Source organism: Binatus sp. (SeqCode), assembly GCF_050013435.1.
Lineage (GTDB): Bacteria > Desulfobacterota > Binatia > Binatales > Binataceae > Binatus.
Genome location: NZ_JBEKFG010000018.1, coordinates 1 through 47702, shown reverse-complemented (window position 1 = coordinate 47702; position 47702 = coordinate 1). Strand labels below are relative to the sequence as shown.

Below are 47702 nucleotides of genomic sequence, written 5' to 3'. Positions count from 1 at the left end.
CCTTTAATACTGGCACGACGGGCCAATGTGAATCGGAAAATATGCGCGACGCATCTTTCCCTCTCGACCCTGAGAGCGAAAGACCGTCCTCGGGATTTCGCGATGGACACTGGGTGCAGGGGTCAACCCCTGCCGCCCGCCGCGCAGGTGATTCTTCCTTCATGCCGCGCCTGCCACGAGGTAGGGCGGCGCCTAATCCCAGTTCTTCAACTTCGGCCATAGTTGTTCGAGTGTTTCACCACCCTTCGGCTCGCGGCAGAGATAGATAGTGAAATGCTCCGAGGCCATCGCGTACGGATTGTCGACGGCGCCCACCGCTTCGACTCGCGCGAAGTAATGCTCAAGGCGCTCGCGTGGTGTGTCGCCGAGCACGATCATGCTCTCACCCGTATAAGCGCGCGGACCCCAATACCAGTAGTTCACATGGCCGCTGATCGCTTTGGGCAGTCCGAGCTTTGGCCCGTAGAAGTCGATCGCTCCTGCCTCGCCGTAGTCCTGCCCAAAAATTGCCGTCCGCGCTCGTTCGTCGGCCGGAATGCTCTTGTAGACCTTGGCGACTGCCGCCGCCATCTCGGGCCAGCCAAAACGGTCCGCCAACATCTGGGGCAACTCGCTTGCCTGGCGATGCTCGAACTTAGGCTGGGATACGTGAAGGAAGTGCGTGTAGCGGAGGTAGGTTTCAGGCGGCAGAATGGGCAGCACGACCAGCGCAATTAACCCACCCGTCACTGCCAGCAAGCCAAGATACGTCGGGCGCACCCAGCGCCATCGCGGCGCCGTTAGCCAGCGCTCAATCGCGACGGCCCCACCCGCAATCAGCATCGGATAGGCGGCCGCCAGGTAGTAGAACCTCCCCTGTGTAAGCAGCAGCGCCACGAGTGCTACCAGGTAGGCGAACCCAAGCGCCTTGAAAGGTCGGCCTTGCTCGCTGAATAGGAAGACCCACAAACCGCACATCCAGATTGGAAACGCCACCGGCTGCATGCCCAGGACTTGCTGGCCGAAGAACCCGATCGGGCTTAGAGCAACGTTGCGCCCGTTGCGCTTGATATTGGCGAGCATCTCTAGGTGGGGAAAGTGATGCTGAGTCATCCAGATCAGATTGGGCAGGAAGATTAGGAAAGCCACTATCCCGCCGATGAAGAACCAGCGGCTGCTCATCAACCGGCGCTCAGGCGTCATCAGCAGACCGGCTATCAACGCAAAGCCGAACAGTAGCATGGTGTCCTTGTTCTCCAGACCTACACCGGCTATCACTCCGAACCACAGCCAAAGTCTGGTGTCGCCGGTCTTGATCATGCGGATCAGCATCAGCACACAGCCCATCCACAACAGCGGCTCGACCGAGTTCATTGAGAGATAGCTGTCGAAAGACAGGTAGAACGGCGCAACCAGGACGGCGACGGCGGCGAGCGCCTGCGCAAATCGTCCGCCCCCAAGATGCCTGACCAATGCGCCAGTAAGCAGAACCAGTCCCACACCGGCGAGCGCCGGGATAAGCCGAATCGCCAGAAGTGAATCGCCGAGGAAGCTGCGCACAATCCACGCCTGCAATGCAGTCAAGGGCGGCATATCGACGTATCCCCAACTCAGATGCTCACCGCAGGCCAGGAAGTAGAGTTCGTCGATGAACAAACCGTAACCGCCGGGATTCGGCAGATGGATTAGCAGTTCGAGCGCGCTGACATAGGCGACAACGGCGGGACCGGAGACCAAGCGGCTTTTACTCGGGGTTTCCGTTTTGAGTCTCCGATTGCAGCTTCACCATATACGCGGGAATGCGCCCATATGCCAAGCTTCCGGCTCCGTTGATACAACCGCGCCGTCGCGCGCCGAATGTGAAACCCACCCTGGGTTTGCAGGGGTGACCCCTGCACTCAGTGTTAAGGCCGCCCGCCGTTGGCGGGCGCGGCCCCTGCCAACGGCTTAATACTGCGCTGCCGTCGCCACGGCCAGGGTCACCCCTGCCATGGTGGCGTGCACATCCAATCAAGTGATTTATCTATCGAAAGCGGTATAGCCCGGCTACGTGCCCATGCCCGCGAGGCTCGCGGTGTGCGGACTCGCGGGATCTTGCGAGATGCGGCCGGCCGGCGCCGCGCTGCTTGTACCAATCGTGAAGCCTGGCTTTGAGGTGATGCTCTTCCTTAAGACGATGCTCTTGCTCGTCGAAGTGGATCTCCACGGCCGCGCATCCGAACACCAATCCGACCATCATCATCACGGTCTCGACCAAGGCAGTCGCTATCATAGCCAATGCTCCGAATCGCGTCGCTCCGATCCCTGCTTTTCGTACTTGTCCATTTGCGTCGCTTCATGCCTGACGAGGAAACCATCCAGTGCGACTTACGATACGCTAATACCTCCACTATTCGCGATTAAGCGCATCTTATATTCACGTTAACAGCTCGCGCAAGTTCCATTACGTCTCTCAAAGAACGCATTTTTCAATTTGTGCGGGCAGCGGATTGAACGTTCAGCGGGTCGAGGCGCCCGGAGCTGAACCGGCGATCGCGCCCGCCGCGCCGGAGCGCGGCCTGAACGGTGGGTGCAGGGGTCACCCTGCCGCGCGACAACGGAGCGCCGTCTTAACACTGAGTGCAGGGGTCACCCCTGCCGGCGTCAGGGCTTGATTATCACTATCGTGCCGGTGGGGAGCAGCCGCTTGAGCTCTTCGACATCTTCGTCGTCCACCGAGATGCATCCGGTGGTCCAGTTGATATTGCCCCGGTTCAGTTCCGGTTCGTCGCTGCCGTGGATTCCGATTCTGCCGCCCACGCCAACCGGATGGCCGTCCTGGTTCGGCACTGCGCCGCCGTCGCGCAATTCCTCGTAGCGGCGCCGGTCGATCAGGTTTGGATAGTTCAGCGTCAGGAACCAATCCCAGCGGCGGCTCGGATGCTTCTCGACGATCGTGTAAACGCCCTCGGGCGTGCGCCGGTCTCCCTCCCACAGTTTCGTGCCGGGCTCGAAGCTGCGCCCGAACACGGCGCGGTAGTTCTTGAACATCCGGCCCTTGTAGTAGACGACGAGCTGATGGCGCTTTTTGAAGATATTCACCGACCAACTGAGTGGATCCATGAAAGTGATGTCGCGGGTCGCTTTGAAGAGAAGTTGACCCGGAGTCGGCACGCGATCGGTCCGGACCCCGTCGATTTTCACCTGCGCGGGAGGAGTTGGGGTCGCGGTCGGCGTCGGGGTGAGAGTGGCCCACGGATCGGGCGGCGTGGCCGTCGGCATCCCCGGGTCGACATATTTCACCACGGTCGGATCGTACGGCGGAGGCGGCGGCTGCGTGCCGGCTTTCTCCGCGTCAGAAGCGGTGATCGGCGTGTCCTGCAACGCGATTGCCGCGGCGGGCGATTCGGCGCGCACGGGCTCGGCGGCACAGATCGCTGCCAAGGTCGCGGCAACCAGGGCGGCGGCGATCGATCCAACAATCCGGCCCATCAACTCCGGCAAAGCTCCAGCATCGCGGTCACATTGTCTATTTTGGGAACCCTTGGTGTCCAGGTCAATTGTACAGTAGCGTCAATCTGCGATTTGTCGGCAAGCAATCCCGGGAGAGGGCAGGGTGAGGGACATTTGTGCGGCGCGAATGTCTGACGCGCCGCACGTTGCGCACGTAGAGCAGGCGGGCGGGCAGGGGTAACCCCTGCACCGCAGGGCTGAGCCCTGCACCCAATGTTAAGGCCGCGCTCCGTTGTCGCGCGCAGTCTCTTAATACTGGCCAGCCGTGCCAACGGCCGGACTTCGTCCCTGTTAGAATTCCTTTCGTGTCATTCTAGAGCGGAGAATCCCGAATCCTGACGTTTGCTTGCCGGGTAGTTTTTGGGGGAAAAGTGCAATTTCTACCATCCGTTGTGGTTGTGTCACGGGTATACCACCAAGGGTAGTTTCGTTCCGTCAAATTGTATTCGGAACGGGGCGTGGTGCGATGCGGAGTCATTTATCCGACGATGGGGGTGCGCCGGGAAGGGGAAAGTACCGTGACTGGTGTCCATAGCGGATCGCATAGCACGGAAGGGTCGGCGCGGGCAGGCTGAAGAGTTCATCCCTGAACTCGGGCCTGGATTTTGATGGTGGATCTTCAACTCGAGGGTGAGGGACATTTGTGCGGCGCGAATGTCCGATGCGCCGCACATTGCGCGATTCACGATTCTGCGTCGATATTCTTTACCCGCCCGCCTCTTCTCTTTGTGTCATTCTAGAGCGAAGCGAAGAATCCCGGATCTTTCCTAGCCTCGACCCGTCAGGGAGAGGCCGCGCCTCCGGCGCGGGTGAGGGACATCTGTGCGGTGCGGGCGGAGCCAAGGACACCGGGCTCAAAGAAGGCTCAGCCGTTCTTGGACAGCAAACCCTGCTGCCGCCTCGGTTTCTGGGACGATAGGCGAGTTGGTGATGATCGGCTCCCGACTGAGCGCTTCAGCAAAGGGTCGAAGGCTAGGCACGCCGAGTATCTGTGCAAAGGCAGAATCGATCATCGCACGTGTGTCATCAGAAGCAATGTTTGCAAATGGCTTGAGTTCAGTACTGCCGACTTGAGCATAGGTCTCGTCGAGGCAGGCAAGGTCCTTCTTGGATAGAGCAAGAATATCGAGAACTGGCATCTGCTCGAGTGTGGGCTTTTTGAAACTCACCCACGAGCCTTCAGTTGGCACTCTGTGTGCTGCCATGAGTAGCAAGCCCAGACTTGAATTCAGCCACAGGGCCAGGGCTTTGCCGTGCCTCGGATCCGGGGACTTTATTGATGCCGGCCACCAAACGTTCGATAGGGCTGCCTTTTCAAGCATGACTGCGGTTGCTCGCTGGGTGTTAAGCCTCAGACGCTCGGCAATCATCACGTTCCCAGCTTGCTCCATGAGGGACTCAGCATATCCGGATGTCTGGGTCTCCTTGGGCTTTGCCAACTTTATCAGGTAGGCGTTCGCCGAGGCTTTCACGGTCAGGATTTCGGACGCATTGTGCCCCCAGAAAACAGGAAATCCGGGCGGATGATCAACGCGCTTGAATGTCGCCCAAAGGCGACGACGGTCCGGCCCGAGCGTGGCGATATCGATCAAGCGAACAATCTTAAGAGGCGTGATCTGTTTCGAACCAGGAATCCAAAGGCCGCCTGCTCTCAGATACCACGCGGCTCGAACAAGGTCCGTTTGTGCAAACGCGCCCCCAATCCACGGCACTTCTCGCAACTGCAGTGTGGGAATTGACAGCGCCTCACCGATCCTGCGTTCTCCGACGAAGAGTGGCGTCACAGCAAGATTAGGCTTGCTGGCGTCGCCTATCTCGGCCGGCTCGCTGCGCAAAATCGCGTCGGCGACAGCCAGGGCATCGGCGCTGGTCTTCGGATTGAGCCAAAGGTTTACAAAAGCTGTCGCGTTTTTACCATCGCCGTCTCCGGCCGCCCTTTTTCGTGCTACCACGAGGACTTCACTGAGATCCGTGTTTTCGGAAAAATTCCAATGATCGGCCTCGTGGCTAGAAATGACGAACTCGAGGTCGTATTTTTGCTCGATTAGTGCACGTGTATTTCCCCACGCCACGCCGGTGGTAAGAGCGGCCGGCAGGACCAGCGCCAATCGACCCCCGGACTTGATGTGTCGATCGGCGACAGCCGTGAAGACGCTACCCAATCCAGCGGCCGAACTGGCTAATACAGGACCATCTTTGTGAGACCTGAGAAGCTCCCGAAGGGTTTTCTGCATTGCACTACGATCGAGCGGCAGCGATCCAAAGAGCAGGTTTCCGCCGACGCTTCGCACGAATGGCGGATTCATGACACAAAGGTCAAGGTCAGGTAACGGCGCCTGCGAGGCGACCATGCCCTTCCCGGTGACGGCGGCCGCGGCGCCGGCAACAGGAGCGTTTCCCATCAAGTCGAACTGAGTCTGTACGACGTTGCTATTCAAGAACTCTATGCTGCCCAGGTAGACGGTTGGCATCTTCCCCAAGGGTAGGCAGTAGAGTTGCATTTTCCGGAAAGCTATCTCGGGCGCGAGCAGTGCGAGCGTCGATGCGGTCAGATGAACGGCAGACGGGAGCACGTCGTACCCGTGCAGGATATTTTCCATCAGGGCACAATGAAGCTCCCTGAGCGCTGAGTCCGTAACTTCTTTTCCGGCTCGCGCGGCAGAGCGAATGAAGTTATCGGTGATTGCCTGGCTTGCCGCCATCAGCAGGGTGCCGGTGCCGCATGCCAGATCGGCGATCTTGAAATTCCGGAATCCCTCGACGTTATCCCATTTGACGGGCCATCTGTCCGCCGCCAACGCGAGCTTCAGCAGCAGCGTCGCAGCCGGAACCGAAGTGTAGTACGTGCCCAAATACTTGGCGTGGTGGAGCAACCAATGGTAGATGCGGCCCATAAGGTCATGCCTGAGAGCCGCCTTCTCCGCACAGATTTCCAAGGCCAGCCGCGCGAGCCGCTTAACCGCTTCTTCCGAATCCGTCCCGCTTGGCAGAACAAGCAGGATTTCGCGCGCAATCCGAAAAATGGGGACGTAATTGATCTTCTCGCAGATGAAATCCCAATGCTGCTCGAATGCCCCGATAACGTCCTTCTCTGCTAGTACCCTCCGCAGCGGCTTGACGCGCTTCTCAACTGCGGCGAGTTGCTCTTGAAACACGAAGGCGTTGGCAAGAGTGAGAGCGCCAACCTTTGCCGCTGTCTCGCGGCGCCTGCCGTCACTCTGTTTCTTCATTCTCGGGCTCGCCGATGCCCAGCAACGGGATTAGGCGGTCGCAGACGGTAGCGTCCTCGAAGAGGATTTGGGCGACCTCTTGAAGCCCGGCATCGAGCTTTTTGGCCACTTCCTGCACCACGTCGTCGCGGCTGAGAACCTCGTGGGCGCGGCGCAGTTCGTCGAGAATATCGTCGATGCCTCCCGACCGCCACTCGCTGGCGCCGCGTTCCGAGCAGACAGCGAAATCCAGTTGGCTTTGGCTGCATGCTTCGAGCAGACGATCGAAAGGCGTGCTCCGTAGAACCTTCGGATAAACCGCTGCAATCGCGAGATGGGCAACGCCCTTTTCGACCCGTGCCGTGGCGTCCTGCAGCACGACTACTCTGGCATTGGCGACATCTGCGATCTTGCCTTCGATGACGCACCGGAGGCCTCGAAAGGCGATCATTACGTCCGGGCGCGTCTTGCCGTGATCACGAATTGACTCCGGAGTGGCGTTCAACCCGCGCGCGACAATCACCTCCGCAAGGACGGTGTTCAAAACTTCTTCGCGATGACGGACTGGCATCTTACTTTCAGTTTAAGGCGGCGTTTTGCCGGGTCGCATTGAATCTGTCTGTTTCGGTCCCGGTTTTCAATTGGGCGGGGTCCATATATGACACGGAAGAAGTATTGGAGCCTTTCTGTACACCGCCCGCCAAAGGAAAAGTCCGCAGCGGACTTAACCATGTGCGGGAACGTCTCGCTCGAATCTGCTAAATCCCGACTGTGCCGCTTTTTACTTCAGAAACGGGCCTTCGCGCACAACAGCGCAAGGCCGGGCTCGCGGCAAGGAAGAATCCGGGATTCTTCGCTTCGCTCAAGAATGACACGGAAGAAAGGAAGGATCCGGGATTCTTCGCTGCGCTCTGAATGACACGAAAGAGGGAAGGATCCGGGATTCTTCCCCGTTCGGCTGCGCTCAGGGCTTCGGCGGGTGGAAGCGGAGTTATCCAGAAGCGCTCAAGAATGACACGGAACATGTGCGGGAACGTCTCGCTCGAATCTGCTAAATTCCGACTGTGCCGCTTTTTTCTTCAGAAACGGGGCTTCGCGCACAACAGCGCAAGGCCGGGCTCGCGGCAAGGAAGAATCCGGGATTCTTCGCTGCGCTCTGAATGACACAAAAAAGTGGGCGACCACTCGTACCATGGTTAACTCTCGCGACGCGCGCGACAACGGAGCGCGGCCTTAACACTGGGTGCAGGGGTCACCCCTGCCGCGCGCGACAACGGAGCGCGGCGTTATCACTGGGCGCAAGCGTCAGCCCTGCTCACCCCTGCCATGGCATAGTCGCGAAAAGATGCGCTGCGCAGATTTTCGCGTCTTCTCACTGCGGGTGCAGGGGCTGCAGCCCCTGCCGCCCACCGCGCAGGTGATTCTTCCCTGGGGTGCAGGGGGCACCCCTGCCTTTGACGGTCGGCAAAATCGTCTGATAGCATCCGCGCGCGGAGAGATTTCGATGGCGATCGAAAAGAACGAACTGCGGCGCGTGATGGGTCATTTCGCGACCGGGGTTACCGTGGTCACGTCGCGTCGCAGCTCGGGCGAGCTGCACGGCCTGACTGCCAACGCGTTTACCTCGGTCTCGCTGGTTCCTCCGCTGGCGCTGGTTTGCGTGGACAAGAAGGCCGAGAGCTATCCCTGCTTCGAGGAGAGCAAAATCTTCACCGTCAATGTGCTGGCCCACGACCAGGAAGCGTTGTCGCGCAAGTTCGCAGTCAGCGGCGGCAACAAATTCGAGGGCGTCAGTCACAAAATCGGCGCGAACGGCGCCCCGATCCTCGACGGTGCGATCGCTTATCTCGAGTGCAAAGTGACCATCGCGATCGATGGCGGCGACCATACGATTTACATCGCCGAGATCGAGCAGGCTGAAACGCCCCGCGAGGGCAAGCCGCTGCTGTTTTTCCGCGGCGGATACCGTGAGCTCGGCGACTAGGCCGCCCATGCCAACGTGAGTTCCCCAGTCCGCATCCCCGCAATCAGCGTTTTCCTGCCGTCGCACAACGAGGAAGGCAACGTCGAGCGCGTCGTGCGCTCATACCTGGCCGAATTGCCGCGGGTCGCCGACGACTTCGAGATAATCGTGGTTGACGACGGCAGCCGCGATCGCACCGGCGAAATCGCCGAGCGCCTCGCCGCGGAGGATTCGCACGTCAAGGTCGTGCGTCATCACGTCAATCAAGGCTACGGCGGTGCGGTGATCTCCGGAATCCGGGCCGCGACCAAGCAGTATGTGCTGCTATGCGACGGCGACGGGCAATTCGATCCTGCGGATCTCGAGCGATTGACCCCGTTTGTCCCCGAGTACGACGTGGTTGCCGGGCGGCGAGTGCGTCGTGCCGATCATCTGATTCGCAGGATCAACGGCAAGGCGTGGACGACGCTGGTCCGCGTCCTGCTCGGCATCACGATCAGCGATATCGATTGCGGATTCAAATTGTTCAAGCGCGAGAAGCTCGAGGGGATGGATTTGCGGGCGCATGGCGCGATGATCTCGACCGAGCTGATGGCGCGGCTGGCGGGCCGCGGCGCAAAGGTAAAAGAGGTGGACGTGAAGCATCTGCCCCGGCTGACCGGCGAGCAGTCGGGCGCCAATCTCAAAGTGGTCGCGCGGGCATTCAAGGAGCTGATGGCGCTATATCGAGAGCTCAGGGATGAGCGCCGGGCCCGCGGCCAGGGGGGGCGGCCGGGACGATGAAGGGAGACAAACGCCGACGCAAAGCGGATAGACGATAGACCGATTGCGTCATCGGGAAGCGTCGGCCCGGCGAAATTACCTTGTCGATCCATGGAAATCTTGCCGTCGCCCGATGGCACGGGTATAGCAATAGCCCTAATAGTCACATTGCGGCCCATTAAGGGCCGCCCAGATCAAGGAGATCCAAGAGTATGAAGCGCACCCTTTCAGTCCTTTCCGCAGCTTTCTTCGCCGCCGCGTTGGCGACGGCGGCTTTTGCCCAGGATGCCCCACCCGCAGCTCCCGCGGCTGAGGCGGCAGCACCGGCCGCGGCACCGTCGGCGGCGACGGCGAAGGCCAAGAAGAAACATCATCGCCACGTTAAGGCGACCGAAGCAGGCGCGGCGGCTGGTGCCTCGGCAGGCGAAGCGGCAGGCGCAAAGGCCGGCGCAGCGGCTGGTGGCGCGGCGGCTCCGGCGCCAGCTACTCCGTAATTTCGCTCAGGCTTGATGACCACGAGGGCGGCTGCATTGGCAGCCGCCCTCGTTCGAATCGCTTAAGAGACATCGATCCACCCAGGATCGGGGGGCAAAGATGGCTTTGCCTCCGGCGTCCGGCCGGCCGCGCGACCCCGGATTTATCCGGCCCACGGCCGGCACGACGCCTTTTTTCCTCATATCGACTTTTTCGTTTTTTCGCGGGCTCGCGGCGTTAAAAGCACGCTGCGCGTTTTTTTGTAGCGAAAATACCTGCTAACATCAGAATTCTTCCTGCGAGGCTGCGGGAGATAATGAGTTGTTGAGCTGTTACCGTTCGAGCATTGGTCTTCTGGTTCTGATCGCGCTGGTACTCCAGTCGCCGATCAGCGCGCGGGCCAGCGCGAAAAGCAGTTCTTACGACGAGCAAGTTTGCGATCCGCTGGCTGATTACTTTCTGGGGATGGAAGATTATCCCGAGGCAATCCGCCGCCATCGCATCGTTATCAACGACGATCCCACTAACGCGCTTGCGCACTACCATCTGGGTTTCGCGTACGGCGTCGTCGGACAGCATCGCCAGGAACTCGCCGAGTATCAGAAGGCGATCGGTCTGGGCCTCGACGACTGGCAGTTGTTCCTGAACCTCGGCCTGCTCTATCTCGAAAACGGGCAGACTCGCGATGCGACCCAGGTGCTGCGGCTGGCGGCGCTGCTCGGACCGGAACGGCCCGAGACGCATTTCAACCTCGCACTCGCGTACGAGCGGCGCGGAGCGCTCGCACAAGCCGAGCAGGAAGCGCTACTGTCGCTGCGAATAGATCCTAGCCAACCGGACGCGCGCAACACGCTCGGCGCAATCTACGCCGAGGAAGGCAACTACGTCCGAGCGAGCCAGGAATGGAACGAACTGGTTGGTGAGATTCCCGATTACGCGCCGGCGCGGACCAACCTCGCGATTCTGCAACACGTCAAAAGCAGCGGCTCGAAGGGCGCGCCGGAATCAAGCGGTTTCATACGCATTCCTTGAACGGGGCGAATCGGATTACGACAGGGGACAAACCGGTGGTGGAATTGGGCAGGTGGAGGCGGGCAATCGTTAATTTAAAATCCGCAGTCTTGTTCGGCTCGGCGGTGATGTTGAGCGTGGCCGTCGTGTTTGCGGCGTCGCCCGCGGGCGCGACCGCGCAATGGCGCCGGGTGCATAAGGCAGTTCATTCGAAGCGAACGGCAAGCGCGACGGGCGGCCCACTCTACAAGGGTGCGCTGCTCGAGGATGCCGACAGCGGCCGCGTGCTGATGGCGTACAACGCCGACATGGTGTGGCCGCCGGCCTCGATGGCCAAGATGATGCTCCTGCTGGTCGCGCAGGAGCAGATCAACGCCGGCCGTTTCAAGCCCGATGAGCCGGTCAGAATTTCCGAACGCTCCGCGCATACCGGCGGCTCGCGCGTCGGCCTCAAGGAGGGCGACGTCTATCCGCTGCGCGAGTTGATGAAGGCGGCGCTGGTCAAATCGGCAAATGACGCCGCGGTCGCAGTCGCCGAAAAGATCGGCGGATCGGTCGAGGCAATGGTCCGCATGATGAACGAGCGGGCGCGCGAACTCGGGATGACGCATACGGAATATCAGACCGTCGATGGACTGCCGCCGCGCCCGACCCATGACGCCGATCGCACCGACGCGTACGATCTCGCCATGGTGGGCCGCGCGATAATCCGCGAGACCAACCTGCTGAGCTGGTCGGGTCAGCAGGAGATGGATTTCGACAACGGCGTCTGCATGCTGCGCAATACCAACCATCTGATCGGCCATTTCGAAGGATGCGACGGGCTCAAGACCGGGTTTACGTTTCAGGCGGGGTTCAACGTCACGACCACGGCCAAGCGCGGCGGCATGCGGTTGATCGCGGTGATCCTTGGGGCGCCGTCGAATACGCAGCGCTTTGCGCAGGCGGCGAAAGTGATGGAGTGGGGCTTCGAGCAATTCACTTCGGTGCCGTTGCTCAAGTCGGGCCAGCCGCTCCCGGTCCAGGTGCAGGTCAGTTCGGGCCCGCTGATTCAACCGGTCGCGGCGAGCGATCTCAAAGTTGTGGTGCCGAAGGCCGATGCCTCGGCGGTCACGCTGGTGTACGATGTACCGCCGGCAATCAACGGACCGGTTACGTCGGGAGAAACGCTCGGACGAGTGCTCGCGCAGGACCAGGGGCAGGCGATGACGGAAGTGATGGCGATAAGCCCGGTGGCGTTCGCCGCCCCACAGACAGGACAGGGCGATGGGTACAACGCATCGGCGCCGCCGTCGGATAATCCGAACCAGGAGAACCAATGAAGGTAGCTTCGAAGCAGCGAAATCGGCGCAATCGCAAACTTGCGCGCAAGAAGAAGAGCGATCCGCATCAGGCGAAGTCACGGCTGCGCAAGATGCGCCGCACGCGGATTCGCGGCAAGTAGTTCGCACGCGCATCGCGATGTCTTTACGATGGGCGGCCCTTGACGGGCCGCCCGTTTATTTGTGACGGCGGAAAACCCGTGACGATCAGCGGAGTGTTGGTTAAAACGAAAAGCGCTCGCCGACCATCTCCTCGCTTTTGCGCCACAAGTCGTTCGCGTGGGCCAGGTCGAGCGCATATGAGCGCACTCCCGCGCGCGACGTCGCGTCGTCATTCACCTCGCATACGTGACAGTCTTCGCAATAGTGCCCGCCAACCGCATCGGCCGGCGCGACAAAACCGGCCCATACCGAGGTCGCCGAGCCTTGCGGCACCGTCTTGAATCGAAACGCCGCCGCCTGACCGCTCGCGCCTCTGCTGATTCGTGTCCTCATCTGCTCGATTAGTTCAGGCGTGAGATGCCGGGCGAGCTCGGTCACGATTCCGCCCGGATGTATTGAGGTCGCGCGCACGCCGCGCCCCTTGAGCCTGCTGTCGAGAGCGACCGCGTGCAGAATATTTGCCGTCTTCGAGCGGCCGTAGGCGGTGAACGGCTGATAAGGAGTGTGCTCGAAATTCGGATCTTCAATGTCGACGTCGCTGAGCTGATGACCCGCCGAGGATAGCGTGACGATTCGAGCGCCGCGATTCAGGAGCGGCACGAGCCGATTGACAAACACGAAATGCCCCAGGTGATTGGTTCCGAATTGCGTTTCGAAGCCGTCCTGCGTCTTGCCCTGCGGACACGCCATAACGCCGGCGTTGGCGATAATCACATCGAAGGGCTTGGCGCGCGTGAGCAAATCGCTGGCCGCCTTGCGCACGCTGCCTAGCGAAGCGAGATCCGCTTCCACAAGATCAACCGGCGAGCTGCCGTGGAATGCTTCCGCGAGCGCGCGCCGCGCTTTCGCCAGATCGCGCGCGGTCCCGACGACGGTGGCGCCGTGCGCGACGAGCGAGCGGGCGGTCTCAACGCCCAAGCCGGCCGAGACGCCTGTCACAAGTACCCGCTTGCCCGAAAGATCGATGCCCTCGAGAACCTCATCGGCCGTCGATTCCGCTCCAAAAGCCTTTGCCATTTTGCCTCTCCCAATCTCCAAACTTTTCCTGCATGAGCAGCTTGCAGTCGAACGTTAGCCACAATACCTGCCGAGAAGCCACAAAAGGCAGCGGCCGAGTCACGCTCACAGCCCAACAGCGCGAAGAATTCGATCGGGCCGGTATAGTACGGAATAGTGACGGCGGAAAACCCGTGACGATCGGGGAAGTGTGGGCAATCGAACCGGTGCTGGTCCAGTTTGTCGGCCTGAAGGCTGTGACGGGCCCGATTCTGACTGATCGAAAAGAGCTGGAAAGGGCAAATTCTACCATCCGTAGTGGTTTTGGGACGGCGGCGCTCTATGGGTAGTTTCGTTCCGTCAAAAATAATTTCGGCCAAGAGCAGGTGTCGCCCGATTTCGGGCGAAGCGAGTGAGTACGGGACATCCTGGCGGTTGACCATAGTGTACGCATAGCACGCTGCATCAGCCGGGGTCAGGCTGAACTAGTTCATCCCCTTCCTCGAAGGCGATTTTGTTGCAATCAACACTCAACGGAAATTGTGCAACAATTCTCGCATGATTTCTCGAAGAGTGACGATAGCAGCAATGAGCCTGCAAGTAGTAGCGCGCCTACTAGAGGTGCGCGATGATCCCCCGCGAACGGTCGCTAACTTGGCAACTTTGTCGAGCGGCTGCCGCACGCAAGCCGCCACACTGGACAGTCGGGTTTGAAACCTTGACGTTTGAAGCCTACTTCGACGAAACCGGACCGAAGGAAGATGCGCCGGTCACGGGAGCGGCCTTCTATGTGGCGAACGCAGAGCAATGGTTCGAGTTCGAGCAAGGATGGTCAGGCGTCTTAGGTAAGCCGGAGTTTGATGTCAAAATTTTTCACGCAACCGATTATGCGAATTCTTGGGGCGAGTTCAAGGGATGGGACAATGACAAGAAGTTGGCGCTCGCCAAATGTCTGTTTCCCATTCTGCTTCCACCGAATACCTGGATCGGATTCGGCTACGGTGTAGTCAATCAAGATTGGGCCGAAGCCATCAAAGGTCATGATCGGCTGAAGTCCCGGATGGGAAAGCCCTACATGTTATGCGTTCAGCGTCTGATGGAAATCCTGATCCAATACTTTTCGCCGCTTCCGGTAGATCATCGTGTGGCGGTTTTTTTTGAAGATAACGACTACAAGAGCGAGATTACCGCATTGTGGGACAATTGGTTGAAGAAGCACGATCCGCAGGGCCGGCTTATCAGTCTGAATTTCGCAGGAAAAAAAGACATGGTGCCCTTGCAAGCGGCAGACTTTCTCGCCTATGAATCCTACAAAGAGATTGACCGCGTGCGCTTCGCCCGTCCGCGACCAAAACGCAAATCGCTGGAGTTAGTCGAAGCAGCAGGAAACGTGCGCGCCTTAATGTGGGATCGCGAGAATCTCCCCAAAGCCTTTGACCGCCTTGAGCGGACGCTTGATCCTTGATGAAGGTTAGGATTGGCGCGGTTTCAATCGACAGTCGCAAATGCAGTCGCTCGCATCGCCTTCGCAGTTCCGGTGATCTCCATGCTGGCAGGCAGGGCATGGCGGCGGGGGATCTTCGTCGATGGTCTTCGGTTCCTCGGGCTTTCCGGAAGCGTCGCCGTTGCCCTCGCTTGTTGTGCGAGACTTGGTAGGTCCGTCGGACGCTGCCTCGAAAGAAAACTTGAAGGAATATTTCTTTAGCTGGACGGTCGGCACGGCGCGGGCCGCAGAGAGCGCACGCGCCGTGAAGTCTCCCGCGACTAAGATGCCTCGCACTGGTTTGCCGTCCGTCATTAGGTCGCCCATATAGGACAAAAGCTGGCCGATAGCTTTGTGATCGGCGGTTCCGGCCTTGAGTTCGATTACGACGGTGTTGCCCTGCTTATCCTCTGCCATGATGTCGATTCGACCCGATGCGACCGTCTTTTCCTTGCCGCCATCGACCACCTTCATTTGGCCTTCAAGCTGTCCGATATTCGCGCGCAAGGCTTCCTGCAAATCGCTCTCAAGGCCAAACTTCCCCGCTATGGCATCGTCTACTAGGGCTTCGTCTTCTGCCGAAGCCTCGTTTTTATCCTTAGTCATGCGAGACCTGACGCCCGCGACGCTCCAGAACGGCACTCCGAGCTTGTCGGCGATCTGGCGCGAGTCCAAGCCCTCGCCGATGAGCTTTTCTACTTCGGTCATTTGGCTTTGTGTGAGAGGCATCGTCTAGCCGCGCGGCTCTTTCGCACCGCTCAACTCTTCGAGCGGGAAGGCGGATTGATCGCCTTTCCCAACACCCTGTCGAATTCCTTCAAATCAGCCGTCGTCAGGTGATCGAGCCTGTCTTTTATGCGCTCGTCTTCGGCGCGCTGCTTTGCACTTGGAACGTATTTTTTGCGGGCCGGTCGCGCTGTGCGCTTTGTGGTAGCCACTCCGATACTTTAGCGCTTCCAAATCCGACGGGCTAGTTATCGCACGTCGTGATCAGATCGGCGAACGCATTCGGGTTGTTCCGATTGTTGAAACGCCATGAAAACTCGTTCAGGTAGAAGGGCAGATATTTCTTGCTCACGTTGTGATACCTGCCGATCACGCGGCGCTTGAGCAGCGGCCAGAAACTCTCCATGTTGTTCGTGTGAATGAGGCCGCGCTCGTACTCCCCGCCATGACGATAGTCAAGGAGTGCGTACTCGCCTTTATTTATGGGTGTTGGTAATCGAGCCGCGCGAAATTGACAAACGCCGCGGCGGGCGGCTACCAATGTATGTGCCCCTCGGATCGACAACCTCGAACAGCGGAGAAAGTTTCTGGCCGACGTCTCGGTGATCGCCGTTGTACCGGCGCGGTACGCGTCTTCCCGCCTGCCCGCAAAGGCGCTGGCGGAGATCTCGGGAGTGCCGATGATCGTCCGGGTGTGGCGGCAGGCGTCGAAGGCAAAGTCGGTGGCGCGCGTGATCGTTGCGACCGACGATGAGCGAATCGCGGCGGCCGTGCGCGCGGCGGGCGGTGAGGCAATCATGACCTCGCCGGCGCATCAGAGCGGCACCGACCGAATCGCCGAGGTGGCATCGAAGATTATCGCCGACGTGTATCTCAGCGTGCAGGGCGATCAACCGTTCATTGCCCCGGCGGATCTCGAGCGGCTGGCAGCGGCGATGCGCTCCGACGCGTCGATTCAAATGGCGACGCTGGCGACGCCGATCGAAGACCCGGCCGAATGGACGAATCCGAACAAGGTGAAGGTCGTGTGCGGCGCGGACGGGAACGCGCTATACTTTTCACGAAGCCCGATTCCACATGCGCGTGACGGTGGGATGCCCAAAGAAGCGCTCCGCCATATCGGTGTTTATGCTTACCGACGCGAGTTCCTCATGAAATTTGCCGCCCTTCCGATGGGTGTGCTGGAGAGCCTGGAAAAGCTCGAGCAGCTGCGCGCGCTCGAGCATGGCTACACGATCAGAGTGGTTAAATCGGTGGCGCCTTCGATTGAAGTGGACACCGCGGACGATCTTGCGCGCGCGCGCGCGGCGGCGGCGGAATCAACTCGTTGAGGATGGGGAGGGGTTCAACGTGGAGCGGGGAAAGACAAAATTTATTTTCGTAACCGGCGGCGTGGTCTCGTCGCTCGGCAAGGGTTTGGCCGCGGCGTCGCTGGGCGCGCTGCTCGAGGCGCGCGGGCTCAAGGTCACGCTGCTGAAGATGGATCCCTATATCAACGTGGATCCCGGCACGATGAGTCCCACCCAGCACGGCGAAGTGTTCGTAACCGACGACGGCACCGAGAGCGATCTCGACCTGGGGCATTACGAGCGTTTCGTGCAGACGCCGATGGGCCGGCGCAACAACTGCACCACCGGCCAGATCTACGACACGGTTATTCAGAAGGAACGGCGCGGCGACTACCTGGGCGCGACCGTGCAGGTGATTCCGCATATCACCGACGAGATCAAACGGCGCATCCTGAGCGCGGCCGAGGGCGCGGACCTGATCATCGTGGAAATCGGCGGGACGGTCGGCGATATCGAAAGCCTGCCGTTCCTGGAAGCGGTGCGCGAGTTCCGCTGGGACCTCGGCCGCGAAAATGTCCTGTACGTGCACCTGACGCTGGTCCCGTTTATCCCCACCGCGGGCGAGCTCAAGACCAAGCCCACGCAGCACAGCGTCAAAGAGTTGACCGGCCTGGGGATTCAGCCCGACATCCTGCTGTGCCGATGCGATCGCCAGCTCGAACAAAAGCTCAAAGCGAAGATCGCCCACTTCTGCAACGTCGAGGAGAACTGCGTGATCTCGGCGCCGGACGTGCCGACGATCTACGAGGTGCCGCTGCGTTTTCACGACGAGGGCTTCGATCAGCGCGTGTGCGAGAAGCTCAACATCTGGACCGGCGCGCCGAACCTCTCCAAGTGGCGGCGAATCGTCAAGACCGCGCAAAATCCCAAAGTTACCGTCAACGTCGCGGTGGTCGGCAAGTACGTCAACTTGCAGGATTCGTACAAGAGCCTGCACGAAGCGATCGCGCACGGCGCGATCAGCAATGAGGCCCGCGTCACCATCGACTATGTCGATTCCGAACAGCTCGAAAAGCAAAACGTCGAGGAGCGGCTGGCCTCGGCCCACGCGATAATCGTTCCCGGCGGCTTCGGCGAGCGCGGCACCGAGGGCATGATTCGCGCCGTCCGCTATGCCCGCGAAAACGGTGTGCCGATTCTCGGCATCTGCTACGGCCTGCACATGATGGTGATCGAGGCGGCGCGCGACCTGCTCGGCCTCAAGCGCGCCAACACCTCCGAGAACGCGCCCGACTCGCCCGATCCCGTCATCGCGATCATGGAGTCGCAGCGCGACGTCTCGAAAAAGGGCGGCACGATGCGCCTGGGCGCGTACCCGTGCATGCTGAAGTCGGGCTCGCTGGCGGCGTCGCTGTACCGCAAGGCGCGCATCTCCGAGCGCCATCGCCATCGCTTCGAAGTTAACAACTCATATCGCGAGCGGCTCGAGAAAGTCGGGCTCATTGCCACCGGCACCTCGCCCGACGACAGCCTGGTCGAGATAATGGAGCTGAAGGGGCATCCGTGGTTTCTCGGCTGCCAGTTCCATCCCGAGCTGAAGTCGCGTCCGCTCGATTGTCATCCGCTGTTTCGCGGCTTGATTCGCGCGGCCGTACAACGCCGCTCGGAGCTTGGAGTGAAGCGCCCGAAGGTGCGGGAGCTGAGATCGGTTTCGTGAGCGTGGCCCAGGTCAAAGCCGGCGACGCCGTTTTTGGCGGGCCGGAACTTGTGCTCATCGCGGGTCCGTGCGTGATCGAGAGCTACGAATCATGCATCCGCCACGCGACGCGGCTGGCTGATATCGCGCGTCGCGCCAAGCTGCCGTTGGTATTCAAATCCTCATTCGACAAGGCCAATCGCACCAGTCACAGCTCGTTTCGCGGCCCCGGCTTGATCGGCGGGCTCGAGATTCTGGCGCGCGTGAAACGCGAGTCGGGCGTCGCCGTGCTGACCGACATCCACGAGCCGTCGCAAGCGGCGGCCGCGGCCGAAGTCGTCGACGTGATTCAGATTCCCGCGCTGCTCTCCCGCCAGACGGATCTTATCGCCGCCGCCGCGAAGACCGGATGCGCCGTTAACATCAAGAAGGGCCAGTTCCTCGCCCCGTGGGACATGAAGGCAGTGGTCGCGAAAGCCGAGGCGGCGGGGACGCGGCGAATCATTCTGACCGAGCGCGGATTTTCGTTTGGCTACAATAATCTCGTCTCCGACATGCGATCGCTGGTGATAATGCGCGGCTTGGGCTACCCCGTGGTCTTCGATGCGACCCATTCGGCGCAGCTTCCGGGCGCGGGCGCTGGCGGCGAACGCTCGGGTGGCCAGCGCGAGTTCGTAGCGCCGCTGGCGCGCGCGGCGGCTGCGGCCGGAATCGATGGAATTTTCATGGAAGTGCATGAGGACCCTGACCGCGCACTGAGCGATGGTCCCAATTCATATCGGCTCGACGAGCTGCCGGCGTTGCTCGACACGCTCAAGCGAATCCATCACCTGTCCCGCGAGGCCGTCTGATTTGCGCAAACCGTGTTTGTGTGAGGTTACGCGCGGTGATTGCAGGGTAATGAGCGCAGGTTCGCGGCGTTTTGCAAGTATGGTGCCGAAGCGCCGCTCGGTTTACTTGGAAAAAAGCACTTGATACCGTGAAAGCTCGGAGAGATTGAAGTTGAGTCCCAAGAAAATCGCCAGGGCGCTGGCGGGTTTCGGCGCGGCCGCGCTGATTATCCTGCTGATTGCGACCGTTTGGATCGTGCGCCATCGCTCCGCCGCTCAAGTCCTGGAGACAGCGGCCGGGCTGGTCCCCGGAACTCTCCTTCGTGCGCATAATTTTCACTGGACGCAGATGAAAGCCGGCGAGCGGCAGTGGGTGCTGACCGCCGGCGAGGCAGACTACACGGCTGACAAGACCACGCTGAAGCTGACCGACGCTGTCGTGACGATGGTCTCGTCGGACGGCAAGCCGGTGGTCGTCAACGCACCGCATGCGGATTTGACCTTGAACGGGAATCATGTGACGCGCGCGTATTTAAGCGGAGGCACGGTTATCCACTTCGGCGATTATGTGCTCAGCACCGACTCCGCGACCTTCATGCCCGATGATGACAAGGTCGAAGCGGCGGGTCTCGTGACGGTCGTCGGCGACGGACTGAAAGTGACCGGGGTGGGGTTGATCGGTCATCCCAAGACGCGTGTCTTCCAGCTTAGTACGCAGGTAGAGACCGTAGTCACACCGAAGAAAGATAGTGAAAAATCCAAGCAAAGTTAGTCGGGCGTCGCGCATCGTCGCGACTGCGGTAGTCGCAATTGCGCTCGCATCGCCGGCATGGGCTCAGAATGGCGCCGGCGCGCCGGATTCAGGGCCTGCGATGGGTTCGGGGACGGTCGGTGATTCGATTCGCAACGAACCCGCGAATTCGGCGCCGCCAGCCGCGTCCGTTCCCCAGCCCGCCAGTATCGACGATTCAAGCGGCGATTCGATCAGCGTGACCGGCGGAGTGCCGGGCACGCCGCCATCTGCGCCTGCTGTCGCGACTGCTCCGGCCCAAGCGCCGCCCGCAGCACCGGCCGTTGCAATCGCACCTGCTCCGGCAGAAGCGCCGGCTTCGGCACCGGCCGTCGCGACTGCTCCGGCCCAAGCGCCGGCTTCGGCGCCTGCCGTTGCGACTGCGCCGGCAGAAGCGCCGGCTTCAGTACCGGCCGTGCCGGTGACCGCAGCATACGTTGCACCTGCCGCGGCGCCGTCAATTGCGACGACTACGACGACCGCTCCCGCAGCGGTTGCCCCGGAATCAACGCCAGTGACGACCGCCGCGACAGCTCCACCGGCTGGCGCGATCGCGCCGCCGATGACGCTTGCGCCGGTGCCGGCCGATGTGCCCGCATCCGAACCTCCCGCTTCTGCGCCGAGCGCTCCCGCATCCGCGACTCCCCCAGCGAGCGCCACCGCTCCGGTCGAGGCTGCCGCGCCGCACAAGGCGCCCAAGGCGGCCGCCGGCGGCGAGACCAAGCTCGCTTCAAATCAGCCGCAACAAGGCGGTGCGTTTGGGGGGATGCAATTCGGCAACAACAAGGCCCCGATCGATATAAAGTCCGAGTCGATGTCGCTCGATTACCAGAATCATTCGGTCCTGTGGATCGGAAATGTGCACGCTACCCAGGCGGACGCGCAACTCACCAGCGATCAGCTGCGGGTAAACTATTTAGACAAAGACTTCAAACAGATGAAGGACATGGTCGCGGACGGGAACGTTCGGCTCAGTCAGGGCACGCGATGGGCTACTGGCAAGCACGGCGTGATGGACCAGACCAAGCGCACCGTAGTTCTGACCGGCAGTCCGGTCGCGCATGACGGCAACGATCAGATCACCGGCTGTAAGATCACGGTATATCTCAACACCAGCCAGAGCGTGGTCGATTGCGCTCACGCCGTGCTGTTTCCGCATTCGGACGCGTCTCCGGGCGCGGGCGCGACGCCGGCCGCTGCGACGGATTAGCAAGCAGTTCTTCGATGGCGCTGGAAGTAAAACTCGGACAGGATCTGCGGCTTCGCCAGCAACTGGTGATGACGCCGCAGCTCCAGCAGGCGATCAAAATCCTGCAGCTCTCGCTCCCTGAACTCGAAGCGATCGTGCAGTCGGAACTCGAACAGAATCCGATGCTCGAGCCGCTCGATCAGAGTCCCGCCGAAGCTGCTTCCGAATCCGAGGCGTCCGATCCCGAAGCCGCCGCCCAAGCCGACGGCGAACCGCTGCCGCCCGAGGGCGAGGACGCCGCCAGCGCAAATTCCGATGACGACTGGGAAACCGGTTCGCGCGAGGAAAAACCCGCGCCCAGCGTCGAGACCGAAGCGCGGGACGCCGCGCTCGAACTCAAGGAACTGAACAATCTCGAAAAGCTCGACTGGCGCGAATATCTCGAGACCTATTCGAACAACTGGCAGGAAAGCACGCCCCCTGATTCCGACGACGACCATCGAAGTGCACTCGAAAACACGCCCCTGCGCCGAAGTTCGCTCGAAGACCACATGATGTGGCAGCTGAGGCTGTCGAACCTGACCGAATCCGACCAGCAGATCGGCGCGACCATCATCTACAACCTCAACGAAGACGGATATCTGGAGACTCCCCTCGATGAGCTGGCGGCGCAACTCGAAGTTGCGCCCGCCGAAGTCGAGCGGGTGCTGGCGCGCGTGCAGCGTTTCGATCCGCCCGGCGTCGCCGCGCGCGATCTTCGCGAGTGTCTGCTCACGCAGCTGCAGAACCTGGGGATGGAAGAATCGCTGGCGGCGCGAATCGTCAGCAATCACCTGGACTTGCTCGAAAAGCATCGCTACGCCGAAATCGGCAAGGTTCTCGGCGTGCCGGTGGAAACAGTCGGGCAGTCGGCCAAAATAATCTCGGTGCTCGAGCCCAAACCGGGACGCGACTACGGCGGCGACGAGCCAACTTACGTGGTGCCCGACGTTTATATCCACAAGGTCGGCGAGGATTACGTCGTCACGCTCAATCGCGACGCGGTGCCGCGCCTGCGCCTGGCAGGTTACTACCAGCGCGTGCTCAATGACGTGGACGTTGCGCCGGAGACGCGGGAGTATCTGCAGGAACGGCTGCGCTCGGCTCGCTGGCTGGTCAAATCGATCTACCAGCGCCAGCAGACGATCTTCAAGGTCGCAACCTCGATCGTGAAATTTCAGCGCGCATTCTTCGATCACGGCATCAGCCTGCTCAAACCGCTGGTGCTCAAGGATGTCGCCGAAGATATCGGGATGCATGAATCCACGATCAGCCGCGCAACCGCCAACAAGTACGCGCATACTCCGCAGGGAATCTATGAGTTGAAGTTTTTCTTCACCTCGGGGGTGAAGGGCGCCAGCGGCGAGGACGTCAGCGCCGAGACCGTAAAGGAGCAGATCCGCGGGATGGTGACGGCGGAGACTCCGCAAAATCCGCTGTCGGATCAGGCGATCGCGGAGATGCTGCGGGCCAGGCAGATCAATATCGCGCGGCGCACGGTGGCCAAGTATCGACAGGCGCTGGGAATCCCTCCGTCGGCAAACCGCAAACAGATCGGATGACCGGTCCGCGCGCGGGCAATAAAAAACGAAAAACGAAAAACCAAAAGACGAAACAAGCAAGATGAGTAAAATCGACAAACAAGGAAAGCGCGGCCGGGCGGCATCGCGAAAGGTGCGGCGAGCGGCGCGGATCGCGGACGCTCCGGCGACTCAAGTGACAGTGACGTTTCGTCACGTCGAGCCAACCGATGCGCTCCGGCTGTATGCGGAACGAAAATTCGCGCACGTCGGCAAGTTGCTCAAACGGGCCTGTCAGGCTCACTTGATTCTCACGGTTGACAAATACCGTCAGCACGGCGAAGTTACTGTCCAATCAGGGCGCCTGTCAGTGAGCGCGCAGGAAGAAACCAAGGATCTTTACTCGGTGATCGATCTGCTCGCGGACAAGGTCGGACGCCAACTGAAGAAGCATCTGGAAAAATTCAAGGCGAAGAAAGTCAGATCGCCCTCGACCGGCGAGGTCCTTAGCGCCGGCGAGGAAACTTGATTCGCGGCAGTCTCGCGCTTCGCCAATGCGCTGCGGCGACTGCATTTGCAATCGGGAGCGGCAACGGCAACGAATTCAAAGCCGTCAACCGCCAAAGCCATTAGAACGTAACGGCATGTTTCGATTTTGAGTTTTCACTTTTTCACCGGACCTGGACGACTAGATGAAAATTACCGATATCCTCAGCCCTGACATGGTCATTGCCGACTTGAAGGGCGCCACCAAGCCCGACGTCTTGAATGAACTGGCCAAAGCGCTGGCCGCAAATTACAAGGAGATCAAGCTCGCTGACCTGACCGCGGTGCTCGCGGAGCGCGAGCGGCTGGGCTCGACGGCGATCGGCGACGGAATCGCGATCCCGCACGGCAAGCTGCGCGGGGTGACCAAGATAATCGGAGTGTTCGGCCGCCATGCTCAGGGAGTCGATTTCGATTCGCTCGACGGCGGCCCGTCGCAACTATTCTTCGTGCTAGTCGCGCCGGAGGATTCCGCCAGCCTGCATCTGAAAGCCCTCGCGCGGGTGTCGCGATTGCTCAAGGACGGGGCTTTTCGAAGCCGCCTGCTCGCGGCCAAGGACAGCGCCGAGCTGTATTCCCTGATCAAGGAAGAAGACAACAAGTACTGAGACGACGAATCGCGTCCGCCTTATGCCGCGGCACAAAGCCAGAGCCCGATGAGCTCGCCTCAGCCACCTCGCCTGATAATAGTTACCGGTGTCTCAGGATCGGGACGCGCCTCCGCGATGCGCGTGCTCGAGGATCTCGGCTTCTACTGCGTCGATAATCTCCCGGTCGCGCTGGCGCCCAATGTCGCGATGCTTGCCGCGGGACGCGATCCCGCTCTACGCGGCGTCGCGCTCGGGGTGGACTCGCGCGAACGGCTGTTCTTCCCGCAATGGCCGCGGGTATTCGCGGAACTCGATGCCGCCGGAATCTATCCCGAAGTGATTTTTCTCGACGCGTCCGACGACGTGCTCGCGCGCCGCTACTCTGAGAGCCGCCGGCCGCATCCGATGGCTGCCAGCGGAGCGACTGTCGCCGAGAGCATTCGCCGCGAACGTCTCGCGCTGGCCGAGATGCGCGAGCGGGCCGACCGGGTGATCGATACGACCGCGCTCACGGTCCACGAACTGCGCGAGGTGGTTACCGCGGCCGTGCTGGGCGCGGGCGCGGGATCCAGAATGTCGATAGCGATAGTTTCTTTTGGCTACAAGTACGGATTGCCGGTCGGGATGGACGTCGTGCTCGACGTGCGGTTTATTCCCAATCCGTTCTTTGTCCCCGAGCTGCGGCCGCTCACCGGATCGGACCCGCGCGTGCGCGAGTACGTGATGGCGCAGCCGGAGTCGCAGCGCTTTATCGACGAGGTCGGCCGTCTTTTTGATTTTCTGATTCCGCTGTATCAGCGCGAAGGCAAGAGTTACCTGACGGTCGGTCTCGGATGCACCGGCGGACGGCATCGCTCTCCCGTGCTCGCGCGCGAGCTGATGAAGCGGCTCGAGAGCGGTGGCTTCGAGAGCAGCGTGCGCGACAATGACATCGCGCGTTAGCTGCCGGCGGCGCGCCTAGTTCATGATGCTGCCGCAATCTACGTTCATCGTCTGCCCGGTGACTCCCGCCGACAAATCGAGCGCGAGGAATAGCGCGACGCGCGCGACTTCCTCCTCGGTCGCCATTCTGTTCATCGCGGCCTGCGACACGAACTGACCGCGGATTTGCTCGTACGGCCGCTTGAGGGCCTCGGCCCGCGCGCGCATCACGCGTTCGATTCGTTCGCCCTCGATTGCGCCTGGGCAAATGCAGTTGCATCGGATTCCACGCTGACCCCATTCGCCGGCCACCGTCTGCGTCAGTCCGATCATTGCCCACTTCGCCGCCGCGTACGGCGAGCGCATCGGAAAACCGCGCCGTCCCGCGCCCGACGAGATGTTGATGATGTTGCCGCAGCCCTGCTGGTCCATCACCGGCAGCACGGCGCGAGTCGCCAGCCACGTTCCGGTCAAGTCGATATCGAGTGTCTCCTGCCATTCGGCGAGCGACATTTCGGTGATCCGCTTGGTCGGGCCCGAGATACCGGCGTTGTTGACGAGAATGTCGATGCGGCCGAATGCCTTCATCGTCTCGTCCGCCATCTTTGCGCAGTCGGCTTCCCTGGAAACGTCGGTGCACACGTAAATCGCGCGGGCGCCGCTGCGCTCGAGTTCGGCGCAGGTCTGCTTCATCGGTTCGATCGAACGCGCCGCGATTACAATTTTCGCGCCGGCTGCCCCGTACTTCAGCGCGATCTGTTTGCCGACTCCGTAGCCGCCGCCGGTGATGATTGCGACTTTATCCGAGAGTTCGTTCATGGGAATGATCTATTCCTTGGCGATTTATGGAGCCGATCGCTGCGCCGACTTTAATAGCATCGTGACGCGCCTACAACGCGCGCGCAAAGCCTTGTCTTAATCCGTTGCCGCCCAATATCATTGAAGGCTCATGGCCGCCGTCAATCCAATCGGGACTCAAGCACCCAAGCCGAGCGCAAACGGCTCGATGCTGACGAACGTTCTCAAGATCGCGATAATCGCGATCCTGCTTGGCGGCTCAGTCTGGCTTCTGATTGCGCACTCCGAATGGTTCACCCAACCCGCATTGGTCAAAGCCCAGGTGATTCAGTGGGGCGCGTGGGGGCCGGTCGTTTATATGCTGCTGTACGCGGTGGGGCCGTCGTTCCTGGTGCCCGGCGCGGTGATGACTATCGCGGGCGGACTGGCGTTTGGCACCAAGTGGGGATCGGTGTACTCGCTGATCGGCGGCGATGTAGGCGCGCTGGTAGCGTTTGCGGCGGGAAGGTTCCTCGGCAGGTCGTTCGTCGAGCGGGTCGTCGGCCAGCGATTCGAGTCGATGCTGCGCAGAATCGCCAAGCACGGTTTCCAGATAATCCTGTACCTGCGGATGGTCCCGGTGATTCCGTACAACGCGCTGAACCTGCTGGCGGGCGCGTCTCCGATCACGTTTCACGATTACTTCTGGGCGACGATGATCGGCATGATTCCCGGGACGATCCTGTTCGCCTTTTTGGGCGATGCGCTATGGCATCCGCTTTCGCTGCGGTTCTTCCTTGCGCTGTTGCTGATCGGCGCGTCGGTCGGATGCGGTGAGATCTACCGGCGCTGGTCGCGCGTTAAAATCGACGACTAGCGCGCCTGATCAGCTTCCGTGCCATCGGGCGCGCCTCGAATTGTATCAATGGCACCTAAGCATCCACATGACGCCCGTCCGGTAACGCTCGCAAACGCAAGCGCGGCGGAAATGTCCACCGTCGAGCGCCTCAAGCATGCGAGCGAGGGGCTCTTTTACGTCCAGTCGACGCATGAGAGTCGTCATACGATGCGCTCGGAGATCGACGCGCTGAGCGCGCGCGAGGCGGAGACGATCAGCGAGCATGCCAAGGAAATCGCGAAGCATTTCGGCATCTACAAACAGCGCGAACGCAACGAAAGCGGCAAGAAGGACGGTGACTTCATCTTCATGGTGCGGGTCAAGATTCCCGCGGGCGGCGAGCTTGCGCCGGCGCAGTGGCTCGCGCTCGATGCGGCGGCCGATCGCTACGCCGACGGCAGCATCCGGCTTACTTCGCGCCAGGGCGTTCAATTCCATCACGTGCGCGGGCACAATCTGCATCCGCTGATTCGCCACATCAACACGAGCTACAGTGACAACGGCTTCCAGCTCACCACGCTTGGCGCGTGCGGCGACGTTAATCGTAATACGGTCGCCAGCCCGATCGACGATCTGGACGCCGAACTTCCGCTCGATTCGCGCGAACTGGCGCACGCGGTGGCGCGCGAGCTGGCGCCCCGGAGTTCGGCCTACTACCAGGTGTTCCTCGCCGACCGCAGCGGACAACAGATCGCGCCGCTGAACTCGGAAGAGCCGATCTACGGCGCACAGTACCTGCCGCGCAAGTTCAAAGTCGGCTTTGCGCATCCGCACGACAACAGCGTCGATCTGCTGACGCAGGACGTCGGTTTTCTCCCGCGCGTCGATGGCCGCGGGGTCACGGGCTATGACCTATACAGCGGCGGCGGCTTGGGCGCGACGCACAACCAGCCCGACACGATGCCGTTGCTGGCTCTTTACCTGGGAGTTGTCCAACGCGAGCAGGTGTTGGATACAGTGCGCGCAATTGCGGCGATACAACGCGAGCATGGCGAACGCCGAAGCCGTCGCGCCGCGCGATGGAAATACACGATTCGCCGCATCGGAGTAACTCAACTCAAAGAGACTCTGCGCGAACGCTTTGGAATCGCGCTCGCCGACGCCGAACCGCTCCGGCTGCCGCCGGTGCTTGATCACCTGGGATGGCATCGGGAAGCCGGCGCCGGGGATTTTCTTTACACGGGAATCCTGATTCCCAACGGACGAGTGCGTGACGAGGTTGCGATTCGATATCGGAGCGCTATCCGCCGGATCGTCGCGCAACTCGAAGGAATCGGGGTGCGCGTCACGCCCAACCAGCATCTGATATTGGCGCACGTTCCCGCCGAGCGTCGCGAGTGGATTGAGCGGACGCTCGCCGAGCATGGCGTGCCCTTCGACGGCGAAGTGCCGCAGATTCGCCGGCTCGCGATGGCCTGTCCCGCCAAGCCGACCTGCGGCCTCGCGATGACGCATGCGGAGCGCGCGCTACCCGGTTATCTTGCGGAGCTGGAGCGCGAGGGGCTCGGCAACGTCGACGTTATGATCCGGATGGCCGGATGCCCCAATAGTTGCTCGCGTCCGCCGACGGCCGAGATCGGGATAATCGGATACGGCAAGAATGACTACGTCCTGATGGTGGGCGGCGCGCGTGACGGCAGCCGGCTCGCGAGGGTGCTCTATCCGCGGCTTGGCGAGCGCGAGTTGATCGAAGCGCTAATGAATCTGGTAAGGGCGATCCGCGATCGCAACCCGCATCGACTTTCGGCGGGCGACTACCTGGATCAGACGCCGGACGCCGCGCTCACGGCGCGTAACTAGCGTGCGCTACCGGCTGATTCCAACTCGGCACTAAGAAAGATCTACCGGCAGCTCGAGGTAGTTCTTGAAGATGAAATCGCGATGCTCGATCAGGATCGGATGCGTCGCGGCGACGATGCTCGGCTCGGTCGCTGTGAACATCTCGCGAATCATCCGCGGCATCGGGCATAGCTCGGGCGCGAGCGGCTTGATCATATTCGAAAAAGCGGCCCAATAAATGTCCATCGCCGACATAGTGTCGCCGATGAAGAATCGGCTCCCTCGAGACTTCTGCTGTTCGAGCCGTGCTGCGAGCGCGGTCAGACCCGAGACGACTCGTTCGGTGGCGCGTTTGCCGATTTCCGGAGTGTAGCCGTACTTCTTTCCCAGGTATGCCGAGGTGCCTGCCGGATCGCCACCGGGTTTCGCGAGTGCCTCATGCACCCACCGCAGCCGTTCGGTCCATCCAAGACCGTTCTCGCCGCATAGCTCGTTGCAGTAGCCGAACATCAGGATTCGGTCCTCGAGGCGCTCCGGGATAAGGCGCGGCGTCGGCGCCAGCCGCTCGGCGAGATAGAGCTGGTCGATCCACGTGGTACGCGGGCGTTCGTCATTCCATGCCATGACCGGAAAGCTGTCTTGCGCGGTCCATTCCAGAAGTATCTGAGTCGGCGAACCAAAGACATGGCCGACTCGCGCGTGCGGGAGTTGCTTGATATGCAGGATGCCCTTGAGCGCTTCACCCCATGGGCTGGGCACGTGCGCAAGCGTGACGATCCGGAGTCCGCTGGCGCGCCGCGCCTGCTCGATATCGATTCGTTCCGCTTTCACCGTCGCACCCGGCTAGGTGCCGGATTCCCAGCTTGCCAGGTATTTGCGCTGCTCGGCGGTCAGCGTATCGATCTTGAGGCTCATCGCGGCTAGCTTCACGCCGGCGATTTCCTCCTCGATCTCGACGGGCACCTCGTGAACCTTGACCGAGAGCTGCGCGCCCTTCGCCACCCATTCCGACGCCATCGCCTGCGTCGCGAAACTCATGTCCATGACCTGCGCGGGATGGCCTTCGGCGCACGCGAGGTTGACCAGCCGGCCCTCGCCGAGGAGATAGACGATGCGCCCGTTGGACAAATGATACGCGTCGATGTTGCGGGTGACGTCGCGATCGACCTTTTTCGCGGCGTCGTTGAGGTAAGCGACATCGATCTCGATGTCGAAATGGCCCGAGTTGCTCAGGAACGCACCATCCCTCATCAGGCCGAAATGCGCGGAAGTGAGCACGTGCTTGTCGCCGGTCGCGGTGATGAAAATATCGCCGACTTTCGCCGCCTCGACCATCTTCATCACGCGGAACCCGTCCATCGCGGCTTCCAGCGCGCGTATCGCGTTGACTTCCGTGACGATTACGTCGGCGCCAAGCCCGCGCGCGCGTGACGCGATGCCGCGGCCGCAATAACCGTAGCCCGCCACCACTACCACCGAGCCCGCGATTAGAACCCCGGTAGCGCGGATGATGCCGTCGAGCGTGGACTGTCCGGTGCCATAACGATTGTCGAACAGATGCTTGGTCTGTGCGTCGTTGACCGCGACCACCGGAATCTTGAGCGCGCCATCCTTGGCCATCGCGCGCAGCCGGATTACTCCCGTGGTCGTTTCCTCCATGCTTGCCTTGACGCCGGCGGCATGGCTGGCGAACTCGGTGTGAAGCAGGCTGACCAGGTCGGCGCCGTCGTCCATCGTGATCGTCGGACGGCGTTCGAGCACGGCCCGCAGATGGCCGTAGTAGGTGTCGCGATCTTCGCCGTGGATGGCGAAGGTGGGGATGCCGTACTGATCGACGAGCGCCGCCGCCACGTCATCCTGCGTCGAGAGCGGGTTGGACGCGCAGGCGAGCACTTCGGCGCCGCCCGCCTTCAGGGTGCGCAGCAGGTTGGCGGTCTCGCAGGTGATATGCAGGCAGGCGCCCAGCCGCTGGCCCTTGAGCGGCAGTTCTTTGGCGAATCGCTCGCGCAGCCGGCGCAGCACGGGCATCTGCTTGTCGGCCCATTCGATCCGCTTGCGTCCGGCCTCGGCCAGTCCGAGGTCATGCACGTCGAAGTCGCGTCCGTTTCCGTTGGCGCGGGATTTGGGAATTGCTTTGAGCTTTCTTGCCGTCGTGGCCATCGTATTCATACTCCGAAAGTTTCTGTCTGGTTTGATGGAGAGCGCGCGGTGCGCTATCAGCTGCGGCCGTCGAGCCCGAACGCGCTGCGCAGAGTCTCGGCCATATCGACCCGCTCCCACGGGAACAGCCCGTCATGCGGGGTGCGGCCGAAGTGTCCGTAGGCGGCGGTCGGCTGATAGATCGGGCGCTTCAAGTTCAGCGTCTTGATGATTCCGGCGGGCCGGAAATCGAACAGCTCGCGCAGGGTGGCCGAGAGCTTGTTCTGCGGCACGACGCCGGTGTCGAAGGTATCGACGAGTATCGAGACCGGCTCGGCGACGCCGATCGCGTAGGCGACCTGGATTTCGCATTTCGTGGCGAGTCCCGCCGCGACAACATTCTTGGCCACGTGACGCGCCATGTAGCAGGCCGAGCGATCGACCTTGCTCGGGTCCTTGCCCGAGAACGCGCCGCCGCCGTGACGGCCGTAGCCGCCGTAGGTATCGACGATGATTTTGCGCCCGGTGAGTCCGCAATCGCCATGCGGTCCGCCGATGATGAAGCTGCCGGTGGGATTGACGTGGTAGACCGTGGCGCGAGTCAGGTACTGTTCGGGAATGGTCTTCTTGATCAATTGCTCAATCACCGACTCGCGGATTTTTTCGTATTTCACGTCCGGCGAATGCTGCGTCGAGATGACCACCGCCGTCACTTCGACCGGCCGGCCGTCGGCGTAGCGCACCGTGACCTGGCTCTTGGAGTCGGGGCGCAGAAAATCGAGCTGACGGGTTTTGCGCAGCTTGGTCAGATTTTCCATCAGCCGATGCGCCATCGCGATCGGCAGCGGCATCGATTCCGGCGTCTCGTCGCACGCGAAACCGAACATCAGGCCCTGATCGCCGGCGCCCTGTTCCTTGTGCAGCCCCTGCCCCTCGGTCACACCCTGCGAGATATCGGCCGACTGCGGCTCGATCGCGGTCAGCACCGCGCAGCGGTTGCCGTCGAAACCGACCTCGGTGCTGTCGTACCCGATTTCGACCGCGGTCTGCCGCGCGAGTTTCACATAGTCGGGGCGTGCGCGGCTGGTGATCTCGCCGGCCAGCACGATCAGCCCGGTCTTGGCCAGCGACTCAAGGGCGACGCGCGAGTCGGGGTCCTCGGCGATGAGCGCATCGAGCACGGCGTCTGAAATCTGATCGCACATTTTGTCCGGATGGCCTTCGGAGACTGACTCGGACGTGAACAGGAAATCCTTAAGCGGCATTAGCAATTGCTCCTTGAAAAGCGTGTTTTCGGGTGCGCCGTCGCAGACCGGAATTCAACTTACGCGGGCGGCGCGCGGGACTGAGAAGTTCAATTGAGTTCTATTCCAGAGGGGTCAGCATAGCGCCTGCCGGAAAGTGAAAAAACGGCAACGCGCCTCAAGATTTTCAGGTAGTGATGGGTATAACTGACCAATCGGACAGAATCAAGATGGCGCGCAGCGTGAACTGCTCGGTTCGCCGCGACAGCTCGACTCTGCCCGCTCATTCCTCGCCGAAGCGCTCGTCGAACAGCGTCTGCACGGCCTTGAGAGCCTCGCGCGCGTCGGCGCCTTCGGCACGGACCTTGAGCTTGGAGCCCTGCGCCGCCCCCAGCATCATCAGGCTGGTCATGCTCTTGGCGCTGACCAGGTTCTTGCCGCGGCCAATCATCACCTGCGAGGTGAACTTCGCGGCCGTCTGCGCCAGCGCGGATGCGGCCCGCAGATGAAGTCCGAGCCGGTTCTTGACCTCCACGGTCGCCTCCGCCGCATTCACGAGCATTAAGATAAAGGTATCGCCGGCTTCGGTAAACGACCGCGCGCGATCAATCCGCTTGCGGAACTGTCTGCGCCGTGCGAGCAAGCTCGACGCCGGTCCGCCGCCCGCTCACTTCATCGCCGGCATGATACTCCAGCGGGATGAAAAGCACGGACGACATCAGCGCGAGAACTCCCATGATCACAAAGGCCGGGGTGAAATCATGCACCGACAGATGCCCGGTGCCGCGCGCGCCCATGCTCATGTGCAGCACCATCGCACCCAGCGCCACGCCGAGGCTCAAAAACAATTGCTGCGCCATGCTCGACAGACTGCTCGCGCCGCTCATCATCGCGTTGGATACGTCGGCATAGGCCAGGCTGCCCAGCGCGGTGAATTGAAGCGAGCGAAAGAATCCTCCGGTCAGCAGCGCCAATATGATGACGTAGTGTGGCGTCGTCGAGCGGAACAGCGAGTAGCTCACCATGATGAAAGCGCTGAGCACGCCGTTGCCGATCAGCACCGAGCGGAAACCCAGGCGCCGGATGATTGGCGTCGCCGTCATCTTCATGAACAAGGCACCCGCGGCGCTGGCGAACGTCAGCATTCCCGAGGCGAACGCGCTAAGTCCGAACACCACCTGCAGCAGCATCGCCAATAAAAACGGCAACGCGCCGATGCCCATCCGAAAAAATCCGCCGCCGATCGTAGCCGCGTTGAAGGTCGGGATTTTCATCAACCCCAGGTCGATGATCGGATAGTCGATGCGCTTGGCGTGCATGATGTAGAGCGCCATGCACATGCCGCCGCCGGCCATCACGCACATGACGATGCCGGCGGGAAGCACGCCGCGGCCAATCGACTCGAAGCCGAAGACCATGCCCGCCAGCCCCAGGCCGGTAAGCAGAAAGCCCCGCCAGTCGAGCGGGACGATCAAATCCTCGCGGATGTTGGGGATGTACCAGGTGATCAGCGTGATGCCGATCGCGCCGATCGGCACGTTGATGAAGAAAATCCAGCGCCAGGAATAATAGGTCACGATGAACCCGCCGATCGGCGGCCCGACCACCGGTCCCAGCACCGCGGGCACGGTCAAATAGGACATCGCGGTTACCAGCTCGGACTTGGCCACCGTTTTCAGCACGATCAAACGTCCGACCGGGACCATCATCGCCCCGCCGAAGCCCTGCGCGATACGCGCGGCGACCAGCTGCGGCAGCGATTGCGACACTCCGCAGAGCACCGAACCGATTGTGAAGATCACGATCGCGGCGCGAAAGACCGTGCGCGCGCCGAATCGATCCGCCATCCAGCCGCTGATCGGTATGAAAACCGCCAGGCTCAGCAGGTAGGAGGTGATCGCGAGGTTGAGCTTGATCGGATCCTCGCCCAACGATTTGGCCATCACCGGCAGCGCGGTCGAGATGACTGTCGAGTCGAGCATCTCCATGAACAGCGCGCAGCCGACAATCATCGGCGCCAGAAATTCGAGCGGAGAAATTTTGAACAGCCTCGGACTCATCGGACCAGATCACACATCGCCGGCAACCACGATATGTAAATCGCGCCAACCGGTAAACGGCCGTGCGGCGGCGCGCGCGTCAGTTGCCGTTGCGGCCGGGCGCGCTGCGCGCTCCGCCGGCTTCGGCGTCGCCCTTGATCGCCGCGGCGAACAATTCGCGCAGCCGCGATTCGATTTGCGCGTCGCGGGTAGTGCCCTCGCGCCGACGCCATGCGCGCAACGGGATCACCGCCTTGGCCATGTTGCGATGGCCGCCGGCGCTGCCGATATCGGCGAACAGATTCTTCACCGCCTCGCCCGCGTTGTCTCCGCTCATCCCGTGGTTGCGCACGCTTATCACCAGCTTGCCGCTGAGCTTGCCCGCCACCGCCACCCACGCCACGCCCTCGAACTGCAGGCAGAAGTCCGCCATCTGCACGATCAGGTCGTCGCGCTCGACGTGGCCGAGATTGAGCACGACCAGCCGGTCCTTGACCACCATCCGTTTCATCGCGCGCGCCAAGATTCGTGCGAAACTGAGCGGCAGCTCGGGACGATCGATCTGCCGGAGCATACTGTAGTTGGCCAGCGGAACCAGAAGCGTGAACGCTTGCAGGTCGTCGTCGGTCACGCGGCGCGACAACGCCAAAGTGTCGCTGCGAATTCCGTAGAGCAACGCGGTCGCCAGGCGCTCGCTGATTTTTTCGTCCGCCGTGACCAGGTACTCGGTCATGATCGTCGCAGTCGCGCCGTATTTCGTCCGCACGTCCTCGAACTCAGCGGCGCCGCCGGGGTAGCCGGTATGATGATCGATCACGATATCGGCGCGCGGAATTTTCTCGCCGAAGTACGGCGGCTGCACATCGACCATCGCAATCTTGTCGAAGGCGCGCAGTTCCTCCGTATCGGCCGGCTGGATTTCGATCTCCAGCAGATGCTCCATGGTGCGATTTTCCGGCCGCGTCACCGGCTTGAACGCGAACAGCGGCGTGGTCTGCTTGTTGCGCCCGAGCAGCGTCCGCAGCGCCATCGCGCTCGCCATCCCGTCGGGATCGGGATCGTCCTGCAGCACGATCGCCACGCGATCGCCTTCGCCGACCATCGCGCGCAATTCCTTGATTTTCTGCCTGGTGAACGTCTGATCCATAATTAAGATGAAACAATCCCGCGCCGCCTCGAGCGACGACGGGCGAAGTCGTCGGTTTAGCCGCGGACAGCTCGGGTGCGGGCGTTTGGGGCGCGATCAGCTCGAATAACGGGACCGGCGGTCCGAAAATGCAGGCAGTCGTCACAATCCTGGCGAGCCGTGGAAGAATTCATGGGTGGTCCCGAAATACCACAGCGCAAAGCGTTGAAGCAATGATATAGAATAAGAGCCGTTTATGGATTCCACCGATTCCCATTCCAATAAATTTCACTGTGCGATCTGCCGCCGGACATTCGCCGAGTGGTTGTTGCGCATTTCCGTCGAAGATACCGCGGGCTTTCGCCAAGAGGCCTTTATCTGCGGCAACTGCGCGGTTAAACTCCGGCTCGCCTCGGAAAAAAATCGCGACCTGCAGATCGATCCGTGGATACACGAGGCGGTCGCCAGCGTGCTGCGCGGCAAGAATCCCGACAAGCCGGAAAGCTAGCCGGGCTGGTCCAAGGAAGAAAACTGATCGATGGCGGACGTATCGAGACCCGGCCGTTCGGATAAGTCAGATTCGCAGCCCGGCAACGCGGCCGGTGCGGAACTATGGCCGCGTGAAGAAGCCCGACGGCTTGCAGAGCGCGTCGCGGCGTACGAGCCAGCGCGTCCGGTAATTTTCCAGAGCGGCTTCGGCCCGTCGGGTTTGCCGCATCTGGGCACGATGGCGGAAATCCTGCGTCCGTCGTTCGTGCGCAAGGCGTTTGCTCTGATCGAGCCGTCACGGCCGTCGCGGCTGATCGTTTTCATCGACGACCTCGATGGACTCCGCAAGGTGCCGGAGAACGTGCCCAACCGCGAGGACGTCGAGCAATATCTCGGCATCCCGGTCTCGAAGATCCCCGACCCGTTTGGATGCTGCGCGAGCTTTGCCGATCACATGATCGGGCTGCTCGGCGGATTTCTGGCGCCGGTCGAGGTCGAGTACGAACTGATGCGCGCGGCCGAGATGTATTCGTCGGGGCGCTTCGACGAGGGACTGAAGCTGATCCTCGACAAGCACGCGGAGATTACCGCGATCATCGCGCCGACGCTGCGCGAGGAAAATCGCGCGGGATGGTCGCCGTTCATGCCGATTTGTCCCAACTGCGGGCAAGTCGTCGAGCGAACGGTGTCGGCTTACCACCCCGAGCGCGCATCGATCGAGTTCGCGTGCGAAAAGAGCGCGGGCGGCAGGCCGGGATGCGGTTTTCGCGGCGAGCAGTCGGTGCTTGGCGGCAAGGCGAAGGTGCAATGGAAGGTCGACTGGGCGCTGCGATGGTACGTGCTCAAGGTCGATTACGAATTGTACGGAAAGGATCTCACCGACTCGGCGCGGCTCTCGGGACAAATTATGCGCGTGCTTGGTGCGCAGCCGCCGCTGGGATTTCCGTTCGAGATGTTCCTCGACGAGGAAGGGCGCAAGGTCTCGAAGTCAGTCGGACGCGGCGTGACGGTCGAACAGTGGACGCGTTACGCGCCGATCGAGGTGCTCAAATTTTTTCTGCTGCTCAATCCGCGCCGCGCGCGCAAGCTGTTTCTCGAGGCGATTCCGCAATACGTCGACGAATACCTCGACGCGTTGCGCGCCTACGCGGCGGCGTCGGAGCAGCAGCGGCGCGAATCGGTGCTCGAATTTGTCATCCAGAGCACGACCCCGAGGCGATTCAACTCGGCGCTCAGCTTCGGGCTGATGATGAACGCCGTCGGCGCGCTGGGCACTTCGGATCGCGGCCACATCTGGGAATATCTGGTCCGCTACGACGCGTCGATCGCGGGCGATCCCGAAACGGAGGCGATGGGCCGGACGCTGATGGAATGCGCGCTCAATTTCTACTGCGATTTCATCGTGAGGGAACCCTACACGCCGTCGGATACGCAGCGCGCGCAGCTGAAAAGCCTCGCGGCGTATCTGGTTGAAAATCAGGGTGCGAGCGCCGAAGAGATCGAGAAGAAGATTTACGATCTCGGCCGCGAAAATTACGACAAGCCCGGCAAGATTTTTCCGCTTCTGTATCGATCGATTCTCGGCCAGGAGCGCGGACCGCGCCTGGGCGCGTTCATCCGGCTTGCCACGCCGGCCCGCATCGTCGAACTGCTCGACGCAACGATCGCGCGCACCGGCTAGACGAATTCGGCGAACACGGAGTCGGCCATTTCCAGGCCGCGATCGGTCAGCTTGATTCGGCCGCGCTCGAGCGTCAGCAACCCGTTTTCGAACAGCGTGGTGGCGACGCTCCCGAAGATGGATTCGAAGCTGCGGCCGAAGCGCTCGTGAAAATCGGCCAGCGCGAAGCCTTCGCGCAGCCGTAGATTGAGAAACACAAATTCGCTCTGCGCGCCGGCTTCGTCGATCGTTTCAGCGCCGGCCTCCGCGTTTCTGCGCTCTTCGATCGCGGAAATGTAACGCGCCGGGAGTTTCTCGTTCCACCATCGCTTGCGCTGGCCGCCGCGCCCGTCACCTGCGTAGCTGTGAGCGCCCGCGCCGATTCCGAGGTACGTCTGCGCGCGCCAGTAGGTCAGGTTGTGGCGCGCTTCGTGGCCGGGCGCTGCATAGTTCGAAATTTCATACATAGCGTAGCCGCGCCGCGGGATTTCTTCGCGCACGGTTTGATACATCGCGGCCTGCTCGTCAGTCGCGAGCTGTTTGATTCGTCCGTGCTTCAAGTCCGTGAAAAAAGCGGTGCCTTCTTCGAAGGTCAGGTTGTATGCCGAGATGTGATCGGGTTCGAGCGCGGCCACCGATTCGATGTCGAAGAGAACATCGGCAACCGTCTGTCCCGGAACCGCGAAGATCAAATCGAGATTGAGGCGATCGAAGCCGGCGCGATACGCCATTCTTACAGCTGTGCGGGTTTCGTCGGCGCAATGAATCCGGCCGAGAAACTTGAGCGTCGCGGCATTGAACGACTGCGCGCCGAAACTGATTCGATTTACCTCCGCCGCGCGCATCCCGCCGAGTTTCGCCAGGTCCACGGTGCCCGGATTCGCTTCGAGGGTTATCTCGGCGTCGGGTTCTATCCCGCAGGCGCGATTGGCGGCGTCGATAATCTCGCCGATGGATTTGGGATCGAACAGCGACGGCGTTCCACCCCCAAAAAAGATGGTCCGGATGCGCTGGCCTGAATACGGCGGAGTGCTCGCCCGGTACTTCAGCTCGGAAATCAGCGCGCGGGTATATTGCGCTTCCGGCCATGAGGATGCCGCGTGCGAATTGAAGTCGCAGTACGGACACTTCGAGTGGCACCACGGAATATGGACGTAGAGCGAAAAGCTCACAGGACGATTGTAGCGCGCCTCGAACGCCCGCTACTACGCGCCTTTGACGGTCGCTATACTGCCTGCGTCAGAGGGCACTTGTCCGAAATCGCACCCAATCGTCAGGATCGCAACGAACCGCGCGCCGAGGCACGCCCCGGCCCCGCGGGCGCGAGCGGATCGGGCGCGAGCCGGGCCGGCACGATCGCCGCGGGCGTGTTGCTCAGCCGGATTGCCGGTCTCGTCCGGGACAGCATCTTCGCGCATTTCCTCGGCGACTCGGCCACCGCGGACGCGTTCAAGGCGGGGTTTCGCATCCCGAACATTCTGCAGAACCTGTTCGGCGAGGGCGTGCTGTCGGCGTCGTTCATCCCGGTTTACGGAAAATTGCTGGGCGAGGGCGACAATGAAACCGCCGACATGCTGGCGTGGGGCGTCGGCGCGATTCTGACTCTCGGCGTATCGGTGATGGTGGCGATCGGCGTGATGGTGACGCCGTATCTGATCGACGTGATCGCGCCGGGCTTCGCGGGCGACAAACGCGAGCTGACGATACAGATCGTGCGCATCCTGTTTCCCGGCGCAGGATTGCTGGTGATGTCGGCGTGGTTTCTCGGCGTCCTGAACAGCCATCACAAATTTTTCGTCTCGTACACCGCGCCGGTGGCGTGGAATGTCGCAATGATCGCGGCACTGCTCTACTACGGGCCGCGCCGCTCGCAGGACGGGCTTGCGATCTTGATCTCGTGGGCGTCGGTGGTCGGCTCCGCTTTGCAAATCGCGGTACAGGTGCCGCAAACGCTTGCGCTGCTGAGAAAGAATCGCATCGACTTCGCACGCATCGCCGCGCCGCTCCGATCCGTGTTCCACAATCTGACGCCGGTGGTCCTCAGCCGCGGCGTAGTCAACCTGAGCGCTTACGTGGACAACGTGCTGGCGAGCCTCTTGCCGACCGGCGCCGTCGCCGCGCTCAACTACGGCCAGTTGCTCTACATGGTGCCGATCAGCCTGTTCGGATACTCGGTGGCCGCGTCGGAGTTGCCCGCGATGTCGCGCGCCGCCGGTGCGATGCCCGAGCAAATGAGCGCGATTCTGCGTATTCGATTGAACCGGGGACTGCGCCAAATCGCATTCCTGGTGGTCCCGTCGTCCGCGGCTTTTTTGATTCTCGGCGACGTGATCGTCGCGATGATTTATCAATCCGGCGCTTTCACCCGCGCCGATGCGGTTTACGTGTGGGCCGTGCTCGCGGGTTCGGGGGTGGGGCTGCTCGCGGCCACGATGGGCCGGTTGTACAATTCGGCGTTCTACGCGCTGTTCGACACCCGCACCCCGCTTCGATTCGCACTAATCCGCGTCGCGCTGACGCTGGTGCTCGGCTATCTGTGCGCGATTCCACTGCCGCCGATGCTCGGAATCGCGCAGAAGTGGGGCGTTGCCGGACTGACGGTGTCAGCGGGCGCGGCGGGATGGGTTGAGTTTGCGATGCTGCGATGGGCGCTCAACGGGCGTATCGGATGGACCGGGCTCGAGCGTTCGTATCTGGCGAAATTGTGGGCGCTGGCTCTTGGAGCCGCCGCGCTCGCATTCATCCTGAAACTTCGGATGGCGGGATTCGGGCCGCGCATCCAGGGGTTGGCGGTACTTTCGACTTACGGCGGGCTCTACCTGTTCGGCGCCTGGATGCTTGCGATGCCGGAACTCAAGCAATTCACCGATCAAATCACGCGCCGTCTTTCCCCGCGCGCGGCTTCGAACTCATCCGATCAATAGTCGCGCTGGTGGAGCGTCCGCCCAGCAACGGCGCCAGCGCCACGGTTCCTCCGCGCGATTCGACGAATGCCTGGCCGTCAACCCGCTTGCCGCGCCAATCCTCGCCCTTGATCAAGACGTCGGGTTTAACCGCGCGAATAATTTTCTCGGCCCGCGTTTCGTCGAACACAACTACGTAATCAACCGCTTCCAGCGCGGCGAGGATTCTCGCCCGCTCCGCCGCGGGATAGATGGGGCGCGCGTCGCCCTTGAGCCGCCGCACGCTGCGATCGCTGTTGAGTCCGACCACGAGCAGGTCGGCCTGCGCGCGCGCAAACGCGAGCATCTGGATATGCCCGGCGTGCAGCAGATCGAAGCATCCGTTGGTAAACGCGATTCGCCGGCCGGCGCGCCGCTCGCGCTCCAGCGCCGCCTTGAGTTCGTCGATCGAATGGATTTTGCGCTCGTAGCTCAAGTGAGCGGGACTCAGCGCGCGGGCGAGATCTTCGCGCGTGATCACTTCCGTGCCGATCCGGGTCACCTCGATGCTCGCGGCCAGGTTCGCGATCGTCGCCGCCGACGAGAAGCCCAGTCCCGCGATCGAAAACATCCCGAACACGCTCAGCACCACGTCGCCCGCTCCCGTCACGTCGTAAACCTCGCGCGGCACCGTCGATACGTAGGTGTCTTTGCCGCCGCGCTCCGCCAGGTACATCCCGTCGCGATCGAGCGTTATCAGGCACGCCTCCAGGCCGAGCTTGCGCACCAGAGTTTCGGCCGCCTTGCGCCACGCGCCGCGATCGGTAAGCTGCATCCCGGTGGCGACTTCGGTTTCGTGACGATTGGGCGTAAGCGCGGTGGCGCCGCGATAAATCGAAAAGTCCTCGGTCCGGCGCGGATCGACAATCACCGGGATGCCGCGCGCCCGGGCTCCATCGATCAGCGCCCGCAACACGGCCTGCGTCAGCATTCCCTTGTCGATATCCGATATCAGCACCCCGTCGCAGCTGCGAAGCTCGGACTTGACGCGGGCAATCAGCTCGCGTTCGCGCGCGGGCTTGAGCGCGCTCGGGTCTTCCTCATCGACGCGCAGCAGTTGCTGGGTCGCGCGATGGGCCGCCTGCACGGAACCGAGCATTCGATCCTTGACGATGGTGGGGCGGTCGGGATCGATCAGAATCGAGCGCGTATCGATTCCCAGATCGGCGAAAATCTCGCGCAGCAGAGCGCCGTTGCGATCCGCGCCCACCACGCTGAGCGCGCTCACCTCGGCGCCGAGCGCGCGCAAGTTCGCCATCACGAAGCCGGCGTTGCCGGGCTTTTCCTCGCGGCGTTGCACGCGCAGGATCGGAATCGGCGCTTCGGGCGAGATTCGCGCGACGTCGCCCCACAGGTAGCGATCGAGAATTACCTCGCCGGCCACCAACACGCGCAATGGTTTGAGCGCCGGCAGGCCGTGCTCGTGACGCGCCGATTCAGGACGAGCGGAAGAGGGCGTTTTGCGTCGAGTCATGATGCGGCATCTTACGCCGGCGCGCCGCCCGCGTTAAACAGCAGGGGTGACCCCTGCACCCAATGTTAAGGCCGCGCTCCGTTGTCGCGCGCGGGCAGGGGCTGCTGGCGGGCGTTGCACCTCTCCCGGCGCTCACCCCGTTTGAGTTTTTCACCAACTCGCGCCGCCCGTGCGCCAGTGGCACGTGCTTGGACAAGGAGAGGTTATTGGAACAGAAGAAGGAAGGGGGATCCGGGATTCTTCCCCTTCGAGGACTCAGGGCTTCGGCTCATTCTCATCTGATCGCGTAGCCGCCATCCACGACGACGGTCGATCCGGTTATGAAGTCCGACGCTTGCGAAGCCAGAAACACCGCCGCACCGGCGGTCTCCTCGGGCTTGCCGAAGCGGCCGGCCGGAGTGCGCGCGATTATTTCCTGGAACCACGGGCCGCGCTGCGCGATCACCGTCATGTCGGTCTCGATCCATCCCGGCAAGATCGCGTTGACCTGGATGTTGTGCGGCGCCAGCTCGATCGCCATCGTCTTGGTCACCTGCACCAGCGCGCCCTTCGCCGCTGCGTACGGAATTATGCTTTGCGCGCCGAACAGGGAATATTCGCTCACGATATTGATTATCTTGCCTTGCTTGCGAGCCGCCATCGATTGCGCCGCGATCTGCGAAAGGAAAAAGCATGAGTTCAGGTTCGTTTCGATCACGCGGTCCCAGTCCTCGGCCCTGAAATTCAACGCGCTGCCCACCAGCGCGATACCGGCGTTGTTGACGAGGATCGAGATGGGTCCCAGCTTGCGCTCGACCTCCTCCATCGCCGGGCGCAGGTCGTCGCGCCGCGTCACGTCGAGCTTGATCGCTATAGCAGGCACGCCCGCCCTGGCGAGTTCGTCCACGACGGCGCGATTCTTCTCTTCGTTGCGCGCCAGGATCGCGACCGCCGCGCCGGCCTCGGCAAATCCGAGCGCGATCCCGCGTCCGATACCCCCGTTGCCGCCCGTGACCACGGCGACCTTGCCGCTCAAATCGAACATTTTTGGACTCGCCATAACGCTTCTCCCACGCGGCAGGGGTGACCCCTGCACCCAAGGTTAAGGCCGCGCTCTGTTGTCGCGCGCGGGCAGTTGGACAGCGCACGCTCTGCGCTTCTATATTGGCGTTTCGCCCGCGCCGCAACCGAGACGCGATGAGCAGCGCGTTTGCGGATGGCGATTAAAGAAAAGACGGAGATGGCGCGCTGTAACAGCACCCTCACCCCCGGCGCGGACGCCGTTCCCTCTCCCGCAAGCGGGCGAGGGTTAATAGGTACTCAAGAGGCATAGAGGACGATGGGACTACGGACGGCTGAACAGTACAAAAGCTCGCTGCGCGACGGCCGCGCGGTGTTTTTCAGGGGCGAACGGGTGGCCGACGTGACCGCGCATCCGGTAATCGGAATAGCAGTCGAGCATGCGGCGCTCGACTACCGGATGGCGCACGATCCGAAGTATCGCGACCTCGCGGTGGTGAAAGAGGGCGCCGACGAGTACAGCCGCTACTACCATGTTCCGCAAAATGGCGACGACCTGCTAAAGCGCAGCCGGCTGATCGCGGCGGCGACGCGCGAGGGCGCCACGCTGGTGGTGTTGATCAAGGAAATCGGCACCGACGCGATCCTCGCGCTGCATATCATCGGCGAACAGCTCGCGGCTGCCGGCAAGCCCGAGTACCGCGAGCGCATCCGCAACTACTACCGAAATTGCCGCGACAACGATCTCGCCGTCGCCGTCGCGCAAACCGACGCCAAGGGCGATCGCGCGCTCGGTCCCACCCAGCAGGATCATCCGGACTACTACGTGCGAATCGTCGAGGAGCGCCCCGACGGCATCGTCGTGCGCGGCGCCAAGGTTCACACCAGCGTCGCGACCAACACCAATGAGGTGATCGTCCTGCCGACGCGTGCGATGCGCGCCGAGGACCAGGCCTACGCCGTCGCGTTCGCGTTGCCGATCAACACGCCCGGCCTGAAGCTGCTCGCGTCGCCCCACGGCAGCTCGCATAAAAACGATTTCGAGCATCCGATCAGCGCGCGCCACAAGATGATGGAGACGCTGACGGTCTTCGACGACGTGTTCGTGCCCAAAGAGCGCGTCTTCCTGCAAGGCGAGATCGAATTTGCCGGTTTGCTCGCGCTGACCTTCGTACGGTTCCATCGCTTCACCGCCGTGTCGTACAAACTGCCGCTGCTCGAACTGATGGCGGGCGCCGGCCATGCGATCGCGGAGGCCAACGGAATCTCGCGCGCGGGTCACGTGCGCGACAAGCTCACCCATCTGGCGGCGTATCACACCACCGTGCGCGGACTTATCGAGCATGCCGCGCGCAGCTGCACGCTCGAGGACGGCGTCGCGGTGCCAAATACGCTGCTCACCAACGTCGCGAAGTATCACTTCGCTCACAACTACCATCAGGCGGTGCAAATCGTGCAGGACCTCGCCGGCGGCCTGCTGGTGACGGGGCCCGCCGCTGAAGATCTCACCAGCGAGGCGACCGGCGCCTACGTGCTCAAGTACATGGGCGGCGCGAAGGGTTTCGATGCGGAGAAGCGCCTGAGGCTGCTGAACCTGATCGGCGATCTCACGTCATCGGATTTCGGCGGCTACCAGGAAGTGCTTGCGGTGCACGCCGAAGGCGGATTCGAAGCCGAGAAGTTGCAGGCTTATCGCGAGTACGACTTCAAGACGGTGGCCGCATACGCGCGCAAGCTGGCGGGAATAGATTGAATGTGAAACCCACCGTGGCAGGGGTGACCTCTGCACCCAGTATTAAGGCCGCGCTCCGTTGTCGCGCGCGGTAGGAAGAATCACCTGCGCGGTGTGCGGCAGGGGTGACCCCTGCACCGCAGTGAGAAGACGCGAAAATCTGCGCAGCGCATCTTTTCGCGACTACGCGATGGCAGGGCTGACCGCAGGGGTGAACGCTGCACCCCAAGGAAGAATCACCTGCGCGGTGGGCGTCCGTTGCGGCGGAGGCGCATTTTGTCGCAGTTGAAGCGATCGCAACTTAAGGACCTTGTGCGGCTACAATTGCTATCAGCGACAGTTTGACAACCCCATGGAAACACACAGAGACATTCCTACCAACACGCTTGACAATGTCTTGCTCGCCGCTGCGGCGCTGTCCTCGTCAAATCTGTTCGTGGTTTCAGGCGCAGGCTTGGCGATTCCAGTGATTCCACCCATGGATGTGATCGTGCGGCTCGGAATCTCGGCGTATCATCAAATTGGTTCCTACCCTGCCCGGCAGGCGCCTCAAACCGAGATCAGAGAGCGGCTGTTACCCCCTCGCTCTCTTTTCGATCATGCGGAGCGCTGGAAGGGCTTTTTACTTTGCGGTGTTTATGACGAGGCTCTTGCCGCGTTCTTTCAGCGACACATTTATCGGCCCATTGAAGAAAGTGCGCCTGCGAACTATCGGATTTTCAACTTCGTGCCGCCGCCTGCCGTACTCTTTGACTTCAACACCGACGCACTGTTGGCCAATTACTGCGAACCACCTCATATCGTGCTCAATCCGCACGGCGCAATTGAGCGCCGCATTATCGAGCACCCGGAGTTCGAACAATTCCTTCGCGCTGCCGCAGAGTTTGGTTTGGCACTGCCAAATTCGTCCGGGTTGTGGCTTCCCGGTCCAGAACTGAAAACCATCACTCGACGCAATGAATATAAGTTCGCCACCGAGCGCTTGAGCAGGCCGGCCGAATTTCTTCTGCTGATCGGCTATTCATTCGGACGCCAGCCGAACGGTAACATCGATGACGATGAATCGTTCGAGTTTCTTGGCGAACTTCTCAAAAGGTTTCATCGACAAATCGTAGTTGTTGATCCATGTCCGGAACACGTATCTGGGCTTTTCGAAGACCGGCTTCGTCAACGGATCTGCGCATGCAAGCTGTACTGGAACCACTTCGCGGAGGCTGGCTGCCTTGCGATGGCCGAGACTCCCGACGCCCCAAACCTTTTTTGCCTGAGTCGGCGCATCGCGCAGGTCTATGATGAGAGAACACGGTAGGGACCTGGTGTGCGGCGCATCAGGCAATCGCGCCGCGCAGCAGCGCCGCGAAGGCATTTAGGTTGCGAGTATGCATATCTCCGGACCCGAACGATATAAGTTGAACTTTGATTCAACTAATTTCCAAGTCACGTGCGAAAGAGGCACGCCTAGGTTCTCCGGCATCGCGACTTCCAAGAAGCCGAAGCTTTATATCGTGAGCGCCGATGATAAACCCCCCTTCTATGTCGGGGTTACCAAACAATCGCTTCGAAACCGATTACGTCTCGGATGGAAAGCCAAGGGCGAGAGCGGCTATTACGGTTATGCTTGGCGCCACTGCAAGGCTGACGCATTCCTCGATGTCTGGTGCCAGGATGACGCCCCGGCTCACCGGCAGATGTTGGATATTGAGACACTTGAGGCCGAGGTCGTATTTCTAATTCGCTGCGCGGGACAATGGCCACTGGACCAGACAGAAATTCATTTCCACCCGTCATCCTCGACGCATAGAGAGACTGCGGTGGCAGTCTTGGCTCGGTACGCACTGAACCTCAGCTCAGTACCAGTTCGCGCGGGACGCGGCACCCTAACTGGGGCGAGGTGAATTCCCCCTTAACCCCTTCTAACAGGGCGAAGCCCGCATCCCTTTCCCCGTTTTAATACTGCAGGAAGTCCGAAACCCAGTTTGGGTTTCGGGAGGGTGCAGGGGCTCGCCCCTGCTCTACGCGCGCGCTACTAATGCAGTTCGCCACCGCCGGCGACGTTGATCGATTCGCCGGTAATGTTTTCCGCGCGGCACAAATAGACCACCGCCTCGCCGATATCGGCAGGCGTCTGCTCGCGCTTGAGGAAGGTAGTGCGCGCGATGAATTCGTCGAAGGCCGCCTCGCGATTTATCCCATATTGAACGGCGATCATCGGTCCGAGCACGTCGGTAAACATCGCAGTGCGCAGATACCCGGGGCATACCGCGTTGACGCGAATGTTCACCGGGCCGAGCTCTTCCGCCAGCGACTGGGTGAAGCCCACCGACGCGAACTTGCTCGCGCAGTACGCCGACATGCCGCCGTGGCCGGTCTTGCCCGCCACCGACGCGATATTCACGATCGCGCCCTCGCGCTGCTTCATCATGTGCGGGATACACGCCTTGGCGCACAGGAACTGGCCCTTCACATTCACCGCCATCACGCGGTCCCACGCTTCTTCGGCAAAGCTGCTCACCGGCCCGAACCCGATGATCCCCGCGTTGTTCACCAGGATATCGATCGAGCCGAGTTTCGCGGCCACCTCCGACGCCATCCGCTCCAGGTCGGCGAACCGCGTCACGTCGGCGAGGATCGGGATAGCCTTCACGCCGAGTCCCTTGACTTCCTCGACGCTGCTGTTCAGTTCAGTTTGCGCGCTCAAATTGTAGGTAAGCGCGCGGTCCGCCGGACTCCCTATATCGACGAGCGCGACGTTTGCGCCTGCCGCCCCGAGCTTGAGCGCGATTCCGCGGCCGATTCCACGCGCGGCGCCGGTGACGATTGCATTCTTGCCCTTGAGTTCCATCCGATTTTCTCCCTGCTCTGCGTGCTATCCGGCACGACGGCTGTGGACGGCGGTATGCGCGCCCGCGAGCTTTTACTCGAACGCGTTCTCGCCCGTGATGTCGCGGCCGAGGATCAACGTATGCACGTCGAAGGTGCCTTCGTAGGTGTTCACCGTCTCCAGGTTCAGCATGTGACGGATCACCGGGTACTCGTTGACGATTCCGTTGGCGCCGAGCATGTCGCGCGCATCGCGGGCGATCTTCAGCGCCTCGTTGACGTTATTTCTTTTTGCGAACGATACGTGCTCCGGGCGCATCTTGCCCTGGTCCTTCAGATGAGCCAGCCGCAGGCAAATCATCTGCGCCTTGGTGATCTCGGTCAGCATCCTCACCAGCTTTGCCTGCACCAGTTGATAGCCGGCCAGCGGACGCGAAAATTGCTTGCGCGATTTGGTGTAATCCAGCGCGCAATGGAAACACGACCGCGCCGCGCCGATCGCGCCCCACGCGATTCCGTAGCGCGCCTGCGTCAGGCATCCGAGCGGACCCTTCAGCCCGCGCGCTTTCTGCAGATGAGCGGTAGCGGGAATTCG

Annotated in this window: 44 protein-coding genes; 23 read left to right on the top strand and 21 right to left on the bottom strand. The window is 61.6% G+C overall.

Annotated features, from left to right (window positions below; translation table 11 throughout):
• Positions 1–192 precede the first annotated feature (192 nt).
• The 5 genes from ABSB13_RS05720 to ABSB13_RS05700 form a co-directional block, all read right to left on the bottom strand.
• Positions 193–1716, bottom strand: a complete 1524-nt coding sequence (locus ABSB13_RS05720) for a glycosyltransferase family 39 protein (RefSeq protein ID WP_428106318.1) — start codon at positions 1714–1716, stop codon at positions 193–195.
• 286 nt (positions 1717–2002) lie between these two features.
• On the bottom strand, positions 2003–2251 hold the full coding sequence (locus ABSB13_RS05715; RefSeq protein WP_428106317.1) for a hypothetical protein: 249 nt from the start codon (positions 2249–2251) through the stop codon (positions 2003–2005).
• Between the two features lie 371 nt (positions 2252–2622).
• Entirely contained in the window at positions 2623–3450 is an 828-nt protein-coding gene (locus ABSB13_RS05710) for a L,D-transpeptidase family protein (protein WP_428106315.1), read from the bottom strand.
• An 875-nt stretch (positions 3451–4325) separates the two neighbouring features.
• A complete protein-coding gene (locus ABSB13_RS05705) occupies positions 4326–6701 on the bottom strand; it encodes an N-6 DNA methylase (RefSeq protein ID WP_428106314.1) in 2376 nt (791 codons plus the stop codon).
• Positions 6685–7251, bottom strand: coding sequence for a hypothetical protein (locus ABSB13_RS05700; RefSeq protein WP_428106312.1), 567 nt, complete (start codon positions 7249–7251; stop codon positions 6685–6687). Before ABSB13_RS05700 ends, ABSB13_RS05705 begins: the two co-directional genes overlap by 17 nt.
• 933 nt (positions 7252–8184) lie before the next feature.
• On the opposite strand from ABSB13_RS05700, the gene ABSB13_RS05695 reads away from it, so the two are divergent.
• The 6 genes from ABSB13_RS05695 (at position 8185) to ABSB13_RS05670 (ending at position 12334) form a co-directional block, all read left to right on the top strand.
• Positions 8185–8664 (top strand): flavin reductase family protein, encoded by a 480-nt coding sequence (locus tag ABSB13_RS05695; protein ID WP_428106310.1) that lies wholly within the window; start codon positions 8185–8187, stop codon positions 8662–8664.
• A gap of 15 nt (positions 8665–8679) precedes the next feature.
• On the top strand, positions 8680–9426 hold the full coding sequence (locus ABSB13_RS05690; RefSeq protein ID WP_428106307.1) for a glycosyltransferase family 2 protein: 747 nt from the start codon (positions 8680–8682) through the stop codon (positions 9424–9426).
• A 191-nt stretch (positions 9427–9617) separates the two neighbouring features.
• Positions 9618–9899: a hypothetical protein gene (locus ABSB13_RS05685; RefSeq protein ID WP_428106306.1), complete on the top strand. Its 282-nt coding sequence runs from the start codon at positions 9618–9620 to the stop codon at positions 9897–9899.
• Between the two features lie 304 nt (positions 9900–10203).
• Positions 10204–10911 (top strand): tetratricopeptide repeat protein, encoded by a 708-nt coding sequence (locus ABSB13_RS05680; protein ID WP_428106303.1) that lies wholly within the window; start codon positions 10204–10206, stop codon positions 10909–10911.
• Positions 10912–11018: 107 nt separating this feature from the next.
• Positions 11019–12212: a serine hydrolase gene (locus tag ABSB13_RS05675; protein ID WP_428106301.1), complete on the top strand. Its 1194-nt coding sequence runs from the start codon at positions 11019–11021 to the stop codon at positions 12210–12212.
• The gene (locus ABSB13_RS05670) at positions 12209–12334 is read left to right on the top strand and encodes a hypothetical protein (protein WP_331960894.1); all 126 of its coding nucleotides are present in this window, start codon (positions 12209–12211) and stop codon (positions 12332–12334) included. The genes ABSB13_RS05675 and ABSB13_RS05670 overlap by 4 nt, the downstream gene beginning before the upstream one ends.
• 100 nt (positions 12335–12434) lie before the next feature.
• On the opposite strand, the gene ABSB13_RS05665 is transcribed toward ABSB13_RS05670, so the two are convergent.
• Positions 12435–13391: an SDR family NAD(P)-dependent oxidoreductase gene (locus tag ABSB13_RS05665; protein WP_428106298.1), complete on the bottom strand. Its 957-nt coding sequence runs from the start codon at positions 13389–13391 to the stop codon at positions 12435–12437.
• 607 nt (positions 13392–13998) lie between these two features.
• Here ABSB13_RS05665 and ABSB13_RS05660 point away from each other — a divergent pair.
• A complete protein-coding gene (locus ABSB13_RS05660) occupies positions 13999–14835 on the top strand; it encodes a DUF3800 domain-containing protein (protein ID WP_428106295.1) in 837 nt (278 codons plus the stop codon).
• A gap of 6 nt (positions 14836–14841) precedes the next feature.
• Here the strand turns inward: ABSB13_RS05660 and ABSB13_RS05655 are convergent, their stop codons facing one another.
• Together ABSB13_RS05655 and ABSB13_RS05650 are read right to left on the bottom strand one after the other, a co-directional pair.
• Positions 14842–15561 carry an endonuclease NucS domain-containing protein gene (locus ABSB13_RS05655; RefSeq protein ID WP_428106292.1) on the bottom strand — a complete coding sequence of 240 codons (720 nt, stop codon included), beginning with the start codon at positions 15559–15561 and terminating at the stop codon, positions 14842–14844.
• A 262-nt stretch (positions 15562–15823) separates the two neighbouring features.
• Positions 15824–16120 carry a transposase gene (locus ABSB13_RS05650; RefSeq protein ID WP_428106290.1) on the bottom strand — a complete coding sequence of 99 codons (297 nt, stop codon included), beginning with the start codon at positions 16118–16120 and terminating at the stop codon, positions 15824–15826.
• A 61-nt stretch (positions 16121–16181) separates the two neighbouring features.
• Here ABSB13_RS05650 and kdsB point away from each other — a divergent pair, with 61 nt between their 5' ends.
• From kdsB to lptC, 4 genes are all read left to right on the top strand, one after another.
• Complete coding sequence (gene kdsB, locus ABSB13_RS05645) at positions 16182–16910, top strand: 3-deoxy-manno-octulosonate cytidylyltransferase (protein ID WP_428106288.1); 729 nt, start codon at positions 16182–16184, stop codon at positions 16908–16910.
• 19 nt (positions 16911–16929) lie between these two features.
• A complete protein-coding gene (gene pyrG / locus ABSB13_RS05640) occupies positions 16930–18585 on the top strand; it encodes a CTP synthase (protein WP_428106285.1) in 1656 nt (551 codons plus the stop codon).
• A complete protein-coding gene (gene kdsA / locus ABSB13_RS05635) occupies positions 18573–19415 on the top strand; it encodes a 3-deoxy-8-phosphooctulonate synthase (RefSeq protein ID WP_428106319.1) in 843 nt (280 codons plus the stop codon). Before pyrG ends, kdsA begins: the two co-directional genes overlap by 13 nt.
• 151 nt (positions 19416–19566) lie before the next feature.
• Positions 19567–20166 carry an LPS export ABC transporter periplasmic protein LptC gene (lptC, locus tag ABSB13_RS05630; RefSeq protein WP_428106282.1) on the top strand — a complete coding sequence of 200 codons (600 nt, stop codon included), beginning with the start codon at positions 19567–19569 and terminating at the stop codon, positions 20164–20166.
• Between the two features lie 63 nt (positions 20167–20229).
• Here lptC and ABSB13_RS05625 read toward each other — a convergent pair whose 3' ends face one another.
• A complete protein-coding gene (locus tag ABSB13_RS05625) occupies positions 20230–20907 on the bottom strand; it encodes a hypothetical protein (protein ID WP_428106281.1) in 678 nt (225 codons plus the stop codon).
• A gap of 43 nt (positions 20908–20950) precedes the next feature.
• Here ABSB13_RS05625 and ABSB13_RS05620 point away from each other — a divergent pair, with 43 nt between their 5' ends.
• The 5 genes from ABSB13_RS05620 to rapZ all read left to right on the top strand — a co-directional run bounded on the left by ABSB13_RS05620 (position 20951) and on the right by rapZ (position 25010).
• Positions 20951–21394 (top strand): LptA/OstA family protein, encoded by a 444-nt coding sequence (locus ABSB13_RS05620; RefSeq protein WP_428106278.1) that lies wholly within the window; start codon positions 20951–20953, stop codon positions 21392–21394.
• A 14-nt stretch (positions 21395–21408) separates the two neighbouring features.
• Positions 21409–22974 (top strand): RNA polymerase factor sigma-54, encoded by a 1566-nt coding sequence (gene rpoN / locus ABSB13_RS05615; RefSeq protein WP_428106275.1) that lies wholly within the window; start codon positions 21409–21411, stop codon positions 22972–22974.
• 61 nt (positions 22975–23035) lie between these two features.
• On the top strand, positions 23036–23461 hold the full coding sequence (gene hpf / locus ABSB13_RS05610; protein WP_428106272.1) for a ribosome hibernation-promoting factor, HPF/YfiA family: 426 nt from the start codon (positions 23036–23038) through the stop codon (positions 23459–23461).
• A 163-nt stretch (positions 23462–23624) separates the two neighbouring features.
• Entirely contained in the window at positions 23625–24086 is a 462-nt protein-coding gene (locus ABSB13_RS05605) for a PTS sugar transporter subunit IIA (RefSeq protein ID WP_428106269.1), read from the top strand.
• 48 nt (positions 24087–24134) lie between these two features.
• On the top strand, positions 24135–25010 hold the full coding sequence (gene rapZ, locus ABSB13_RS05600) for an RNase adapter RapZ (RefSeq protein ID WP_428106266.1): 876 nt from the start codon (positions 24135–24137) through the stop codon (positions 25008–25010).
• A gap of 15 nt (positions 25011–25025) precedes the next feature.
• Here the strand turns inward: rapZ and ABSB13_RS05595 are convergent, their stop codons facing one another.
• Positions 25026–25808 carry an SDR family NAD(P)-dependent oxidoreductase gene (locus ABSB13_RS05595; RefSeq protein WP_428106263.1) on the bottom strand — a complete coding sequence of 261 codons (783 nt, stop codon included), beginning with the start codon at positions 25806–25808 and terminating at the stop codon, positions 25026–25028.
• A 130-nt stretch (positions 25809–25938) separates the two neighbouring features.
• Here ABSB13_RS05595 and ABSB13_RS05590 point away from each other — a divergent pair, with 130 nt between their 5' ends.
• On the top strand, positions 25939–26643 hold the full coding sequence (locus ABSB13_RS05590; protein ID WP_428106260.1) for a TVP38/TMEM64 family protein: 705 nt from the start codon (positions 25939–25941) through the stop codon (positions 26641–26643).
• A gap of 48 nt (positions 26644–26691) precedes the next feature.
• Entirely contained in the window at positions 26692–28464 is a 1773-nt protein-coding gene (locus ABSB13_RS05585) for an NADPH-dependent assimilatory sulfite reductase hemoprotein subunit (protein WP_428106258.1), read from the top strand.
• Positions 28465–28494: 30 nt separating this feature from the next.
• Here ABSB13_RS05585 and ABSB13_RS05580 read toward each other — a convergent pair whose 3' ends face one another.
• The 6 genes from ABSB13_RS05580 to ABSB13_RS05555 form a co-directional block, all read right to left on the bottom strand.
• Complete coding sequence (locus ABSB13_RS05580) at positions 28495–29274, bottom strand: glutathione S-transferase family protein (RefSeq protein WP_428106256.1); 780 nt, start codon at positions 29272–29274, stop codon at positions 28495–28497.
• 12 nt (positions 29275–29286) lie between these two features.
• Positions 29287–30603, bottom strand: coding sequence for an adenosylhomocysteinase (gene ahcY / locus ABSB13_RS05575; RefSeq protein WP_428106255.1), 1317 nt, complete (start codon positions 30601–30603; stop codon positions 29287–29289).
• Between the two features lie 56 nt (positions 30604–30659).
• Entirely contained in the window at positions 30660–31847 is a 1188-nt protein-coding gene (gene metK / locus ABSB13_RS05570) for a methionine adenosyltransferase (protein ID WP_428106254.1), read from the bottom strand.
• A 262-nt stretch (positions 31848–32109) separates the two neighbouring features.
• A complete protein-coding gene (locus tag ABSB13_RS05565) occupies positions 32110–32361 on the bottom strand; it encodes an HPr family phosphocarrier protein (protein WP_428106252.1) in 252 nt (83 codons plus the stop codon).
• A gap of 70 nt (positions 32362–32431) precedes the next feature.
• Complete coding sequence (locus ABSB13_RS05560; protein ID WP_428106250.1) at positions 32432–33886, bottom strand: MFS transporter; 1455 nt, start codon at positions 33884–33886, stop codon at positions 32432–32434.
• A gap of 79 nt (positions 33887–33965) precedes the next feature.
• Positions 33966–35012, bottom strand: a complete 1047-nt coding sequence (locus ABSB13_RS05555) for a DHH family phosphoesterase (protein ID WP_428106248.1) — start codon at positions 35010–35012, stop codon at positions 33966–33968.
• 307 nt (positions 35013–35319) lie between these two features.
• Between ABSB13_RS05555 and ABSB13_RS05550 the strand changes: the two genes are divergently transcribed.
• Together ABSB13_RS05550 and lysS are read left to right on the top strand one after the other, a co-directional pair.
• Positions 35320–35499 carry a hypothetical protein gene (locus ABSB13_RS05550; protein WP_428106245.1) on the top strand — a complete coding sequence of 60 codons (180 nt, stop codon included), beginning with the start codon at positions 35320–35322 and terminating at the stop codon, positions 35497–35499.
• Positions 35500–35529: 30 nt separating this feature from the next.
• Positions 35530–37161 carry a lysine--tRNA ligase gene (lysS, locus tag ABSB13_RS05545; RefSeq protein ID WP_428106242.1) on the top strand — a complete coding sequence of 544 codons (1632 nt, stop codon included), beginning with the start codon at positions 35530–35532 and terminating at the stop codon, positions 37159–37161.
• Here lysS and hemW read toward each other — a convergent pair.
• Complete coding sequence (gene hemW / locus ABSB13_RS05540) at positions 37158–38312, bottom strand: radical SAM family heme chaperone HemW (RefSeq protein ID WP_428106239.1); 1155 nt, start codon at positions 38310–38312, stop codon at positions 37158–37160. The genes lysS and hemW overlap by 4 nt on opposite strands.
• 78 nt (positions 38313–38390) lie before the next feature.
• Here hemW and murJ point away from each other — a divergent pair, with 78 nt between their 5' ends.
• A complete protein-coding gene (gene murJ / locus ABSB13_RS05535) occupies positions 38391–40064 on the top strand; it encodes a murein biosynthesis integral membrane protein MurJ (RefSeq protein WP_428106237.1) in 1674 nt (557 codons plus the stop codon).
• Here the strand turns inward: murJ and ABSB13_RS05530 are convergent.
• Positions 40015–41556 (bottom strand): PfkB family carbohydrate kinase, encoded by a 1542-nt coding sequence (locus ABSB13_RS05530; RefSeq protein WP_428106234.1) that lies wholly within the window; start codon positions 41554–41556, stop codon positions 40015–40017. The two genes, murJ and ABSB13_RS05530, sit on opposite strands and share 50 nt — an antisense overlap.
• Positions 41557–41830: 274 nt before the next feature.
• On the bottom strand, positions 41831–42595 hold the full coding sequence (locus ABSB13_RS05525; RefSeq protein WP_428106231.1) for an SDR family NAD(P)-dependent oxidoreductase: 765 nt from the start codon (positions 42593–42595) through the stop codon (positions 41831–41833).
• 279 nt (positions 42596–42874) lie between these two features.
• Here ABSB13_RS05525 and ABSB13_RS05520 point away from each other — a divergent pair, with 279 nt between their 5' ends.
• Entirely contained in the window at positions 42875–44308 is a 1434-nt protein-coding gene (locus ABSB13_RS05520; protein ID WP_428106228.1) for a 4-hydroxyphenylacetate 3-hydroxylase N-terminal domain-containing protein, read from the top strand.
• A 289-nt stretch (positions 44309–44597) separates the two neighbouring features.
• Positions 44598–45596 (top strand): hypothetical protein, encoded by a 999-nt coding sequence (locus ABSB13_RS05515; RefSeq protein ID WP_428106226.1) that lies wholly within the window; start codon positions 44598–44600, stop codon positions 45594–45596.
• Positions 45597–46313: 717 nt separating this feature from the next.
• On the opposite strand, the gene ABSB13_RS05510 is transcribed toward ABSB13_RS05515, so the two are convergent.
• Positions 46314–47129: an SDR family NAD(P)-dependent oxidoreductase gene (locus ABSB13_RS05510; protein ID WP_428106223.1), complete on the bottom strand. Its 816-nt coding sequence runs from the start codon at positions 47127–47129 to the stop codon at positions 46314–46316.
• Between the two features lie 72 nt (positions 47130–47201).
• Positions 47202–47702: acyl-CoA dehydrogenase family protein (locus ABSB13_RS05505; RefSeq protein WP_428106221.1), on the bottom strand; the 501-nt coding region annotated here is incomplete at its 5' end.

Coding starts and splice junctions, on each gene's coding strand:
- ABSB13_RS05715 (WP_428106317.1), bottom strand. CDS start 2,251: ATGATAGCGACTGCCTTGGTCGAGACCGTGATGATGATGGTCGGATTG.
- ABSB13_RS05710 (WP_428106315.1), bottom strand. CDS start 3,450: ATGGGCCGGATTGTTGGATCGATCGCCGCCGCCCTGGTTGCCGCGACC.
- ABSB13_RS05705 (WP_428106314.1), bottom strand. CDS start 6,701: ATGAAGAAACAGAGTGACGGCAGGCGCCGCGAGACAGCGGCAAAGGTT.
- ABSB13_RS05700 (WP_428106312.1), bottom strand. CDS start 7,251: ATGCCAGTCCGTCATCGCGAAGAAGTTTTGAACACCGTCCTTGCGGAG.
- ABSB13_RS05695 (WP_428106310.1), top strand. CDS start 8,185: ATGGCGATCGAAAAGAACGAACTGCGGCGCGTGATGGGTCATTTCGCG.
- ABSB13_RS05685 (WP_428106306.1), top strand. CDS start 9,618: ATGAAGCGCACCCTTTCAGTCCTTTCCGCAGCTTTCTTCGCCGCCGCG.
- ABSB13_RS05675 (WP_428106301.1), top strand. CDS start 11,019: ATGTTGAGCGTGGCCGTCGTGTTTGCGGCGTCGCCCGCGGGCGCGACC.
- ABSB13_RS05670 (WP_331960894.1), top strand. CDS start 12,209: ATGAAGGTAGCTTCGAAGCAGCGAAATCGGCGCAATCGCAAACTTGCG.
- ABSB13_RS05665 (WP_428106298.1), bottom strand. CDS start 13,391: ATGGCAAAGGCTTTTGGAGCGGAATCGACGGCCGATGAGGTTCTCGAG.
- ABSB13_RS05660 (WP_428106295.1), top strand. CDS start 13,999: ATGATCCCCCGCGAACGGTCGCTAACTTGGCAACTTTGTCGAGCGGCT.
- ABSB13_RS05655 (WP_428106292.1), bottom strand. CDS start 15,561: ATGACCGAAGTAGAAAAGCTCATCGGCGAGGGCTTGGACTCGCGCCAG.
- ABSB13_RS05620 (WP_428106278.1), top strand. CDS start 20,951: ATGCAATTCGGCAACAACAAGGCCCCGATCGATATAAAGTCCGAGTCG.
- rpoN (WP_428106275.1), top strand. CDS start 21,409: ATGGCGCTGGAAGTAAAACTCGGACAGGATCTGCGGCTTCGCCAGCAA.
- hpf (WP_428106272.1), top strand. CDS start 23,036: ATGAGTAAAATCGACAAACAAGGAAAGCGCGGCCGGGCGGCATCGCGA.
- ABSB13_RS05605 (WP_428106269.1), top strand. CDS start 23,625: ATGAAAATTACCGATATCCTCAGCCCTGACATGGTCATTGCCGACTTG.
- rapZ (WP_428106266.1), top strand. CDS start 24,135: ATGAGCTCGCCTCAGCCACCTCGCCTGATAATAGTTACCGGTGTCTCA.
- ABSB13_RS05595 (WP_428106263.1), bottom strand. CDS start 25,808: ATGAACGAACTCTCGGATAAAGTCGCAATCATCACCGGCGGCGGCTAC.
- ABSB13_RS05590 (WP_428106260.1), top strand. CDS start 25,939: ATGGCCGCCGTCAATCCAATCGGGACTCAAGCACCCAAGCCGAGCGCA.
- ABSB13_RS05585 (WP_428106258.1), top strand. CDS start 26,692: ATGGCACCTAAGCATCCACATGACGCCCGTCCGGTAACGCTCGCAAAC.
- ahcY (WP_428106255.1), bottom strand. CDS start 30,603: ATGGCCACGACGGCAAGAAAGCTCAAAGCAATTCCCAAATCCCGCGCC.
- metK (WP_428106254.1), bottom strand. CDS start 31,847: ATGCCGCTTAAGGATTTCCTGTTCACGTCCGAGTCAGTCTCCGAAGGC.
- ABSB13_RS05560 (WP_428106250.1), bottom strand. CDS start 33,886: ATGAGTCCGAGGCTGTTCAAAATTTCTCCGCTCGAATTTCTGGCGCCG.
- ABSB13_RS05555 (WP_428106248.1), bottom strand. CDS start 35,012: ATGGATCAGACGTTCACCAGGCAGAAAATCAAGGAATTGCGCGCGATG.
- lysS (WP_428106242.1), top strand. CDS start 35,530: ATGGCGGACGTATCGAGACCCGGCCGTTCGGATAAGTCAGATTCGCAG.
- ABSB13_RS05530 (WP_428106234.1), bottom strand. CDS start 41,556: ATGACTCGACGCAAAACGCCCTCTTCCGCTCGTCCTGAATCGGCGCGT.
- ABSB13_RS05525 (WP_428106231.1), bottom strand. CDS start 42,595: ATGGCGAGTCCAAAAATGTTCGATTTGAGCGGCAAGGTCGCCGTGGTC.
- ABSB13_RS05520 (WP_428106228.1), top strand. CDS start 42,875: ATGGGACTACGGACGGCTGAACAGTACAAAAGCTCGCTGCGCGACGGC.
- ABSB13_RS05510 (WP_428106223.1), bottom strand. CDS start 47,129: ATGGAACTCAAGGGCAAGAATGCAATCGTCACCGGCGCCGCGCGTGGA.